The organism is Streptomyces cinerochromogenes, from assembly GCF_014648635.1.
Lineage (GTDB): Bacteria > Actinomycetota > Actinomycetes > Streptomycetales > Streptomycetaceae > Streptomyces > Streptomyces cinerochromogenes.
This window is the reverse complement of the sequence record NZ_BMRM01000001.1, coordinates 399678-457348: the sequence shown is the minus strand read 5'-3', so window position 1 is coordinate 457348 and position 57671 is coordinate 399678. Positions and strand designations below refer to the sequence as shown.

Below are 57671 nucleotides of genomic sequence, written 5' to 3'. Positions count from 1 at the left end.
GATCGCGCCATGTCGCGCATACGCTCTGTCGCCGCCTCCGCCCTGGAGGTCAACCGCCGTACCGTCCTCGCCGCCGCCGGAGCGGTCTCGCTCTCCGCGGGCGTCGGCTACGCCCTCCACCCCACCGACAGCCGGGCCGCCACCCCGCCCGCCGAGGGCGAGGCACCGGTCTCCGACTCCCGCCGGGCCGCCGCGACGGCCCCGCTCGCCCCCTACAGCAAGGGCACCACCCTCGCCTCCGTCGCCGCCCCCCGCAACGGCTCCGGCTACCGCCGTCTCGGCGACGGGCCCGGCTGGAAGCGGGTCGTGCGCGCCGAGCTGGCCGCGCCCAAGTCCGGCCGGGCGGAGCGCCGTACCGCGCTCGCCGCGTTCGTGCAGTTCACCGACCTGCACCTGATGGACGTCCAGCACCCCCTGCGCCTGGAGTACCTGCGCTCGCACGACGTGCACGCCTGGCGCCCGCACGAGGCGCTCACCGTGCCCGGCGCGATCTCCCTCGTGGAGCGGGTCAACGCGCTGCGCGGCGCCCCCGTCACCGGCGCCCCGCTGCACTTCGTGATGACCACCGGCGACAACACCGACAACAACGCCCACTCCGAACTGGAGTGGTTCATGAAGGTGATGAGCGGCGGCCGGATCACCCCCAACTCCGGGGACCCACGGCACTACGAGGGCGTGCAGAACAGCGGACTGAAGCTGTACTGGCAGGCCGCGTCCGGCGCCCGCGACCACGACAAGGCGCTGGGCTTCCCCCACCTCACGGGCTTCCTGGCCGCGGCGATCCGCGAGGTGAGGAGCCCCGGCCTGAACCTGCCCTGGTACTCCACCGTCGGCAACCACGACGCCCTGCCGCTCGGCTGCTACGGCTCCCACGGCGACCGCTACCTCGCCGAGGCGGCCATCGGCGGGAAGAAGCTGATGAACGTCTCGGCCGCCGACGCCAAGAAGCTCCAGGACACCATCAAGAACGCCAAGGACCCCAGGGCCACCGGCTACCGGGACTTCCTCAGGGCCCACGCCCGTTCCATGCGTGCGGTCACCCCGGACGAGAAGCGCGCCCCCTACACCCAGGCCGACTACCTGAAGGCCCACCTGGACCCGGCGTACCAGGGTCTCGGCCCGGTCGGGCACGGCTACTCCTCGGCGAACCTGGACGCGGGCACCCAGTACTACGCCTTCCGCATCTCCGACGACGTCATCGGCATCAGCCTCGACACCACCGACGCCGGCGGGCACTACGAGGGCTCGATCGGCACCGCCCAGCTGAAATGGCTCGACAGGACGCTGAAGGACCACAAGGACTCCTACGCCGTCGTCTTCAGCCACCACACCAGCACGACCATGACCAACACCCGGCCCGACCCGGCCCGCCCGGGGGAGAAGCGGCACGGCGGCGCCGAGGTGGTCTCGGTGCTGTCCGCCCACGCCAACGTGCTGGCCTGGGTGAACGGCCACATCCACAAGAACGTCGTCACCCCGCACCAGGCCTCCGGCGGGCGCTCCTTCTGGGAGGTCTCCACCGCCTCGCACGTCGACTTCCCGCAGCTCGCCCGGGTCATCGAGCTGGTCGACAACAAGGACGGCACCGTCTCCCTGTTCACCACGCTGATCGAGTCCGCCGCCCCGCACCGCACCGACTACGCCGACCTCTCCCAGACCGGCCTCGCCGCCCTCTACCGCGAGCTGTCCTACAACGCCCCCGGCGCCAACAGGACCCTCGCCGGCAGCGCGGCCGACCGGAACACCGAGCTGGTGCTGAAGAAGGGCTGAAAGTCACTCAACCGGGTGACACCAGGCAACCTTCGCACAACGCCTGAAGGTCCCTCCCCCCGACCGCACCACACACCACAGGTTGGGGGAAGACATGCGCGTACGCACGGCTCTGGTGGGCACCACCGCCCTGCTCCTCTCCGCGGCCCTCGCGGCCCCGGCGGTGGCGGCCACCGGCACCCGGTCCGCGGGCGGCCACGCCGGCACCCGCAAGGCGATCGAGGCGGCGGTCGCCGCCGGCGTGCCCGGGGTGACCGCCACCGCGCGGGACGCCCACGGCACCTGGTCGGCGACGGCCGGGGCGGGCGACACCCGCACGGGCGCGCCGCGCTCGGCCGCCGACCGCTACCGCGTCGGCAGCATCACCAAGACCTTCGTCTCCACCGTCCTGCTCCAGCTGGAGGCGGAGGGCCGGCTGTCCCTGGACGACAAGGTCGACAGGTGGCTGCCGGGCGTCGTCCGCGGCCACGGCCACGACGGCCGCCGCATCACCGTCCGCCAGCTCCTCAACCACACCAGCGGCATCTACGACTACACCTCCGACGCCGGCTTCGCCCGTGACTACTTCGCCAAGGACGGCTTCTTCGAGCACCGCTACGACACCCTCGCACCGCGGGACCTCCTGGCGATCGCCCTGCGGCACAGGCCGGACTTCGCCCCGGGAGCCTCCTGGAGCTACTCCAACACCAACTACGTCGTGGCCGGCATGGTGATCGAGAAGGTGACGGGCCACCCGTACGCCACCGAGATCCGCCGGCGCGTCCTCGATCCCCTGCGTCTGAAGGCCACCTCCCTGCCCGGCACCGAGGTCACGGTCCCGCGGCCCAGCAGCCGCGCCTACTCGAAGCTCGCCGAGACGAACGAAGGCCCGACGTACGACGTCACGACCCTCAACCCGTCCATCGCCTCCTCGGCCGGCGAGATGATCTCGAACTCGGCCGACCTGGACCGCTTCTACAGCGCCCTGCTCGGCGGAAAGCTCCTCCCGCCGCGCCAGCTCAAGGAGATGAAGACCACCGTGAAGATCGACGGCGTGCCGAACGTCCGCTACGGCCTCGGACTCATGGACACCAGGCTGTCCTGCGGGGTGCACGTCTGGGGCCACGACGGGGGCATCCACGGCTCGGTGTCCTCGGCGGTGACGACGGCGAACGGCCGTCACTCCCTCGCCCTCAACTTCAACGGGGACTGGGCCGGGGACACGGGGGCAGTGGCCGAGGGGGAATTCTGTTAGCCGACGTTTCATTCGCGTAGTTCTGCGTTAACACGTACGCAATGTCCGTACCGCCTCATATCGGCTAACCCGCTGTTCACGGGGATGGCTCGATTCATATGCAAGGCGGGTGGTCGTGTGCGGACGAGGCACGGACTGCGTGTGCTGTCGGTCTACGAGGGGTTCTTCTCCGGGGGAGCCCGGATCGTGCACTCCGACGTCGTGCGGGGACTGGCCGAGGGCGGCCAGTCCCACCAGGTGCTCAGCATCCACGGCGAGGTCCACCGCGAGGCCACCCGGCAGCGCATGGAGGACGACCCCTGCTACCGGGCGCTGACCGCCGCCGCGGTCGGCGTCACCTCGCTCGGCCGCACCGCCGGGCTGGTCGACGGCGCGCTCGCGGCGAACGTTTTCAGCGGACCCGATCTGGCCGAAACCGCGCGGTCCATGGCGGCGGCCGATGTGATCCTCTCCCTGAAGGAGCAGCCGCTGGCCCTGCTCAACCAGGCCGGGCTGCCCCGCCGGCCGGTCGTGGTCTGCCTGCACCGCTCCGACCCGGAGAACCAGGGCCCCGCCCTGGCCGAGCTGAGGGCCGCCGTCGCCGACGGCACGGTGGCCGCCTGCGTCTGCTGCGCCGAGTCCACGCGGGACGCCTACGAAACGGCCGGCATCCCGCGCGAACTGCTGCACGTCATCCCCAACGGGGTGGACCTGCTCCGCTTCCGCCCGGACCCGGCCGCCCGGGCCGCCCTCCGCGCCTCGCTCGGCATACCGGGCCCGGCGCCGGTGACCGCGTTCGCGGCCCGCTACGCCCCGATGAAGAACGTCCCGCTCCTGCTGCGCGCCGCCCGCGTCTGGCTGGCCCGCGAACCGCAGGGGCACGTCCTGATGTGCGGCGCGGGCATGACCCCCGGCAACCCGGCGCTGCGGGCCGACATCGAGTCCGCGTTCGGCGCCGACCGGCACCTGGCGGACCGGATCCGGCTCCTCGGCGTGCGCGGTGACATGGAGGCCGTGTACGCCGCCGCCGACGTCGTCGCCCTCACCTCCGTCTCCGGGGAGGCGGCCCCGCTGTGCCTGATCGAGGGCATGATGTGCGGCGCCGTCCCGGTGACCACGGACGTGGGCGACAGCGCCGGGATCGTGCGGGGCCACGGCTTCGTGACCCCGCCGGACCCCGAGGCCGTCGCCCGGGCCTGGACGGCGGCGGTGGCCGGCCGCGCCGGTCTCGCCCCGGCCCTCGCGGCGAGCCGCGAACGCTTCAGCCGCACGCGCATGATCGCGGCGTACGCGGCGCTGCTGGACGCCGTGCACACGCGGGCCGCGCGGCTGCCCGAGCCGTTGTAGGGGTCACGACACCCGGCTGAGCACCGGCAGGTAGCCGAGGGACTGTCCCGGTGCCGTGGGGTGGTACGACTCGGTGATCGCCAGCACGTCGACACCGCGCAGCCAAGGCCGTGACGAGCAGATCTCGTGGCCGGCGAAGGCGGCGGTGACGTCGGCGAACGTGAACCCGTGGGCGGTGGCACGCCGGGCGATCACGGCGTTGAGGTGGTCCACGGCGTCGTTCAGGGTGGCGCGTTCGCCGTCCGGCAGGCCCAGCGCGCAGGCGCCCTGGAGGTGGTACAGGTGCGGGTAGCCGAGGACCACGACCCGGGCGGCGGGAGCCCGGTTCCGGATGGCCGTGTAGAGCCGGTCGAGGTTGCCGGAGAGGGACCCGTCCATGGCGTCGCGGGCGTGGGAGAGGGCGGACCGGCAGCCGCCGGTGCCGCCCAGCGCACAGCTGGCGATGACACGGACGAAGCCCGTGTCGCTGCCGCCGACGGTGAGGGTGACCAGGCTGGTGCGCGGGCTGAGGTGGCCGAGCTGCTCGGTCAGCACGTCGGTGGTGCCGGCGCCGTTGCACGCGGCGAAGGCGAAGGACGCCGGCGCGTGGGCCTCGGCCCACAGCACCGGGAAGGCCCGGCTGCTGCGCTTGCACTCCCGGCCGGAGGCCAGGTAGTCACCGGCGCCGACACCGGAGGAGTAGGAGTCGCCGAGGGCCACGTAGCCGCCGGTCACGGTGCGGGGTGCCACTTGTGCCGTCGCGGGATCGGCGAACGCGCAGGCGGCCGCGAGGAGGAAGGAGCACGCGCCTGCCGCTATTCGGGGGTGTCTCATGACTTTCCTCTACCGTGGTCCGCGGGCGCCCCGCCCGCCCTGCTCACCCGTTCCGGTGAGCCCTCACCCGGCCGGCGCACCGGAAGTGGCCGGCCGGCGGCAGACGTGCACGGCCGGCGGCAGGCACGAGGAGGGGCCACCGGTCCCCGGCCCGGTGGCCCCTCCTCTCCCCTCCTGCGGACCCCGGTGCGGGCCCTCCCGTCGCCGCCGCGGTCCGTCACTACCGGGGCAGCACCACGACGTACGCGGCCGGGTCCCGGTCCCCGGACGCCATCAGCGCGGTCCGCACGACCGCCGCCTGCTGCTCCAGGGAGTCCCGGAGCTTCTTCGGCGTGAGGTAGACGACCGTGATGCCGAGGCGTTCCAGGTGCTCGCGCTTGCGGGCGTACTCCGACCACAGGGCGTCGTCGTCCTGCCGGGGCGCGCGCGTGTCGAGTTCGACGGCGACCGCGTGGTCCGGCCAGTAGGCGTCGACGCCGCCGAGGTGCGGGCCGCCGGGCAGGCGCAGGTCGACGTTCCAGACCGGGTCGGGCAGGCCGTACTCGCCGACCATCCGGTACAGGCGGTCCTCGGCGATCGAGCGGCCCTCCGCGAGCAGCGCGTCGACCGCGTCCACCACGTGCGGGCGGCCGAGCAGCTTCGCCCGGGTCAGCTCGCGGACCACGGCCGCCGGTTCGCAGTGGCCGCCGCGCACCGCCTCGGTCAGCAGCCGCCGTACCGCCTCCGCGTCCGTCAGCTCCGCCACCGCGTCCGCCAGCGCCCGCGGCACCGGCGCCACCGGCAGGCCCGCGACGGTGTGCGGGGCGGGCAGGTCGGGGGTGCGCAGGACGCGGACGTAGCCGGTGGAGCGCAGCCGGCGTGATCGCGGGACCAGGACGTCCACCGGGGCCGGCGCGGGCAGCGGCGGGGCGGACGAGAAGCCGTGCACGGCCAGTGCCGCGAGGCCGGTGAGCACCGCGTCCGCGTACAGCGGCCGGTGCGGGCTGCCTGCGGTCGGCTGGGCGGGGACGGCCGGTTCGGCCGCGCGGGCCGCGTACAGCAGGGCCCCGTGCAGCTGCTCCTCGCCGGTGGGCGGGCCCGGGTGCAGCAGGATCACGTTCGGGAGCAGTTCCCGCCAGGGGCCGTCGGGGCGGCACTGCTCGGACAGCTCGGCCGCCGTCACCCCGTGGGAGCGGAGCTGAGCGGTCGTCACCACGCGGCGGTGGACGTCGGCGAGGTGGGTCAGGGGGCGGGGGGAGAGCGGGGTGTTGTGGGTCATGGCGTCGGGATTCCCGCGCCCTGTCCCGCCTGTAACCGCTGTTACACGCCCGTCGAGAAATGCGGACAACACGGGACTAAAGGTCAGGTGTTCGGATGCCGACAAGGAAGGCAAAACCCCTGGTCCGATCGGGTGCGGACCAGGGGTTACGGCTGTGTTTGCCCGAATTTCGTAACGGTCACCGACCGGGCAAGCTCAGGCCAAAGCTCAGCGGTCGGCGGCCGCCGCGTCGCACTCCTGTGCGCGCAGCGCCCGCGCCAGGTCGTCCCGCGCCTCCAGCACCAGCCGGCGCAGCGCCGGCGCCGCGTCCTCGTGCGCCCGCAGCCACGCGTCCGTCGCCTGAAGCGTCTCCGGACGGTCCTGGTACGCCGGGAACAGCCCCCGCACCACGTCCATGCCGATCTGGATCGACCGCTCCCGCCACACCCGCTCGATCGCCGCGAAGTACAGCTGCGCGTACGGCGCGGTCAGCTCCCGCTGCGAGGGCCGCGCGAAGCCCGCGATCGTCGCCTCCACCAGCGCGTTCGACAGCGCGTCGGACTCCACGACCTGCGCCCACGCCTGCGCCTTCACCGCCGCCGACGGCCGCGCGGCCAGGCAGCGCACCTGGTGCCGCTTGCCCGACGCCGTGTCGTCCCGGGCCAGTTCGGCCGCCAGCACCGACTCGTCCACCGCCCCGTACGCGGCCAGCGGCTCCAGGAACGCCCAGCGCAGCTCCTGGTCCACCTCCAGGCCCTCGATCTCGACCGTGCCGTCCAGCAGGTCCTTCAGCAGCTTCAGATCCGGCTCCGCCGACGCCACGGACGCGTAGAACCGCGCCCACGCCAGCTGGTGCTCACTGCCCGGCCCGGCCTCCCGCAGCTCCCGCAGCGCGCCCTCGGCCAGCAGTTCCCCGCCGGTCTCCCGCCACCCGGGCGCCGCGTAGTGCACCAGCGCCGCGCTCGCCCACGCGTGCAGCATCTGCAGCACACCGATGTCGGACTCGCGGCCCGCGAACCGCAGCACCAGGTCCACGAAGTCCCGGGCCGGCAGCAGCGCGTCCCGGGTCATGTTCCACAGCGCCGACCAGCACAGGGCACGCGCCAGCGGGTCGGTGACCGCGCCGAGGTGCTCGCGCAGCGTCGCCAGCGACGTCGCGTCGAACCGGATCTTGCAGTAGGTCAGGTCGTCGTCGTTGACCAGCACCAGCTCCGGCGCCTCGGCACCCGCCAGCTCCGCCACCACCGTGCGCGGCTCGTGCACGTCCGTCTCCACGCGGGCGTACCGCTCCACCGCGCCCTCGGGCGTACGGCGGTACAGGCCCACCGCGATCCGGTGCGGGCGCAGCTCCGGGTGGGACTCGGGGGCCTCCTGCACGATCGCCAGCTCGGCGATCCGGGCGCCCTCGGTGTCCAGCAGCACCTGCGGGGTCAGCGCGTTCACCCCGGCCGTCTGGAGCCAGGACCGCGACCACGCCGTCATGTCCCGGCCGCTGGTCTCCGCGAGCACCGACAGCAGATCGCCCAGGCGCGTGTTGCCGTAGGCGTTCCGCTTGAAGTAGCGCCGGGCGCCCTCCAGGAACGCGTCCTGGCCGACGTACGCCACCAGCTGCTTCAGCACCGAGGCGCCCTTGGCGTAGGTGATGCCGTCGAAGTTCAGCTTGGCGTCCTCCAGGTCACGGATGTCCGCCGTGACCGGGTGCGTCGACGGCAGCTGGTCCGCCCGGTACGCCCAGGCCTTGCGGCGGTTGGCGAAGGTGATCCACGCGTCCTTGAAGCGGGTCGCGCCCACGTTGGCGAACGTGCCCATGAAGTCCGCGAAGGACTCCTTCAGCCACAGGTCGTCCCACCACTCCATGGTGACCAGGTCGCCGAACCACATGTGCGCCATCTCGTGCAGGATGACGTTGGCCCGGCCCTCGTACGAGGCCTGCGTGACCTTCCCGCGGAAGATGTACTCCTCGCGGAAGGTCACCAGACCCGGGTTCTCCATCGCGCCCAGGTTGTACTCCGGCACGAACGCCTGGTCGTACTTCCCGAACGGGTACGGGTAGTCGAAGTGGTCGTGGAAGAAGTCCAGGCCCTGCTTGGTCACCAGGAACACGTCGTCGGCGTCGAAGTGCGGGGCGAGACCCTTGCGGCACATCGCGCCGAGGGGGATCTCCAGCTTGGTCCCGTCCTCGAACACCCGCTCGTAGGAATCCGTCACGTAGTGGTACGGCCCCGCCACCACGCACGTGATGTACGTCGAGATCGGCTTCGTCTCCGCGAACCGCCACACCCCGTCGGCCTGTTCGCCGGCGCCGTTGCTCCACACCGTCCAGCCCTCGGGCGCCCGCACCTCGAAGCGGTACGGCGCCTTCAGGTCCGGCTGCTCGAAGTTCGCGAACACCCGGCGGGCGTCGGCCGGTTCGTACTGCGTGTACAGGTAGACCTCGCCGTCCTCCGGGTCGACGAAGCGGTGCATGCCCTCACCCGTGCGCGAGTAGGCGCACTGGGCGTCCACCACCAGCTCGTTCTCCGCGGCCAGGTCCTCCAGCGCGATCCGGGAGCCGTCGAAGACCTCGCCCGGGTCCAGGTCCCGGCCGTTCAGCGACACGGAGGTCACGCGCGGCGCGACCAGGTCGGCGAAGCTGGAGGCGCCCGGCTCGTTGCAGCGGAACCGGATGGTGGTCACCGAGCGGAAGGTGCGCGGCTCGCCGCCCCCGTCGCCGACCGCGGACCTCAGGTCCAGGGACACCTCGTAACCGTCGACGGACAGCAGGGCGGCCCGCTCCCGGGCCTCGTCGCGGGACAGATTCTCACCGGGCACGGACGGCACTCCCTCGTGATCGCGTGAATGGCGTTGAACAGGAACGATCCTGCCATGAGCCCCTGACACGGAGATCGGGGAATGGCACAGTGAGCAGCGGCGTTTCCCCGGGAAAGCGTTCCTGACGAGGAGAGACATGTCGGACAAGACCCCCGTCGACTTCTGGTTCGACCCGCTGTGCCCCTGGGCCTGGATGACCTCCCGCTGGGTGCGGGAGGTGGAGAAGGTCCGCGACATCGAGGTCCGCTGGCATGTGATGAGCCTCGCCGTCCTCAACGAGGACAAGCTGGACGAGCTGCCCGAGGGGTACCGGGAGATGCTGGAGACCAAGGCGTGGGGTCCGGTCCGCGTCGTCATCGCCGCCCAGCAGGAGCACGGCGAGGCGGTGCTCGGCGACCTGTACACCGCGCTCGGCACCCGCATCCACAACCAGGGCGAGGGCCCGGAGAAGTCGGCCGTGGCCGCCGCGCTGCGGGACGTCGGCCTGCCCGAGTCCCTCATGGACCACTGGGACTCCACCCCGTACGAGCCGGAGCTGCGCGCCTCCCACAAGGAGGGCATCGAGAAGGTCGGCCAGGACGTCGGCACCCCCGTCATCGCGGTCCCGGGCCCCGACGGCGAGCAGATCGCCTTCTTCGGCCCCGTCGTCACGCCGGCCCCGAAGGGCGAGGAGGCCGCCCGCCTCTGGGACGGCACCCTCGCCGTGGCCTCGGTGCCGGGCTTCTACGAGATCAAGCGCAGCCGCACCCGGGGCCCGGACTTCAGCAACCTGTGACCGCTCGCCGCCGGGCCCGTTCCCGTGCCCCGGCCAGCAGTTCCAGGTGCTCCTGGTAGCCCTTCGCGTAGTACGCCGCCCGGTCCGGGTCCGGCTCGACCAGCCGGGCCGGCTCGGTCCAGGCGGCGGTGTCCAGCGGGACGCCGTACCGCTCGGCGGCCGCGAGCACCGCGCCGCGCGCGCCGACCTCGCCCGCCATCACCTTCAGCGGCCGGCCCAGCACATCCGCCAGCAGGCCCGCCCAGGCCGGGCTGCGGGTGCCGCCGCCGCACACCGCGAGCGAGCCGGTCAGTCCCGCCGCCTCCAGGCAGTGCCGGGCCGCGTAGCCGATCCCCTCGCAGGTGGCGCGGACCAGATCGGCGGGCGTCGACTCCAGGGACACGCCGAGGAGTTCGGCCCGCAGCCCCGGCTCCACGAAGGGCGCCCGCTCGCCGGACGGCGCGAAGTACGGCAGCACCCGCACCCCGTGCGCGCCGGGCGGGGCGGCGGTCAGCAGGCCGTCCAGGTCTTCGTGCCGGGCGCCCGTCGTGCGCAGCACCCAGTCCAGCGCCGCCGTGCCGACCATCGCGGGCATCGCCCGCAGCCAGTGCCCGGGCCGGTCGGTGGAGATGTACAGCCCCGCCGGGTCGCCGTCCCGGGCCGGTTCGGTGGTGGCGGCCAGGCTCGCCAGGCAGGTGCCGACGATCAGCAGCCCGTCACCGGGCGCGGTGACCCCGGCGCCGAGCGCGCAGGCGGGCAGGTCGTACGGGCCGTTCGCGAGCGGGGTCCCGGCGGGCAGCCCCTCGCCGCCCGCCTCGCCGGTGGCGATCGGGTCGCCGACCGGGGGCAGCAGCCGGCGCCGGTGGGCCAGGCCAAGCGACTCCACGACCCGGTCGTCGTACACCCGGCCGCGCGGGTCCAGGAACGGCATCGACGCGTCCGACACGTCGGTCACCGCCCGCTCCGCGCCGGTCAGCCGCTGGAACACCATGTCCTTGCAGGAGACGGCCGCCGCGGCGGCGTCCAGCGCCTGCGGCTCGTGCCGGTCCAGCCAGGCCAGCAGCGGCCCCGGGCAGCCCGGGAACATCGCGCTGCCGGTGCGCCGGAAGACGGCCTCGAAGGTGCCGTCCGCCAGCCACCGGTCCACCAGCTCGTGCGCCCGGCCGTCCATCCAGGAGATCGCCGGCCGCACCGGCCGGCCGGCCGCGTCCACCAGCCACACCCCGTCCCCCTGCCCGGTCAGCCCGGCCAGCTCCACCGGCTCCGGCACCCGCGCGGTCAGCGCGCCGAGCACGGCGACGACGGCGCCGTACACCTCCTCCATGTCCTGCTCGACGGCCCCGCCGCGCAGCTCCAGGCCCACCGGCCGGGCCTCGACGGCCAGTTCCCGCCCGTCCCGGTCGAAGGCGGCCGCCTTCACCAGGGACGTCCCCACATCGATCCCCACGAGCATGCCGGCTCCTCAGGTCAGACAGTGCGCGAGCGGCCCCCGCGCACCCGGCGGCCCACCTCGGCGCCGGCGGTCGTGCACGTGCCTGTGCATCCGGGACCTCCGTCGGCGGGGCGGTGGAGTCGGACGGGGCGACAGCGCGAGTCGAGTCGACAACAGAGGGTGTAACGGCGGCGAACGGCCGTCAATCCCCGGTGCACGGGGGAACCGCCCGGGAAATCCCGGACGGGCAGGGGGAGTTGTTGGGCGCTGCCTCGACACGCCCTGGCCTTATTGATCGTAGAGCGTAACTGCAATAGAGTCGCAATAAGGCGGCCTCGCCTCGTGATCGTCTTCTCACCCTTCACGGCGGCGGGCGGCCGCGGCAACGGAAAGGCCCCCGCGTGTCGCACGTGGGGGCCTTTCCGGGACGCGGGGGTCAGCGCCGGGCGCGCACCCGCTGCCGGACGTATCCGACGACCGCCAGGGCCAGCGTCATCACGCCCGTCGAGTACAGCTGCACCCGGGTGTCCGGCTCACGGGCCATCAGGACGAAGATCGCGGCCATACCGGCCAGCGCGACCCAGGTCAGCCACGGGAACGCCCACATGCGCACGACCAGCTTCTCGGGGGCCTCGCGCTCGATGCGGCGGCGCAGCAGCAGCTGGGAGACCGCGATGAAGATCCACACGACCAGGATGACCGCGCCGATCATGTTCAGCAGCCACTTGAAGGCGCCGTTCGGGCTCCAGTAGCTGAGCAGGACGCAGACGAACCCGAGGACGCAGGAGACGAGCACCGCGATCCGCGGGACCCCGCCGGACAGCTTCGCCAGCGCCTTCGGGCCCTGGCCGCGCTCGACCAGCGAGTAGGCGATCCGCGAGGAGCCGTAGATGTTGGCGTTCATCGCCGAGAGCAGGGCGACCAGGACGACGACGTTCATCAGCTGGCCGGCGCCGGGGATGCCGAGGTGGTCGAGGGTGGCGACGTACGGGCCCTTCGTCACGACCTCCTTGGAGTCCCACGGGATCAGCGTGACGACGACCGCCATGGAGCCGATGTAGAACAGGGCGATGCGCCACATCGCGGTACGGACGGCGGAGGCCACGCCCTTGACCGGGTTCTCCGACTCGGCCGCGGCGATGGTGACCGTCTCCATGCCGCCGTAGGAGAAGACGGACGCGAGCAGGCCGATGATCAGGCCGTCGCTGCCGTGCGGGAAGAAGTGGGCGAGGTGCGAGGTGCCGGGGGAGTCCGTGCTGGGCAGCACACCCGCGATGGCCAGGGCGCCCAGGATCAGGAACAGGCTGATCGCGCCGACCTTCAGCGCGGCGAACCAGAACTCGAACTCGCCGAAGTTCTTCACGGCGGCCAGGTTCGTGCCGCAGAAGACGACCATGAACAGGGCCACCCACATCCACTCCGGGGTGCCGGGCAGCCAGCCGGAGACGATGTGCGCCGCGCCGATGCCCTCCAGGCCGACCGCCGTGCACAGCAGCACCCAGAACGACCAGCCCGCGGCGAAGCCCGCCCAGGGGCCGATCGCCCGCTCGGCGTGCGCGGAGAAGGAACCGGAGGACGGGTAGGCGGCCGACATCTCGCCGAGCATCCGCATCACCAGCATCACCAGGAGGCCGGAGAGGGTGTAGGCGATCACGATGGACGGACCGGCGGCGGCGATGCCCGCACCGGAACCGACGAACAGGCCCGCGCCGATCACACCGCCGAGGGCGATCATCGACAGGTGGCGCTGCTTCAGGCCATGGGAGAGGGAGCCGTCCGCCTGCTGCTGCGGCGGAGTCTCCCGGGTCGTGCTGCTGGGCATGGGCGCGGCTCTCCCAGTGCGAGGGGACGGGAAAAAACCCCGCCAGTCTGGGCGGACCGTCCGCTCACGCGACGAGGCTGCCCACTATCCGGACGCCGGCCGAACGCAAGGTGAAGGACCGGCTACCGACCGGCGGTGCGTACTTTGGTGGGACCCTACAGTTCCTGATCCATGCGGGGAAGTGAGCGGAACGTCTCTGCCTCCGTGACTGGTATCACGCCCGGCCATGTGTAAGCGGCACCGTTTGTGTGAAGCACACCAAGCCGCCGTCGCCGCCTTTGTCGAGCACTGACGGTGATCGCGCGAGCGCGCCGGTATAGCGTCACGGTGTCCCGACGTGTCCACACCATCCCGCGGAGTCCCCATGAGCACCGCCACCACCGCTGTCCGCCCCGGCGCAGTCCTCGCCGACCTGCTCCCCGCGTCCCGCGTGCGCGACGCCGCCCTCGTCGTCGGCGGCGCCGTGCTCACCGGCCTCGCGGCCCAGCTGTCGGTGCCCGTGCCCGGCTCCCCGGTGCCGGTGACCGGCCAGACCTTCGCCGCGCTCCTCGTCGGCACCTCCCTCGGCGCCCGCCGCGGCTTCCTCTCCCTCGCCCTGTACGCCGTCGCCGGTCTGGCGGGCGTGCCGTGGTTCGCGGACGGCAAGTCCGGTACGGGCCTGGTCTCCTTCGGCTACGTCCTCGGCATGCTGCTGGCCTCCGCCCTCGTCGGCGCCCTGGCCCGCCGCGGCGCCGACCGCTCCCCGCTGCGCACGGCCGGCGCGATGATCCTCGGCGAGGCCGTCATCTACGCGGTCGGCGTCCCCTACCTGGCACTGGCCGCCCACCTCTCCGCCTCCCAGGCCGTCGCGGCCGGCCTCACCCCCTTCCTCCTCGGCGACGCCCTCAAGGCCGCCCTGGCGATGGGCGCCCTGCCGGCGGCCTGGAAGCTGGTCGGCAAGCGCTGACGGCGGGGTTCCCGCGGACAGAGGCCCGCGGGGGGTCGAAGGTCTCCTCGACCCCCCGCGGGCCTCTTCCGTGTCTCCGGGACCTTGTTCTCTGGACCTGGTTCTCCGGACCTGTTCTCCGGGACCTTGTTCTCCGGACCTGTTCTCCGGGATCTGTTCTCCGGCACGTACAGGGAACGCGAAAGGGCCGCACGGTCTGACGGAAGACGTCAGGCCGTGCGGCCCTGCGGGTCCCGGGCGGGATCAGCCGACGGAGATCCTGTCGGCCGGGGCCTCCGCGGCGGGGGCCGGCCGGTTCGCCGCGATCCGCTCCTTGACCACGGCGATCACCAGCACGACCGCCGCGACCAGCAGCGACAGCAGCACGGTCTCCCGGCCGTCGTGCTCGGTGTCGGTCAGCATGTAGCCGAGGACGAACACGATCAGCGCGGCCGTCGCCCAGGTCAGGTACGGGTACAGCCACATCTTCACGACGAGCTTCTCCGGCGACTCCCGCTGGAGGATCTTCCGCATCCGCAGCTGCGAGAAGCAGATGACCAGCCACACGAACAGGGCCACCGCGCCGGAGGAGTTGACGAGGAAGAGGAAGATCGTGTCCGGGGACAGGTAGTTGAAGAAGACGGCGACGAAGCCGAACACCACCGACGCGAGGATCGCCGCCATCGGCACACCCCGGCTGTTGACCCGCGCGAACGCCTTCGGCGCGTCGCCCCGCTCGCCGAGCGAGAAGGCCATGCGGGAGGCCGTGTACAGGCCCGAGTTCAGACAGGACAGCACCGAGGTCAGCACGATGAAGTTCATGATCTGACCGGCGTGCGCGATGCCCAGCGAGTTCAGCGCGGCGACGTAGGAGCCGTCCTTCGCGATGGACGGGTCGTTCCACGGCAGCAGCGAGACCACGACCAGGATCGAGCCCAGGTAGAAGACGCCGATCCGCCAGATGATGCTGTTGGTCGACTTGGTGACCGCCTGCTGCGGGTTCTCGGACTCACCGGCCGCCAGGGTGGCGATCTCGCTGCCCATGAAGGAGAAGACGACCAGCAGCACACCGGTGAGGATCGAGCCCGGGCCGTGCGGCAGGAACCCGCCGTGCGAGGTCAGGTTGCCGAAGCTCGCCTTGTCGGCGTGCACGCCCGGCAGGACACCGAAGATGGCCAGCAGGCCGACGACGATGAACGCCCCGATCGCCACGACCTTGATACCGGCGAACCAGAACTCGAACTCGCCGTAGGAGCCGACGGAGACCAGGTTGGTCGCGGTCAGCACGGTCATCACGATGAGCGCCCAGGCCCACTGCGATATGCCCGGGACCCAGTCGTGGAGGATCCCGGCGCCGGCGGTCGCCTCGACGGCGAGCACGACGACCCAGAAGAACCAGTAGAGCCAGCCGATGGAGAAACCGGCCCAGCGGCCCAGCGCACGGTCGGCGTGCGCGGAGAACGAGCCGGAGGTCGGGTTGGCCGCGGACATCTCGCCGAGCATGCGCATCACGAGGACGACGAGCGTGCCGACGAGAGCGTAGGAAAGGAGGATGCCGGGACCCGCGGTGGCGATCCCGGACTTCGAACCGACGAAGAGGCCGGCTCCGATGACACCACCGATCGCGATCATCGACAGGTGACGGTTCTTGAGTCCTGCTTGGAGGCCCGAACCAGGGGTCATGGTGGGGTTTCCTTTGCGCCAGGTGTGGGGCTGCCCGTACGAGCGGTGTACGAGTCGGTCCAGTGAATCCGAGGCGAACGGATTCGGGAACCTCTGAATCCGTATCGTTACTTGAGGTTCCCTTGAGGTTCTATGGCCTTGCTCACACTTTTCGGGCGCATTCGCCCCCCTGCACCCTGGGGCTGCTGCCCCGGAACGGCCGTGTCACACTCGTGGCATGCGCGTGTATCTCGGCTCGGACCATGCGGGCTACGAACTCAAGAACCACCTCGTCGAGTGGCTGAAGGCCGCCGGCCACGAGCCCGTCGACTGCGGGCCGCACATCTACGACGCCCAGGACGACTACCCGCCCTTCTGCCTCCGCGCCGCGGAGAGGACGGCCGCGGACGAGGACGCCCTCGGCATCGTGATCGGCGGTTCCGGCAACGGTGAGCAGATCGCCGCGAACAAGGTGAAGGGCGTGCGCGCGGCGCTGGCCTGGAGCGAGGAGACGGCCGCGCTCGGGCGTCAGCACAACAACGCCAACGTGGTGGCCGTGGGTGCGCGGATGCACAGCACCGAGGAGGCGACCAAGTTCGTCGAGGTCTTCCTCGCCACGCCGTTCTCGGGCGACGAGCGGCACATCCGCCGGATCGACATGCTGTCGGCCTACGAGACGACCGGCGACCTCCCCCCGATCCCGGCCCACCACCCCCAGCAGTAGCCCTTCGGCCCGCCCGCCCCTCCACCCGGCCGCCCGGCCCGGCCGGCCGGAGGGGTGCCCCGGCGGGCCGGCGTGAGGCCGGCCCGCTCGTTCACCGCGTGGGCGACGGAGCGAAAGGACACCCCTCCGTGCCAGAAGGGCACACCATTCACCGGCTGGCCCAGGACTACGCCGACCGCTTCCTGGGACGGCCCGCCCGCGTCACCAGCCCCCAGGGCAAGTTCTCCGACGCCGCCGCCCTCCTGGACCGCACCGAGCTGACCGCCACCGAAGCCCACGGCAAGCACCTCTTCCTGCGGTTCCGGCACGCCGACTGGGTCCACATCCACCTCGGCCTCTTCGGCAAGGTCGGCTTCGGCGAGGCCCCGCCGCCCCCGCCGACGGACACCGTCCGGCTCCGCCTCGCGAACGACACCTCGTACGTCGACCTCCGTGGCCCCACCACCTGCGCCCTGATCACGGACCCCGAGAAGCGGGCGATCCACGACCGCCTCGGCCCCGACCCGCTCCGCGCGGACGCCGACCCGGACGCGGCGTACCGGAGGATCTCCCGCAGCCGCACCACGATCGCCGCGCTCCTCATGGACCAGAAGACCGTGGCCGGCGTCGGCAACGTCTACCGCGCCGAGGTCCTCTTCCGGCACGGCATCGACCCCTACCGCGCGGGACGGGACATCACCCCGGCCGAGTGGGACGCGCTCTGGACCGACCTGGTCGAGCTGATGCGGGAGGGTGTACGGAACAACCGGATCGACACCGTCCGTCCGGAGCACACCCCGGAGGCGATGGGCCGCCCGCCCCGCGTGGACGACCACGGCGGTGAGGTGTACGTCTACCGCCGGGCCACCCTGCCCTGCCACGTCTGCGGCGGCGAGATCCGCACCGCCGATCTCGCCGCCCGCAACCTCTTCTGGTGCCCGGCCTGCCAGAAACGCTGAACCGGGAAACGGCCACCGGGGAAGCGGTGGCCTGGGACCGGTGATCCGGGACCGGTGGCCTCGGAAGCGGTGGTCTAGAAGCCGTGCGGCAGCCACGGGGCCACCGTCGAGCCGAAGCCCACCGACGCCTCCGCCAGCGTCCCCGGCCGCAGCTCCCGTACCCGCCCGGCCGCCGCCAGTGACAGCAGGCTCACCCCGCCCAGATAGGCCGCGCCCAACTCCCGTACGGACAGGGCGAGGTCGGCCGCGTCGGCCGTACGCTCGCAGGACGCGCCCTTCGCGTCGCCGGTGAGCCGCCAACGCCCCGCGTTCCAGGGGCAGAAGGCGTCCTCGACCTCCAGCACCACATCCACGGGCGTCAGATACGTACGCGCCGACAGGGCCGCGCCCACGTCCACGAGCCGGACGTACCCCGCGTCCCGCTGCTGCGGCAGACAGCGGCGCAGGTCGGAGACCAGATGCTGCCAGCCGTCGTCGACCGGCCGCCCCCGCACCCGCAGCGTCGTCATCAGGTCGACGCCGAACAGGAAGCGCCACAGCGCGCCCTCACTCGCCGGATCGAGCGCGCCCAGGTCCTCCAGGGTCACCGTGCCGTCGTGGCCGCTCGGACCCCAGCCCATCTTGGTGCGGAAGCGCGCGTACCCGGTCACCCCGCCGTCCCGTTCGGCGACCACGCACTGCAGGGCCGACGCCCCCTCCCGCTCGCTCTCCGGGTCGAGCAGCCCCGCCCGCTCCCAGCCGGGCCGGCGCGCCAGCATGCCGGGGCGCCGGGGCACGAGCGCCGCGTACACCGCCTCGCACTCCGCCAGGACGTCCGCGGGCGACGCGTACCGCACGCGCACCTCGTCGGTGCCCGCGGGCAGGGCCGGCGTCACCCGGCCGGTGTCGATCTCGGCGTTGAGCTGGAAGGTCGCCATGCCGTACCCGAAGCGGCCGTAGATCGCGGGCTCGGAGGCGAACAACGCGGCCAGCGGCTCGCCCTTGGCACGCGCGTCGTCCAGCAGCCGCCGCATCATCGACGTCAACACCCCGCGCCGCCGGTGCGTCGCGGCCACGCTGACCATCGTCACACCGGCCGTGGGCACCACCGCCCCGCCCGGCACGGTCATCCGGAAGCTGAAGGCCCCGGACGTACCGACGAGCGTGTCCCCGTCCCAGACGGCCAGCGAGCGGTCGAACTCGGTGAGCGATTTATCCAGTTCGCGCTCTTCGGTGGAAGCCGGTCCGCCGCCGAAGGCGCGCACCACGTGGTCCCACCACCGGTCGAACTCCTCCGGGCGCAGCGTCTTCAACTCGGTCCCGTGGTCAGTCCCCATGGGCCATGCCTATCAGGGCGAAGGGGGACGAGCCAGCGATTTTCGACCCGGCCGAACCCGGGGCGAGCCGGGCGCGAGGCGGGCGCGACCGCGGTGGGCGGACGGCGAAGTGGAATCTCGCAGGGGGGACAAGTGGGACCTCCCGTGCCAAGCAGCCGGTCCGCTGGATAGGGTCGCGAACTGATGGCAGCAGGACGACAACGGCGCTCGAAGGCCGAGACGCTCACGGCCCGGTGGAAGAAGCAGTGGCACCGGGTCCGCGTCGGCCTGCGCAGAAGCGCCGTGGACTACTTCCGCGGGGACGGCTCCGACTGGGTCGCCTTCGCCGGACTGCTGCTGACCGTCCCGGTCCTCGCCGCCATGACCCTGCTCGACTCGGTGTGGTGCTCCCCGGCCACCCTGGTGCTGCCGATCGTCGCCGGCGGACTGCTGCTGCGCCCGGCGAGCCTGCTCGGGCTGTACGCGGCGGCGGCCACCGCGCTGATCGTGGAGTCGGTGCGGCTCGGCCCGTACACCGAGGGCCCCTCACGCGTCACCCCGGGCATCGTCCTGGTGGTCGCCGCGTGCGGCTTCTTCGGGCTGCTGACCGCGCAGTTCCGCAGCCGGGTCGGCGTGCCCTGGCGGCGCGGCGGCACCATGCTGTTCGACCTGCGCGAGCGGATCCGGGTGCAGAGCAAGCTGCCGAAGCTGCCGCAGAGCTGGCACCACGAGATGGCGCTGCGTCCGGCGGGCGGCCAGTCCTTCTCCGGTGACTTCGTCGTCGCGGCCCGCACCAACGGCGGCCGCACGCTGGAGGTCGTGCTGACGGACGTGTCCGGCAAGGGCATGGACGCGGGTTCGCGCGCCCTGCTGCTGTCCGGCGCCTTCGGCGGCCTCCTCGGCTCGCTGCCCCCGCACGCCTTCCTCCCGGCCGCCAACGGCTACCTGCTCCGCCAGGACTGGGACGAGGGCTTCGCCACCTCCATCCACCTCGTCCTGGACCTCGACTCCGGGGACTACGAGCTGTACACCGCGGGCCATCCGCCGGGGCTCCAGCTCAGCGCGGGCAGCGGGCGCTGGGAGGAGAAGGCCGCCGAGGGCCCGCTTCTCGGTGTGTACGACGGCGCCCAGTTCGACCCCGTCAAGGGCTCGCTGCGGCCCGGGGACGTGCTGATGCTGTTCACGGACGGACTGGTGGAGACCTCCGACCGGGACATCGTGGAGGGCATCGACCGGCTCACCGGCGAGGCCGACCGCTATGTCGCCGGCGGCTTCCACGGCGCCGCCTGGCATCTCATCGAGGCGGTGGCGAAGGACGTCAACGACGACCGCGCCCTGCTGCTGATCTGCCGCGAGGCGACGGCGAACGGCCGCTGAGCACCACGGCCGAAGGCCCGCCCGGTGAGGCACCGGGCCCGTGAACCGGCCCGGCCGGGAGACACTGGCCCCATGAACCACCTCACCCTCGCCGAGGTCGAGGCCGTCGCACGCGCCGCCCACGAGGGGCAGACCGACAAGGCGGGACGGCCGTACGCCGAGCACCTCGCGGCCGTCGCCGAGGGCGTGCGCGCCCGCGGTGGCGACCCCGAGCAGATCGCGGCGGCCTGGCTGCACGACGCCGTCGAGGACGACGCGCTCACCCGGCAGTGGCTGGCCGCCGCCGCCCTGACCCCGCGCACCAAGGCCATCGTGGACGCCCTCACCAAACGGCCCGGCGAGGAACCGGAGGCGTACGCGCGCCGGATCCTCGCCACCCCGGGCGCGCCGCTGGTGAAGGAGGCCGACCTGGCCCACAACGCCGACCCGCGGCGGCTCGCGGTCCTCGACGGGCCGACCCGGACCCGACTGACCGGGAAGTACGCCCGGATGCGCGCCCTTCTCGGTCTCGAACCCTGAGCCGGGGCCCGGTTGGACCCCGGCCTTCTCCCGGGCCCGGCTAGACCGCGGCCTTCTCCCGCTGCCGGTGCCGCTCGCGGGCCAGTTCGGCCGCGTCCTGCCGGAACGCCCACTCCATCCGCGGCTCCATCGCGAACCGGAAGACGCGCCGCACCGGCCCGGTGCACAGCACCGTGACGGCCGCCGCGGCCAGCACGGTCACCAGGATCTCGCCGAGCGGGCGGTGCAGCCAGGGGTGCTCGAACCAGCCGCGGTAGTCGCCGAGCTTCACCAGGAAGCCGTGCAGCAGATAGCCGTAGAGGGTGCCCGCGCCGAGCGCCGTGAACCACATCCGCCGGCGCGGCACCCAGGCGAAGAAGCAGGCCGTCAGCAGCAGCGAGCAGCCCGTCATGGCGAGCGTCATCACCGGGCCGCACCACCAGGGGGCGCCCAGTTCCTGGGCGGAGTCGCGGTGGTAGAACCACGCGGTGTTCATGCGCGGCACCGCCCACCAGCCGACCGCCAGCGCCGCCGCGAACACCGGCACCGAGGCGATCCGCACCGAACGCCGGCGCGCCAGGTGGAAGTGCTCGGGCTTCATGCACAGGCCGAGCACGAAGTACGGCAGGAACTGCAGGACCCGCTGCAGATCGAGGTCGTCACCGATGTTCGGGGTGACGGTCGCCAGCATGGCGATGCCGAGGGCCAGCGGCAGCGGCCAGCGCACCAGCTTCCAGACGGGCGTGGTCAGCCGCCAGATGAACAGGGCGGCCAGGAACCAGGTCAGGTACCAGGGGTCGAGGAGGCTGATCTCCTCGTGCGAGCCGGTGACGGCGTTCTTGAAGAGCGGGTACGCCGTCTCGAACAGGACGTACGGCACGGCGACGCCGGTGATGAGCCGCTTCAGCCGGTCCGGGCGCATGTCGAAGCTGCGCGAGAAGAAGCCGGAGATGATGATGAACGCCGGCATGTGGAAGGAGTACACGACCGTGTACGCGCCCTCCAGGATGCGGCTGTCGCCCTTCAGCGGCTCCCAGGCGTGCCCCATCGCCACGAGCACGATGGCCAGGTACTTGGCGTTGTCGAAGAAGGCGTCACGCTGCCGCCCGGATGCCGGTCTGTCCGCCGCCTGCTGCCGACCCCGCTGCCGCCCGCGCTGGTTCTGCGCGCTCGTCGGGGTACGCGGAGCGGGCACTCCGTCCGCCGGCGGCTGTGCCGGGGGGAGCGGGCTGCGGTTCTGGCCGGGGGACGAGGCGGCGTCAAACATCTCAGGCACCCTAGCGTCGCCTGCGGGATTTCGTAAAACTCCCGCAGTCATTCCTGGTTATCGGGTTCGGGTACCCGCTCATTTACCGAACTTGCGGTCCTTGTCCACGTGATGGTGGGCACACTCGGGTCGCCAGTTCACCCGTGATGTCCCGATTCATGATGACTAATTGGGGCATACGTTGTCTCTGTGCCATCAATTCGAATTACCTGCACACGTGATGTGTGGGTACGGAAACGAAGTCGCGTAATTTCTCCGGGAGTCGGGTGCCGGAAGCCCCTCGAATTGCTGTACGGAAGATCGCCCGCACCGGCGTCCGTGCGGACGTTGTGTCATGCGCCGCATGACGGGGGCGGGTTGGTGGCACGATGGTTCTGGCGGGGGTGCGCGGGCCGTACCTCCGGGCCGGGAGAGCGGACCGACCGAGGGTGTGATCAGTTGTGGCCATTTCACTGTCTGTGGTGCTGCTGTTGGCGATCATCCTGGTGGTGCTGATCCGGGGAGGGAACATCAAGGCAGGCCCCGCCATCGTCGCCATCCTCTTCGGCTTCTTCCTCGCCTCCAGCGGCATGGCACCATCGATCAACCGCTTCCTCAACTCGATAGCGGAGTCGATCAACTCGATCAGGTTCTGACCCGGCGGGGGAGCCGGCCGGCCTGAGCGGGCCGCACAGCTGGAACAACGGGGGGACGTACGGGGATGGCGCTGCGCGACTCGGACCCGGCGCAGATCGGCGGCTACCGCATCGAGGACCGCCTCGGCAGCGGCGGCATGGGCGTGGTCTACCTGGCCCGCTCCGCCTCCGGCCGCCGGCTCGCCGTCAAGGTCGTCCACGGCCAGTACGCCGACGACGACGAGTTCCGCACCCGGTTCCGCCGCGAGGTGGCCGCCGCCCGCCAGGTCAGCGGCGCCTTCACGGCACCCGTCGTGGACGCGGACGCCGACGCGCCCCGCCCCTGGATGGCCACGCTCTACATCCCCGGCGAGGACCTCGGCACCCACGTCCGCCGGCACGGCCCGCTCCCGGCGGCCCGGCTGCGCGAACTCGCCGCCGGCCTCGCCGAGGCCCTGCGCGACATCCACCGCGCCGGAGTCGTCCACCGGGACCTGAAACCGGCCAACGTGATGCTCGCCGACGACGGCCCCCGCGTCATCGACTTCGGCATCTCCCGCGCCGCCGAGGCCGCCGGCATGGACGCCCTCACCCAGACCGGCCGCGTGATGGGCACCCCGCCCTTCATGTCCCCCGAGCAGTTCGCCTCCCCGCACGAGGTCGGCCCGGCCACCGACATCTTCTCCCTCGGCGCCGTCCTCGTGTACGCCGCCACCCGGCACGGCCCCTTCGACAGCGCGAGCCCCTGGGAGACCGCCACCCGCGTCGTCGAGGGCACCCCCGAGCTGACCGGGGTCCCCGAGGAGCTGCTCCCCTTCGTCCGCCTCTGCCTGGAGAAACACCCCAAGTCCCGCCCCGGCCCCGACGAACTGCTGCACCTGCTCCGCGAGGGCCGGCTGCCCGACCCGCGCCCCGAGCCCGAGGCGCCGGACCCCGAGCCCGTACGCCCGCGCAGGCGCCGCCGCTGGCCGGCCGCCGTCGCCGCCGTCGCCGCCGTACTGGCCGCCGTGGCCGCCACCACCGTCCTCGCCCGCGCCGGCGGCGGCGAGGCCCCGCACGACCTGCCGGCCGGCTGGCACGCCTGGCACCGGCAGGCCTCGGACCCCACGGCCGGCAACCCGCAGAGCACGGGCCCGAGCGGACCGTTCAGCCGCTGCGCCATCACCGGCAAGGCGCTGCTGTGCGCCGGTGACGGGATCATGGCCGCGCGCTTCACCCTCGCCGAGGGCCGCAACACCTGGACCCGGCCCATGGACCCCACCCCCGCCGAGACCTCGTCCAGCGGCGGCGGCACGATCATCGGCGCCCGCCCCGGCGCCGTGTACGTCTTCGGCGCCGACAGCACCGACATCAGGAAGGGCGAGGAGCCGCAGAGCCGCACCCGGTACACCGTGCAGGCCCTGGACCCGGACACCGGCAAGCCGGTCTGGAGCACGGTCGTCGCCGACAGCGTCGACGGCCCCGGACCGGAGTACGCCGGCGCCGTCGCCACCCCGGCCGGCGTCATCACCACCTACGGCACCGCCTCCGACTCCTACGCCCTGCTCGACGCCGCGCACGGCACGGTCCGCTGGCACCGCAAACTGCCCGCCGGTGCCGACAGCGACTGCGCGCTGACCGGCGAGGGCGGCCGGCCGTACCTGGTCTGCCGCACCTCCGACGACAACGGCGACAACCCGCACACCACCGTCGCCCGGCTCGACCCCGCCACCGGCAGGCCCAGCTGGAAGATCACGGTCAAGGGCACGCTGTCCCTGCTGGGACACACCCGGGGCCACCTCGTGCTCGGCGCCGACCCGCTCATGGAGAAGCTGACCGGCCTGACCCTGATCGACAACTCCTCGCACGTCCTGACGACCGTACGGCTGGCCGCCCCGCGCAACGCCTCCGGCGCCTACGTCGTCCGCGACACCCTCTACCTCACCCTCACCAGCGGCAGCGTCCGCGCGATCGACCCGCTCACCGGGCGCGAGCGGTGGGAGAGCAACTCCACCGTCGAGCAGCCCGGCCCGCCCGCCGCCTCCGCCACCCGGCTCTACCTGGCCTCGCCCACCGGCCGGCTCGCCGCGCTCGACCTGCGCACCGGCAGGGTCACCGGCACCCTGCCCGGCCGCGACGACGGCGACAGCAACTCCGGCACCACCGCGGCGGCCCCCGTCCCGGCCGGCGACGTCCTCTACGTCCCCTACGGCATGCGCGCGGTCTACAGCGTGGACGTCAGGGACCTGTAGGGACCTGCAGCAGCCGTGCAGGGCCCTCGGCACCCGGTGCGGGACCCTCAGCCGCCCGTGCGGCGCCCGCCAGGCGCCCCACGGGCCCGGGAAACACGCCAGGGCCCGGCACCGCCGAAGCGGAGACCGGGCTCCTGGACCGAAAGAGCGGGCGACGGGAATCGAACCCGCGTAGCTAGTTTGGAAGACTAGGGCTCTACCATTGAGCTACGCCCGCAGCGCTGCGCCGCAGGTCGGATGACCGCGGCACTGAAGGCATCGTAGCGGGTCGCCCGCCGCCGAGGCCAACGAGTCGGACCACGCCGGCACCACGCGTCCCGCCCCGGAGAATGCGGCCGACGGATCGGGCCCGGGCATGTACCCTACGTGTCGCACCAGACGGGGTGTGGCGCAGCTTGGTAGCGCGTCCGCTTTGGGAGCGGAAGGCCGTGGGTTCAAATCCCGCCACCCCGACCACCGGCTCATGACGTGCGGCTCACGGCGTCGTGATGATCGCCTTTTGGGGCGCTGACCGGCTGCGGTTACTATGCAAGCTGCGCGCCCGTGTGTCCCGGCCCTCACGGCCTACGAACTCCTCCGGGCGGCGAAATCCGCCGGGCCGGTCAGGCTCCGGCAGAACCCGAGAAGTCAGCCACAAGGAGACCGAACCGTGAAGAGCGCCGTGGAGACCCTGAACCCGACCCGGGTTCGGCTCACTGTCGAGGTGCCCTTCGAGGAGCTCAAGGACAGCCTCGACGCGGCGTACAAGAAGATCAACCAGCAGGTCACGGTGAAGGGCTTCCGCAAGGGCAAGATCCCCGCCCGCGTGATCGACCAGCGGTTCGGCCGCGGCGCGGTGCTGGAGGAGGCCGTCAACGACGCGCTGCCCAAGTTCTACACCGAGGCGGTCAACGAGGCCGAGCTGAGCCCGCTGGGCCAGCCGGACGTCGACATCACCGAGCTGAAGGACGGCGAGACGCTGAACTTCACCGCCGAGGTCGACGTCCGCCCCGCCCTGGAGATCCCGGACTACTCGGGCATCGAGGTCGAGGTCGACGCCGTCGAGGTCACCGACGAGGACGTCGAGAAGTCCGTGGAGCAGCTCCGTGAGCGCTTCGCGTCGACCTCCCCCGTCGAGCGTGCCGCCGAGGACGGCGACGTCGTCACCATCGACCTCGAGGCCAAGGTCGACGGCGAGGTCCTGGAGGACGGCATCGCCAACGGTGTCTCGTACACCATCGGCTCCGGAGAGCTGCTGGACGGCATCGACGACGCCGTGAAGGGCCTGTCCGCCGGTGAGGAGGCCACCTTCACCTCCGAGCTGAAGGGCGGCTCCGCCGCGGGCAAGGAGGCCGAGGTCACCGTCAAGGTCACCCAGGTCGCCGCCCGTGAACTGCCCGAGCTGGACGACGAGTTCGCGCAGCTCGCCTCGGAGTTCGACACCCTTGAGGAGCTCAAGGCGGACAGCCGCAAGCGCCTCGCGAACATGAAGCAGTTCGACCAGGCCACCCAGGCCCAGGAGCGCGTCCTGGAGAAGCTGCTCGAGCTGGTCGAGGTCCCGGTCCCCGAGAAGCTGCTCGAGGACGAGATCAACACCCGCAAGCACAACCTGGAGCACCACCAGCTCGGCCAGATGGGCCTCACCCTCGACAAGTACCTGGAGATCCAGGGCAAGACCGCCGAGGAGTTCGAGACCGAGACCCGCGAGGCCGCGGTCAAGGGCATCAAGACCCAGTTCGTCCTCGACGAGCTGGTCAAGAAGGAGAACCTCAACGTCAACCAGGAGGAGCTCACCGAGCACCTCATGCGGCGTGCGGCCTCCTCCGGCATGTCCCCCGACCAGTTCGCCCAGGCCGTCGTCGAGGGCGGCCAGGTGCCGCTCCTGGTCGGCGAGGTCGCCCGCGGCAAGGCCCTGGCCGTCGTGGTCGAGGCCGCCACGGTGAAGGACACCAACGGCGAGGTCGTCGACCTGGACGACGAGGAGGAGGAGACCGAGGCCGCCGAGGCGTCGGAGACCTCCGAGACCTCCGAGGAGAACGCCGAGGGCTGAGCGGCCCTACGGCGCCTGTGAGGCACGTACAGCGGGCCCTGGGGACTGTCCCCGGGGCCCGTTCGCGTTGCCGGGGCAGCCGGCCGGCCCCGAGGGGCGCGGGGGACCGCGCGACGAGCCACAACGGTCCTGCGGCCCGACGACCGACCGCACCACCCGCCGCCCTCCGCACCCGGCACCCGGCGGAGCCCCACGCGCTACGCCCCCGGCGAACACCCGCATTCCCGGGATTCCCGGAAGGGACCCTCGCGTTAGGGTCCATGAAAGGCAGAACAATGAGACGGCCCGGCGCCGTCGTAAGACGAGCAGGTGGATACGTGACGAATCTGATGCCCTCCGCCGCCGGCGAGCCTTCCATCGGTGGTGGCCTCGGCGACCAGGTCTACAACCGGCTGCTCGGCGAGCGGATCATCTTCCTCGGCCAGCAGGTTGACGACGACATCGCCAACAAGATCACCGCACAGCTGCTGCTCCTCGCCGCCGATCCGGACAAGGACATCTACCTCTACATCAACAGCCCGGGCGGCTCGGTGACGGCCGGCATGGCGATCTACGACACCATGCAGTACATCCCGAACGACGTGGTCACGATCGCCATGGGCATGGCGGCCTCGATGGGCCAGTTCCTGCTCACCGGCGGCGCCGCCGGCAAGCGCTTCGCCCTGCCGCACGCAGACATCATGATGCACCAGGGCTCCGCCGGCCTCGGCGGTACGGTCTCGGACATCAAGATCCAGGCCGAGTACCTGATGCGCACCAAGAAGCGCATGTCGGAGCTGACCGCGCAGCACTCCGGCCAGTCGGTCGAGACGATCATCCGCGACGGCGACCGCGACCGCTGGTTCACCCCGGAGGAGGCCAAGGAGTACGGTCTCATTGACGAGATCATCACGCACGCCTCGGGTGTTCCGGGAGGCGGCGGCACCGGTGCCTGACCGGCCCGGCCACGCCACGCACCGCTCAGACCGAAGCCCCCAGAACGCCACCAGGACGGTGAACCCCATGAGCAACTTCCCCGGCGCCGCCAGCGGCATGTACGAAGGGCCCCGCCCCGACAGCCGTTACGTCATCCCGCGCTTCGTCGAGCGCACCTCCCAGGGCATCCGCGAGTACGACCCGTACGCGAAGCTCTTCGAGGAGCGCGTGATCTTCCTGGGCGTCCAGATCGACGACGCCTCCGCCAACGACGTCATGGCGCAGCTGCTGTGCCTGGAGTCGATGGACCCGGACCGGGACATCTCGATCTACATCAACAGCCCCGGCGGCGACATGACCGCCCTCACGGCGATCTACGACACGATGCAGTTCGTGAAGCCCGACATCCAGACGGTCTGCATGGGCCAGGCGGCCTCCGCCGCGGCCATCCTGCTCGCCGCCGGCACCCCCGGCAAGCGCATGGCGCTGCCGAACTCCCGGGTGCTGATCCACCAGCCGGCCGGCTCCACCGGCCGCGGCCAGCTCTCCGACCTGGAGATCATCGCCAACGAGTTCACCCGGATGCGTGAGCAGCTGGAGAACATGCTGGCCAAGCACTCGAACCGGCCGATCGAGCAGGTCCGCGAGGACATCGAGCGCGACAAGATCCTCACGGCCGAGGAGGCGCTGGAGTACGGCCTCGTCGACCAGATCATCTCCACCCGCAAGCTGAACAACGCAGCGGTCCGCTGACGCGGAACGCGGCACTCTGAGCCCCTCTTGGCACGGTTCACGGCAAAGTGAACCCTGCCAAGGGGGGCCCGAACACCGGGCCCGGCAAGGTACCGTCGGACATAAGGCAGCACCAGGAGCCGCTGGACTCGCAACGTCCAGGCGTCTCCCAGGCGAAGGGGAAGCACACCGTGGCACGCATCGGTGACGGCGGCGATCTGCTCAAGTGCTCGTTCTGCGGCAAGAGCCAGAAGCAGGTCAAGAAGCTCATCGCAGGGCCCGGTGTGTACATCTGCGACGAGTGCATCGATCTCTGCAACGAGATCATCGAGGAGGAGCTGGCGGAGACCAGCGAGGTGCGCTGGGAGGAGCTGCCCAAGCCCCGCGAGATCTACGAGTTCCTCGAGGGCTACGTGGTCGGCCAGGAGGCCGCCAAGAAGGCGCTCTCCGTCGCGGTGTACAACCACTACAAGCGGGTCCAGGCGGGCGAGAACGGCGGCGCGAACGGCCGTGACGACGCCATCGAGCTGGCGAAGTCCAACATCCTGCTGCTCGGCCCCACGGGCTCCGGCAAGACCCTCCTCGCGCAGACCCTGGCCCGCATGCTGAACGTGCCGTTCGCGATCGCCGACGCGACGGCGCTGACCGAGGCGGGGTACGTCGGCGAGGACGTCGAGAACATCCTCCTGAAGCTCATCCAGGCGGCCGACTACGACGTCAAGAAGGCCGAGACGGGCATCATCTACATCGACGAGATCGACAAGGTCGCCCGCAAGAGCGAGAACCCGTCGATCACCCGTGACGTCTCGGGCGAGGGCGTCCAGCAGGCCCTGCTCAAGATCCTGGAAGGCACCACGGCCTCCGTCCCGCCCCAGGGCGGCCGCAAGCACCCCCACCAGGAGTTCATCCAGATCGACACGACGAACGTCCTGTTCATCGTGGGCGGTGCCTTCGCCGGCCTGGAGAAGATCATCGAGGCGCGTGCCGGGGCGAAGGGCATCGGCTTCGGCGCCACGATCCTCTCCAAGCGCGAGCTGGAGGCCAAGGACGTCTTCGAGGACGTCATGCCGGAGGACCTGGTCAAGTTCGGCATGATCCCGGAGTTCATCGGCCGCCTCCCGGTGATCACCTCGGTCCACAACCTGGACCGCGAAGCGCTCCTCAAGATCCTGGTGGAGCCCCGCAACGCCCTGGTCAAGCAGTACCAGCGCCTCTTCGAACTCGACGGCGTGGAGCTGGACTTCGAACGCGAGGCCCTCGAAGCCATCGCCGACCAGGCCATCCTCCGCCAGACCGGCGCCCGCGGCCTGCGCGCCATCATGGAGGAGGTCCTCCAGGGCGTGATGTACGAGGTCCCGTCCCGCAAGGACGTGGCCCGCGTCGTCATCACCGCCGACGTCGTCCTCTCCAACGTCAACCCGACGCTGATCCCGCGGGACGCCCGGGGGAGGGGCTCCGGGGAGCAGAAGACAGCCTGAGTCCACTCGGCTTCGACGGGCAGGCACCCTGTGTGGGGTGCCTGCCCGTCGGTGTGTCGGACAAGGGCCAACAGGATTGAGTCAAGGTCCTAGGGGCCACTGGAGCCCGCCGAGTGTCCATGATCGGATCGTTCCGACCGAGTCGGGCGCAAGTTCGAATGCCTGGCTGTGCAAAACGGGAGGACTCCGAATGACATACCAGAGGGCGAAGCGCATGGCGGCCGCAGCCGGTGTGGTGGTGGCGGCAGGCGCCCTGCCGATCCTTGTGGCCTCGCCGGCGAGTGCCACACAGAGTGCCTGCACCAGCTATGTGGCCAACCATGGCTACTTCGCCGGTCCGAAGGTGAAGGCGGCGTGCGACTACGCGGCCCTCGACACGGGCCTGTTCAAGATGCCCCACCCCTCCTGCCTTCTTGGGCTGGAAAAGATCGGGGTGAAGAGCGAGGTGTCCAACCCGGCCTGCAAGCGAGCCTGATCGCAGCGACACGTCGCCCCGTCCCTTCGCGGGCGAGGTACTGACACAAAAACGAAGGCGGCTCGATCTTTCGAGCCGCCTTCTGCTTATGAGGTGTGCAGGTATCAAGCCTTGACGCGCACGTCGTTGCGGAGTTTGGTTGCGAGGTCTCCCAAGCTCTCGACCGAGCCGCCGTCGCCTGAGGCGATGGAGGCGACGCTGTACGCCGAGACGAAGGCGACGGTGCTGTGGTCGGCCCAGATACACACCGGCATCTTGATGGTTTCCGGCACGCCAGACTCCGAGGCCGACGAACCGCTGCTGTCGATCTGGGCAACTTGGCACTTCATGATGCCGTTGGAGAAGCCCGACGGATGAACGCTCTCCGGACTGCCGATCAGCTTGCCCTTGGTGCCGGAGTCGCTCTGGTCCTTCTCGGCCTCGGTCTTGGCCTTGGCGAACATGGCGTCCACGACCGCCTCGGGGTCGTCGATGGTGCCGTAGACGCCGCTGAAGGCAAGCCCCTTCTTGCTCAGCCCCGTGCCGGCTTCGTAACTGGCGCTCACCTCGGTGGGATTCTTCACCCCCCACTTCTCGAAGTCCGAGCGGTCGGAGTCGGTGATGTCGCTGTCCGACCCCGAGTCGTTGGACTTCTTGTAGGTTCCGTTGACCACGGAGCTCTGTGCGACCAGCTTGTGCGGACCGTCGTCCGCCACACCGCTGCCACCGGTCCCGCCGAGCACGAAGTACAGGCCCACACCCACCGCGGCCACCACGGCCACCACGCCGATGATCAGACCCGTCTTCTTCTTCCCCCCGGCCGGCTGCGGCGCCTGCGGCATGCCGTACGGCTGCTGCTGGCCGTACCCGGGCTGCCCCGGCTGGCCGTAGGGCTGCGGCTGCTGCGGCACACCCTGCTGGGGGTAGCCGTACCCCGGCTGCGCCGCCGGAGGGGCCTGCTGGGGGTAGCCGTAGCCGGGCTGCGGAGCCTGCGGCTGCTGGCCGTAGGGGCCCGGCTGGCCGTACGGACCCGGCTGCCCCGGCTGCCCCGGCTGGCCGTACGGCCCCGGCTGCTGGGGCGGCTGGCCGTACGGGCCCGGCTGGTTGTTGCTCATTCCTGGGTTCCCCTCCAGAGCTTATGTGTTCCTGACATCCTGGCTCAGGCCCGGGAACAGCACGTCACCGGGGGCCGCACCGTTACAGAACAAACGCGTTTCGGGACCACCCCGTGACACCTCTAAACTGACCCCCGTGACCGAGAACGCTCAGCAGCAGCCACCCGCGCCCGACACCGAACTGCCGACCCAGTACGCGCCGGCCGATGTAGAGGGGCCGCTGTACGAGCGCTGGGTGGAGCGGGGTTACTTCGAGGCGGACGCGAAGAGCGACAAGCCGCCGTACACCGTCGTCATCCCGCCGCCGAACGTCACGGGCAGCCTGCACCTCGGGCACGCCTTCGAGCACACCCTCATCGACGCCCTGACCCGGCGCAAGCGCATGCAGGGCTACGAGACGCTGTGGCAGCCCGGCATGGACCACGCCGGCATCGCCACGCAGAACGTGGTCGAGAGGGAGCTGGGCAAGGAAGGCAAGTCCCGGCACGACCTGGGCCGCGAGGCCTTCGTCGAGCGCGTCTGGCAGTGGAAGGCCGAGTCCGGCGGGCAGATCTCCGGGCAGATGCGGCGCCTCGGCGACGGTGTCGCCTGGTCCCGTGAGCGCTTCACCATGGACGAGGGCCTCTCCCAGGCCGTCCAGACCATCTTCAAGAAGCTCTACGACGACGAGCTGATCTACCGCGCCGAGCGCATCATCAACTGGTGCCCCCGCTGTCTGACGGCGATCTCGGACATCGAGGTCGAGTACCAGGACGACGACGGCGAGCTGGTCTCCATGAAGTACGGCGAGGGGGACGACACCATCGTCGTCGCCACCACCCGTGCCGAGACGATGCTCGGTGACACCGCCGTCGCCGTCCACCCCGACGACGAGCGGTACAAGCACCTCGTCGGCAAGCTGATCCGCCTGCCGCTCACCGACCGCTCCATCCCGGTCGTCGCGGACACGCACGTCGACCCGGAGTTCGGCACCGGCGCCGTCAAGGTCACCCCGGCCCACGACCCGAACGACTTCGAGATCGGCCAGCGCCACGACCTGCCGTCCATCACGATCATGGACGAGCACGCCGTCATCACGGCCCACGGTCCCTTCCAGGGCCTGGACCGGCTGGAGGCCCGTTCCGCGATCGTCGCCGCGCTGCGCGCCGAGGGCCGGATCGTCGCCGAGAAGCGGCCCTACGTCCACTCCGTCGGCCACTGCTCGCGCTGCAAGACCACCATCGAGCCGCGCCTGTCCATGCAGTGGTGGGTCAAGGTCGGCCCGCTGGCCAAGGCCGCCGGTGACGCCGTCCGCGACGGCAAGGTCAAGATCCACCCGCAGGAGATGGAGAAGCGGTACTTCGACTGGGTCGACAACCTCCACGACTGGTGCATCTCGCGCCAGCTGTGGTGGGGTCACCGGATTCCGGTCTGGTACGGCCCGAACGGCGAGGTCGTCTGCGTCGGCCCGGACGAGGAGCCGCCCACCGGCGAGGGCTGGCACCAGGACACCGACGTCCTCGACACCTGGTTCTCCTCCGGCCTGTGGCCGTTCTCCACCCTCGGCTGGCCCGAGCAGACCGAGTCGCTCGCGAAGTTCTACCCGAACTCCGTCCTGGTCACCGGCTACGACATCCTCTTCTTCTGGGTCGCCCGGATGATGATGTTCGGCCTGTACGCGATGGACGGCACCCCGCCGTTCCACACCATCGCCCTGCACGGCATGGTCCGCGACCAGTTCGGCAAGAAGATGTCGAAGTCCTTCGGCAACGCGGTCAACCCGCTGGACTGGATGGACAAGTACGGCTCCGACGCCCTCCGCTTCACCCTGGCCCGCGGCGCCAACCCCGGCGTCGACGTGCCGATCGGCGAGGACTGGGTCCAGGGCTCCCGCAACTTCGCCAACAAGATCTGGAACGCGACCCGCTTCGCGCTGATGAACGGCGCGACGGTGGAGGGCCCGCTGCCGGACCCGTCGAAGATGTCGGCGACCGACCGCTGGATCCTCTCCCGGCTGAACTCGGTGGTCGCCGAGGTCGACGCGTTCTACGAGGACTTCCAGTTCGCCAAGCTCTCCGACGCCCTCTTCCACTTCGCGTGGGACGAGGTCTTCGACTGGTACGTCGAGCTGTCCAAGACGGTCTTCCAGACGGGCGGCGAGCCGGCCGAGGTCTCCCAGCGCGTCCTCGGCGAGGTCCTCGACGTCACCCTGAAGCTGCTCCACCCGGTCGTCCCGTTCGTCACGGAGACCCTGTGGACCACGCTGACCGGCGGCGAGTCGATCGTCATCGCCGACTGGCCGACCGACAGCGGCTTCCGTGACGCGGCGGCCGAGCAGGAGATCTCCACCCTCCAGTCGGTCATCACCGAGGTCCGCCGCTTCCGCGCCGACCAGGGCCTCCAGCCGGGTCAGCGGGTTCCGGCCCGCCTGACGCTGGACGGTACGGCCCTCGCCCCGCACGAGGCGGCCATCCGCCAGCTGCTCCGCCTCCAGCCGGAGGGCGACTCCTTCACCGCCACGGCCACCCTGCCGGTGGCGGGTGCCGAGGTGGCCCTCGACCTCTCCGGCACGATCGACGTCGCCGCGGAGCGCAAGCGCCTCGCGAAGGACCTCGCGGCGGCCGAGAAGGAGAAGGCCCAGGCCACGGCCAAGCTCGGCAACGAGGCCTTCCTCGCCAAGGCGCCGGACCACGTCGTGGACAAGATCCGCACGCGCCTGGCCAAGGCCGAGGAGGACATCGCCCGCATCCAGGCCCAGCTGGAGAAGCTGCCGCAAGCGTGAGTCACTCACGCAGGGAAGCGTCAGACGTGTGACGTTGTGGAAGGTCCCGGTGCCGTTGCGGCGCCGGGGCCTTCGGCGTTGGTCGGGGGTGCGGGGAACTGCGCGATCAACCACGACGTCCCCGCAGCCGGACGGCGAGACAAGCCACCCCATACCGGCGCCGCGCCGCAGGCTCCCGCTCCGTAGACTGGCCCCGTGAGCGACAACCCCGGCACCGACCAGCCCGACCCCCTCGACAGCTTCGACGAGATCATCGAAGCCGAGACCACCCGTGACCCCGACCTCGCGGTGATCGAGGCCGGCAGCCGCACCCTGCGCACCCAGGGGGGCCCGCCCCAGGCCGACGTCCCCGCGCGCCCGGAGGACCCCGAGGTCGACAAGGCGCTGCGTGAGGTCGAGGCGGAGCTGGCCACCCGCTGGGGCGAGACCAAGCTGGAGCCCTCGGTCAGCAGGATCTCCGCGCTGATGGACGTCCTCGGCGAACCCCAGCGCTCGTACCCCTCGATCCACATCACGGGCACGAACGGCAAGACCTCCACCGCCCGCATGATCGAGGCCCTGCTCGGCGCCTTCGAGCTGCGCACCGGTCGCTACACCAGCCCGCACGTGCAGTCGATCACCGAGCGGATCAGCCTGGACGGCGCCCCGATCTCCGCCGAGCGGTTCGTCGAGACGTACCAGGACATCAAGCCGTACGTCGAGATGGTCGACGGACAGCAGGAGTACCGGCTGTCCTTCTTCGAGGTGCTCACCGGCATGGCGTACGCCGCCTTCGCGGACGCCCCCGTGGACGTCGCCGTCGTGGAGGTCGGCATGGGCGGCTCCTGGGACGCGACGAACGTGATCGACGGCGATGTCGCCGTGGTCACCCCCATCGACCTCGACCACACCGACCGGCTCGGCGAGACGCCCGCCGAGATCGCCGGTGAGAAGAGCGGCATCATCAAGCAGGACGCGACCGTCATCCTGGCCCAGCAGCCGGTGGACGCCGCGCAGGTGCTGCTGAAGAAGGCCGTCGAGGTGGACGCCACGGTCGCCCGTGAGGGCCTGGAGTTCGGCGTCGTGGCACGGCAGGTCGCCGTGGGCGGGCAGCTGCTCACGCTGCGCGGCCTCGGCGGCGAGTACCCGGAGGTGTACCTCCCGCTGCACGGCGCCCACCAGGCGCACAACGCGGCCGTCGCGCTCGCCGCCGTCGAGGCGTTCTTCGGTGTCGGCGCGCAGCGCGCGGAGCCGCTGGACATCGACACCGTGCGCAAGGCCTTCGCGGCCGTGTCGTCCCCCGGCCGGCTGGAGGTCGTACGGCGGTCTCCCACCGTCGTGCTGGACGCCGCGCACAACCCGGCCGGTGCCGAGGCCACCGCCGAGGCCGTGCGGGAGGCGTTCGACTTCACCCGGCTGATCGGGGTCGTCGGCGCGAGCGGCGACAAGAACGTGCGGGGCGTGCTGGAGGCCTTCGAGCCGATCTTCGCCGAGGTCGTCGTCACGCAGAACTCCAGCCACCGTGCCATGGACGCGGACGAGCTGGCCGCGATCGCCGTCGAGGTGTTCGGCGACGAGCGGGTGCAGGTGGAGCCGCGGCTGCCGGACGCCCTGGAGGCCGCGATCACGCTGGCCGAGGAGGAGGGCGAGTTCGCCGGCGGCGGTGTGCTGGTGACCGGTTCCGTCATCACGGTCGGCGAGGCCCGGCTGCTGCTGGGGAAGGGCTGAGAGGCGAAGAGATGCGTACGCTCTGTTCCTCGACCCTGATCGGCGAGTTCTTCGTCATCGGCTTCGCCGGGCTCGTCGCCATGAAGGACCCGGACCTGTCCACCTCGACGGTGTGGCTGGTCAGCGGTGCCGCCATGCTGCTGTGCGTGCTGCTGTGCGGCATGGTGACCCGGCCCGGCGGGGTGGCCCTCGGCTGGGCCCTGCAGATCGCCCTGATCGCCTCCGGTGTGTTCGTCCCGACCATGTACTTCATGGGCGCGGTGTTCGCCGCGCTGTGGTGGGCATCGGTGCACTTCGGGAGAAAGGTGGACGAGGCGAAGGCGAGATTCGCCGCCCAGGCGGACTCCGGTTCCTCCACGGCTGACGCTGCGTAACGACGCCAGGCCACGCTCTTGTAACCTCGTCCCACCGCACACCCGTAAGCCGTGTTAGGAGCCCCCCGTGAGCCAGCGCACCCTCGTCCTGCTCAAGCCCGACGCCGTCCGTCGAGGCCTGACCGGCGAGATCATCAGCCGTATCGAGCGCAAGGCCGGCTGGCAGATCACCGCGCTGGAGCTGCGCACCCTGGACCAGGACACGCTGGAGCAGCACTACGGCGAGCACAAGGGCAAGCCGTTCTACGAGCCGCTGGTCGAGTTCATGGCCTCGGGGCCGGTCGTCGCGATGATCGTGGAGGGCGAGCGGGTGATCGAGGGGCTGCGCCAGCTGGCCGGCCCGACCGACCCGATCGCCGCCGCGCCCGGTTCGATCCGCGGTGACTACGGCGTGATCGTCCGCGAGAACCTGATCCACGCCTCCGACTCCGAGGAGTCCGCCGAGCGCGAGGTGAAGATCTTCTTCCCCGGGCGCGCGTGACCCCTGCGGCAGCCGCGGAAAGGTCCGGGCCGGCCCCGGACCTTTCGGGCATGGTCCGGGCATTTGAGGGAACGAGCGCCCCCGAACGCCCGTCTCCACAAGCGGGGCGGCACGCCATCTGGTGACAATGGCGGAGACCCTCGCGCAGTGTTCGTGCAGGCGCGTTTACGATGGAAGCCTTCACGTCACAGCACCCGCCTCGCCGACCTGACATGCCCTCAAAAGCGCAGGAAGGCCAGATGAATCCGGATGGGGAACTCAATGTCGTTCATCGGCCGTGACATGGCTGTCGACCTCGGGACCGCCAACACGCTGGTGTACGTCAGGGGTCGCGGAATCGTACTGAACGAACCGTCCGTCGTGGCGATCAACACCAACACGGGTGGGATCCTCGCGGTCGGTGCCGAAGCGAAGAAGATGATCGGCCGGACGCCGGGCAACATCGTGGCGGTCCGCCCGCTGAAGGACGGCGTCATCGCCGACTTCGAGATCACCGAGCGGATGCTCCGCTACTTCATCCTGAAGATCCACAAGCGGCGGTATCTGGCCCGGCCGCGGGTCGTCGTCTGCGTGCCCTCCGGCATCACGGGCGTCGAGCGCCGCGCGGTCATCGAGGCGTCCTCCCAGGCGGGCGCCCGGCAGGTGCACATCATCGAGGAGCCCATGGCGGCCGCCATCGGCTCCGGCCTGCCGGTCCACGAGGCGACGGGCAACATGGTGGTGGACATCGGCGGCGGCACCACGGAGGTCGCGGTCATCTCGCTCGGCGGCATCGTCACCGCCCAGTCCATCCGCGTCGCCGGCGACGAGCTGGACAACGCGATCATCCAGTACATCAAGAAGGAGTACAGCCTCCTGCTGGGTGAGCGGACGGCGGAGCAGATCAAGATCACGATTGGTTCGGCGTACGACCTCGACACCGACGAGCACACCGAAGTCCGCGGCCGCGACCTGGTGTCCGGGCTGCCGAAGACCGTCGTCATCTCGGCGGCCGAGGTCCGCAAGGCCATCGAGGAGCCGGTCAACGCGATCGTCGACGCCGTGAAGACCACCCTCGACAAGTGCCCGCCGGAGCTGTCCGGCGACATCATGGACCGAGGAATCGTTCTGACCGGCGGCGGAGCCCTGCTGCGCGGGCTCGACGAGCGGCTGCGGCGGGAGACCGGCATGCCGATCCACATCGCCGAGGACCCGCTGGACAGCGTCGCGCTCGGTTCCGGCAAGTGCGTCGAGGAGTTCGAGGCGCTGCAGCAGGTTCTGGACGCCCAGCCGCGCAGATGACGCCACGCAGCGATTCCGCCGTACGAGACGTTCTCCTCTCGTGCGGCGGATCGTTGATATAGAGGCATAAGCTCCCCCAACGGGCCTCTTGGTTCTGCGCCGCACCATTCGCGTTGTCCAGGGCCCCCGAATTCCTACTTGAGGAAGGGCACGGCCGCCGCACGTGAGGGACACGAAAGAGAGCCGGCTGCTCCTGGTCCTGCTGGTCGCCATTGCGTTCGCGCTGATCACGGTGGACATCCGGGGAGGCCGGAACTCCCCGGTCGACGGTGCCCGGCACGCCGCCGCGGCGGCGTTCGGCCCGGTCGAGAACGGGCTGTCCTCCGCGGTCGACCCGGTCGGCAACGCCGTCTCCGCGATCCGTGACTCCGGAAGCCGGCACGACCGGCTCGCCACGCTGGAGAAGGAGAACGCGGCCCTCAAGGCCAAACTCGGGAGCGACGACCGCAACCGCAGCCGCCTGAGGCAGCTCGACAAGGTGCTGAGGATCGCCGGCGAGGGGCAGTACGGCATCAAGGGCGCCCAGGTCATCGCCATCGGCTCGGCCCAGGGCTTCTCCTGGACCATCACCATCGACGTCGGCGCCGACGACGGCATCAAGCGGGACATGACCGTGCTGAACGGGGACGGCCTGGTCGGCCGGGTCACCACCGTCGGCCCCAGCACCTCCACCGTGCTGCTCGCCAACGACCCGGACTTCACGGTCGGCACCCGTATGGAAGGCAACGACGAACTCGGCTTCGCCTCCGGGCAGGGAGACCGCCCGCTGCGCGTGGAACTGCTCAACGGCAAGGCGGAGGTGAAGAAGGGCGACCGGCTCGTCACGTTCGGCTCGCAGGCCGACAAGCCGTTCGTGCCCGGTGTCCCGGTCGGTGTCGTCTCCCGGGTCGACCCCTCCGGCGGCGGCCTGACCCGCACCCTCTACGTCACCCCGTACGTCAGCTTCACCAAGCTCGACATCGTCGGCGTGGTCGTCCAGGCACCGGAGAAGGACCCGCGGGACACCGTGCTCCCGGCCCAGCCGAAGCCGGTCCCGACGCCGACGGTGACCGTGACGGTCACCCCGTCGGCCGACGCCCCCGACACCGCAGAGCAGCAGTAGGAGCTGAATCCCCCATGCGTGTCAACCGGATCCTGCTCTCCACCGCGCTGGTCGTCGTGGCCCTGGTCATCCAGGTGAGCGTCCTCGCCCGGCTGCACCTGCCGGGCGCTGTCCCCGACCTGCTGCTGCTCACCGTCCTCGGCCTGGCGATGGTGTACGGCCATGTGGGCGGCTCCCTGGTCGGTTTCGGCGCCGGTCTGCTCGCCGACCTGGCCCCGCCCGCCGACCACGCCGCCGGCCGGTACGCGCTCGTGCTGTGCGTCATCGGCTACCTCGCCGGACTCGTCAAGCCGGAGAACGGCCGGCTGAAGTCGGCGACCGGCCCCATGGCCGTCGTGGTCGCCGCCGCCCTCGGCTCCACCCTGCTCTACGCGGGGGTCGGCGCCCTCGTCGGCGACACCGCCGCCCGCCATGTGGGCCTGCCCGGACTGCTGTTCTCGGCCGCCCTGTACGACCTGCTGCTCGCCCCGTTCGTGGTGCCCGGGGTGATGTGGCTGGCCCGCCGCGCCGACAACGACCCGCTCACCGAGTCCGGGCCCGCGGCCAAGGCCGGGGACATCTCCTCCGGCTGGCTCTCCTCCGGCACCGGCCTGCGCATCGGCAGCCAGCGCGGGGGCCTCGGCGCGCTGAAGGCCAAGGCCCGCACGCGCTCCGCCCGGGTGGGCCGCATCAAGGGGGTCAAGCGGCTGTGAACGGCGGTCACTTCGGCACCGGTGGCTCCACGGCGGACGAGTCCACGGCGGCCGAGTCCACGGGGGACGGGTCCCCGGCGGGCGGGTCCACTCCCGGTGAGTTCACCCGAACGGGTCGGCTTTCCCGGAACGCGGGTTCACAGGCCGCTCGTTCATCATTCGCACACGTTCTCGTACACGCGCACTGAGAGGGGGAGGAAGCCACAGTGACCAACATCCCCGAGACCGGTCGGACCCCACGCGTCCAGACCCGGCTCGTCGTGATCCAGATCCTGGTCCTCTCCCTCCTCGGCACGCTCGGCGGCCGGTTGTGGTACCTGCAGATCCGCGAGGGCGCCGAGTACCAGAAGGAGGCCTCCGGCAACCACGTCCAGCAGGTCGTCGACCCCGCCGTGCGCGGCGACATCCTGGACGCCCGCGGTGTGCCCCTCGCGGACAACGAGACCCGCCTGGTGGTCTCCGCCTCCCGCACCGACCTGCTGAAGCAGAAGGACGACGGCAAGGCCGTCCTGACCAAGCTGGCCGGCGTCCTCGGCATGAGCCCCACGGAGGTCATGCAGAAGGTCCGGCTGTGCGACGCGAAGACCCCCCAGCCCTGCTGGAACGGCTCGCCGTACCAGCCGATCCCCATCACCGACGAGGCCACCGCCAAGCAGGCCCTGCAGATCCGCGAGCGCTCCGAGGACTTCCCCGGCATCACCGCCGAGCCCGAGGCCGTCCGCCGCTACCCGGGCCCCGGCAAGTCCAACACCGCGCAGGTGCTCGGCTACCTCTCACCCGTCACCGACGCCGAGATCCAGAAGGCCAAGGACAGCGACTCGCCCTACCTGCGCTCCGACATGGTCGGCCGCTCCGGCCTGGAGCGGACCTACGACAAGGTGCTGCGCGGCAAGGCCGGCGTCACCCGCTACGAGGTCGACAACCTCGGCCGGGTCATCGGCAAGGCCAAGTCGGACGCGGCCGAGTCCGGTTCGAACCTCGTCACCAGCATCGACTCCCGCGTCCAGCGGGTCGCCGAGTACGAACTGGACAAGGCGATGAAGGCCGCCCGCCAGCAGTTCGACAAGATCACCGGCACCAACTACAAGGCCGACTCCGGCGCCGTCGTCGTGATGGAGGCCAAGACCGGCCGGATCGTCGCCATGGCCTCCGCGCCGACGTACGACCCGAACGTCTGGGTCGGCGGCATCTCCGCCAAGGACTACAAGGCCCTCACCGGCAAGGACTCCGACTACCCCCTGCTCAACCGGGCCATACAGGGCCAGGCCGCACCCGGCTCGACCTTCAAGGTGGTCTCCACGGCCGCCGCGGTCGAGGCCGGCTACGCCTTCGACGGCCGCTACCCCTGCACCAGCTCCTACTCGGTGGGCGGCCAGGTCTTCAAGAACTTCGAGGGCGAGAGCTTCGGCCCGATCCCGCTGGGCCGCGCCCTGGAGGTCTCCTGCGACACCGTCTTCTACTACCTGGCCGACAAGGAGTGGAAGAAGGACGGCGGCATCAACCCCAAGAAGGGCCAGCCGAAGGACTACTTCTACAAGGCCGCCCACCAGTTCGGCCTCGGCAGCGAGACCGGCATCGACCTGCCCAACGAGGTCACCGGCCGCGTCCCCGACCGCCAGTGGAAGCTGAACTACTGGAAGGCCAACAAGGACGCCTGGTGCAGGACCGGCAAGAAGGACGGCTCCTACGTCGAGAAGATCGCCTACGAGAACTGCCTCGAAGGCAACAAGATGCGCGAGGGCGACTCGATCAACTACTCCATCGGCCAGGGCGACACCCTCGTCACCCCGATCCAGGAGGCCGTGATCTACGGCGCCGTCGCCAACGGCGGCACCATGTACCAGCCGACCATCGGCAAGGCGGTCATCAGCGCCGACGGCAGGACGGTGCGGGAGATCAAGCCGAAGAAGAAGGGCAGGCTGCCGGTCAGCCAGGCCACCCTCAAGGGCATGAACGACGCCTTCGCGGGCGTCATCACCCGCGGTACGGCGGCCTGGAAGTTCGGCGGCTGGCCGCAGGACCGCATCCCGCTGCACGCCAAGACCGGTACGGCGGAGGTCTACGGCAAGCAGACCACGTCCTGGCTGGCCACCTACTCCAAGGACTACACGGTGATCATGACGATCGCCCAGGCCGGTACGGGTTCCGGCGCCTCCGGTGAGGCCGTGCGCAACATCTACAGCGCGCTCTACGGCGTCCAGGGCGACGGCTCCGTCGACAACAAGAAGGCGCTGCTGCCCGAGCCGCAGAAGGGCCTGCCCAAGGTCCGCACCGACGGCACCATCGCCGCCCCCAAGGTCACCGGCGACCCGGCCAAGGACGCCGAGGCCGCCCAGAAGAACAACCCCACCAACGGCGACGACCAGCAGCCCGCGGGCACCACGCCCTCGCCCGGCACGGGCAACCGCGACACCCGCCGCCGGTCCCGCGGGAGGGGAAGCCGGAGGATGCCCTCATGACCGGCACGAACAGCTTCTCCGTCTCCGGGTACGGTCCCGAGCGGGCCGGCTGGACCAGGATCTTCGCCCGCGACTCGCTCACCCGCCGGCTGGACTGGCCGATCCTGTTCGCGGCCACCGGCCTGTCCCTGCTGGGCTCCCTGCTGGTGTACTCGGCGACCCGCAACCGCACCGAGCTGAACCAGGGCGACCCGTACTTCTTCCTGGTCCGGCACCTGATGAACCTCGGCATCGGGATCGCCCTGATGATCGGCACGCTCTGGCTCGGCCACCGCGCCCTGCGCAACGCCGTGCCGATCCTCTACGGCCTGTCGGTGCTCCTCGCCCTCGTGGTCCTCACCCCGCTCGGCGCGACCATCAACGGCCAGCGCAACTGGCTGGTCATCGGCGGCTTCTCGCTCCAGCCCGCCGAGTTCCTCAAGGTCTCGATCATCCTGGGCATGGCCATGCTGCTGGCGGCCCGGGTGGACGCGGGCGACAAGCCGTACCCCGACCACCGGACCGTGTTCCAGTCCCTGTGCCTGGCCGCCGTACCGATCCTGATCCTGCTGCTCATGCCCGACCTCGGCTCGGTCCTGGCGATGGTCGCGATCATCCTGGGCGTGCTGCTCGCCTCCGGCGCCTCCAACCGCTGGGTCTTCGGCCTGCTCACCGCCGGCGTCATCGGCTGCATCGCGATCTGGCAGCTGCACATCCTGGACGAGTACCAGATCAACCGGTTCGCGGCCTTCGCCAACCCGGACCTGGACCCGGCCGGCGTCGGCTACAACACCAACCAGGCCCGCATCGCCATCGGCTCCGGCGGACTCACCGGGGCCGGGCTCTTCCACGGCTCGCAGACCACCGGCCAGTTCGTCCCCGAGCAGCAGACCGACTTCGTGTTCACGGTGGCGGGGGAGGAGCTGGGCTTCGTCGGCGCGGGCTTCATCATCTTCCTGCTCGGCGTCGTCCTGTGGCGGGCCTGCCGGATAGCGCGTGACTCGACCGAGCTGTACGGGACGACGGTCGCCGCCGGGATCGTCGCCTGGTTCGCCTTCCAGTCCTTCGAGAACATCGGCATGACCCTCGGCATCATGCCGGTCACGGGCCTGCCCCTGCCGTTCGTGTCGTACGGCGGCTCCTCGATGTTCGCGGTGTGGGTGGCGATCGGACTGCTGCAGTCGATCAGAGTGCAGCGCCCCATGTCGGCGTAGCCCACCGGCGGCCCGGTCCAAGGCGGCCGCCGGCGCCCGGGGCCCCGCCCCCGGACGCCGGACCGGTGTGGCCCTCTGCCGTACCGCTCACCGGAGAACTAGATTCGGTGCATGGCGGATACGAAACGCGAGATCGAGCGCAAGTACGAATCCGACGACAGCGGGCTGCCCGACCTGACCGGGGCCGGCGGGGTGGCGGCCGTCCTCGACAAGGGCCTGGTCGACCTGGACGCCACCTACTACGACACCGCCGACGAACGCCTCGCCGCGGACTCGCTCACCCTGCGCCGCCGCACCGGCGGCTCGGACGCCGGCTGGCACCTGAAGTTCCCGGTCGCCCCCGGGGTCCGCGACGAGATCCGGGCCCCGCTCTCCGACACCGTCCCCGAGGAGATCGCCGCCCTCGTCCGCTCCCGTGTCCGGGACGCCGAGCTGGTCCCGCTGGTCCGGCTGCGCTCGGCCCGCGACGTGCGGCACCTCGTCGACGCCGAGGGCATCCTGCTGGCCGAGGCGAGCCTCGACACCGTGACCGCCGAGCGGCTCACCGGCAAGCGCCGGTCCGCCCAGTGGACCGAGATCGAGGTGGAACTCGCCGACGGCGGTGACCCGGCCCTCCTCGACCGGCTGGAGAAACGGCTGCGCAGGTCCGGCGTCCGCCCCGCCGACACGCCGTCGAAACTGGCCCGCGCCCTGGAGCTGACCGGCGGCCGGCGCGGGCGCCGGCGCGGCAAGGCCACCCCCCGGCCACCGGTGACCGCCGGTGATCACGTGCTCGCCTACCTCCGCGCCCAGCGCGACACCCTGGTCGAGCTGGACCCCGCCGTCCGCCGCGGCCTGCCCGACTCCGTGCACCGCATGCGGGTCGCCACCCGCCGGGCCCGCAGCACCCTGCGCACCTTCGGCACCCTCCTGGACCGCACCGTCACCGACCCCGTCGGCGCCGAACTGAAATGGCTCGCCGCCGAGCTGGGCGTCGACCGCGACCAGGAGGTCCTGGCCGACCGCCTGACCACCGCCCTCGAAGCGCTCCCGCCCGCCCTGGTCACCGGCCCCGTCCTCGAGCGCCTCACCGCCTGGGCCGAGGCCCGGCACAGCGGCGCCCACGCCCACCTGACCGGTGTCCTGGACTCCCGCCGCTACCTGACCCTGCTCGACACCCTGGACGCCCTGCTCGCCGACCCGCCGCTGCGCGAGGCGGCCGGCAAGAAGCCGCAGAAGGCGCTGACCAAGGCCGTACGCAAGGACGAGAAGAAGCTCACAGCGGTCCTGGAGCACGCGCTGGAGCTGCCGCCGGGCGAGGAACGCGACCTCGCCCTGCACGAGGCCCGCAAGAAGGCCAAGCGCACCCGCTACGCCGCCGAGGCCGTCACCGAGGCCCTGGGCACCCCCGCCCGCTCCCTCACCCGGTCCATGAAAACCCTGACCACTCTCCTCGGCGACCACCAGGACAGCGTCATGGCCCGCCGGACCCTGCGCGAGCTGTCCGCGGTGGCCGACGCGGCCGGTGAGAGCACCTTCACATACGGCCTGCTGTACGGCAGGGAGGAGGCCCGCGCAGCGGCGACGGAAGCGGAACTGTCCCGGCGCCGGACGGAGAGCGGGCCCCGGGCGACCGGCTGAGCGTTCGGGGGAGCCCGCCGGTCGGGTTACGCTAGATGGTCACCCGCCCCCAGCCTCCGGCCGGGGGATCCCCCAGTCAGCCCATGAAGGTTCGCGAGATGCCTGTCGAGTCGGTTTTCCCGCAGCTCGAAGCTCTGCTCCCGCACGTGCAGAAGCCGATCCAGTACGTCGGTGGTGAGCTCAACTCCACGGTCAAGCCGTGGGACGAGTGCGACGTCCGCTGGGCGCTCATGTACCCGGACGCGTACGAGGTCGGCCTGCCCAACCAGGGCGTCATGATCCTCTACGAGGTCCTCAACGAGCAGCAGGGCGTCCTCGCCGAGCGCACCTACAGCGTGTGGCCGGACCTGGAGGCGCTGATGCGGGAGCACGGCGTCCCGCAGTTCACGGTCGACAGCCACCGCCCGGTGAAGGCCTTCGACGTGTTCGGCCTCAGCTTCTCCACGGAGCTGGGCTACACGAACATGCTCACCGCCCTCGACCTGGCCGGCATCCCGCTGGAGTCCAAGGACCGCACCGAGGACGACCCGATCGTCCTGGCCGGCGGCCACGCGGCCTTCAACCCGGAGCCGATCGCCGACTTCATCGACGCGGCCGTGATCGGCGACGGCGAGCAGGCCGTCCTGGACATGACCCGGATCATCCGCGAGTGGAAGGCCGAGGGCCGCCCCGGCGGCCGCGAGGAGGTCCTCTTCCGCCTCGCGAAGACCGGCGGCGTCTACATCCCGGCGTTCTACGACGTCGAGTACCTCCCCGACGGCCGTATCGCCCGTGTCGTGCCCAACAAGTCGGGCGTCCCGTGGCGTGTGTCCAAGCACACGGTCATGGACCTGGACGAGTGGCCGTACCCGAAGCAGCCCCTCGTCCCCCTGGCCGAGACGGTCCACGAGCGCATGTCGGTGGAGATCTTCCGCGGCTGCACCCGCGGCTGCCGCTTCTGCCAGGCCGGCATGATCACCCGCCCGGTCCGCGAGCGCTCCATCACCGGCATCGGCGAGATGGTGGAGAAGGGCCTGAAGGCGACGGGCTTCGAGGAGGTGGGCCTCCTCTCCCTCTCCTCGGCGGACCACTCGGAGATCGGCGACGTCGCCAAGGGCCTGGCGGACCGCTACGAGGACGACAAGATCGGCCTCTCCCTCCCCTCCACCCGCGTCGACGCCTTCAACATCGACCTGGCGAACGAGCTGACGCGCAACGGCCGCCGCTCCGGCCTCACCTTCGCCCCCGAGGGCGGCTCGGAGCGCATCCGCAAGGTCATCAACAAGATGGTCTCGGAGGAGGACCTGATCCGCACGGTCGCCACGGCCTACGGCAACGGCTGGCGCCAGGTGAAGCTGTACTTCATGTGCGGCCTGCCCACGGAGACCGACGACGACGTCCTCCAGATCGCCGACATGGCGACCAAGGTCATCGCCAAGGGCCGTGAGGTCTCCCGCTCGAACGACATCCGCTGCACGGTCTCGATCGGCGGCTTCGTCCCCAAGCCCCACACCCCCTTCCAGTGGGCCCCGCAGCTCTCGGCGGAGGAGACGGACGCCCGCCTGGAGAAGCTCCGCGACAAGATCCGCGGCGACAAGAAGTACGGCCGCTCCATCGGCTTCCGCTACCACGACGGCAAGCCCGGCATCGTCGAGGGCCTCCTCTCCCGCGGCGACCGCCGCATCGGCGCGGTCATCCGCGCGGTCTACGACGACGGCGGCCGCTTCGACGGCTGGCGCGAGCACTTCTCCTACGACCGCTGGATGGCCTGCGCGGAGAAGGCGCTGGCCCCCTACGGCGTGGACGTCGACTGGTACACCACCCGCGAGCGGACCTACGAGGAGGTCCTCCCCTGGGACCACCTCGACTCCGGCCTGGACAAGGACTGGCTCTGGGAGGACTGGCAGGACGCCCTCGACGAGACAGAGGTCGAGGACTGCCGCTGGACCCCGTGCTTCGACTGCGGCGTCTGCCCGCAGATGGACACCCACATCCAGATCGGCCCGACCGGCAAGAAGCTGCTGCCCCTGACGGTCAAGAACGCAGGTCCGACGCCGGCCGCGAGTGGTCACACGCACTGACGACGTGAGCGGGGCACTCGACCGGGTGGTCGAGGCGTCGGCGCGTGCGTGCGGGGACGAGGTGACGGCCGCATGTCCGCGGCCGTCGCCCCCTAGGGCTCCAGGGCCGGTGCTCGGGGGTCATCCGTGTCCCCGGGGGTACCCGAACCCCATCGATGTCGGTGATTTCCCCGCGGCGGGAGGCAGCGATGAGGGGCCCGGAAGGCCCGCGGCAAGCCGTTGTCAGGATTCTTGACGCTCTCCGGACGGGTGCTTACCTGGCGGACGAGCAGGGCTTGATCGTCGCCGTCAACACGTGCGGCGAGCAACTCCTGGCCCGCCCCGCCGCCGATCTCGTCGGCCGGGACGCTCACGAGCTGCTGCACCGCACCAGCTGCGGGGAACCGATGCCGAAGGCTCTGTGCCGCATACGGGACAGCATCCTCGGCGAGGGCACGCGGCAGGGGGAGGACGAGTGGCTCGAGCGGGGCGACGGCACGCTGTTGCCGGTGGGATGGCTCGCCACTCCCTGTGACATCGGTGTCCGCTCGTCGGCCACGCTGATCCTCTTCCACCCCGCCGGGCGCCGGAAGCAGCCCGCTCAGCGGGCACCGTCCGGCAGGAGGCTGTCCGAGCTGGAGCGGCTCGCCCTGCTCGCCGACACGACGACCCTCCTCACGTCGACCCTGGACATCCACGAGGGGCTGCGCCACCTGATCAGCCTCGTGGTGCCGCGTATCGCCGACTGGGCGATCATCGACCTGATCGACGAGCGGGACGAGGTACGGCGCTTCGCGGTCGCCCGGGCCGAGGACGACACCGTGGTGTTCCGGGAGGACCTCCAGGGGCCCATGCCGCCGGTGCTGCAGGAGTCCCTGATGCCCCTGTCCCGCGCCCTGCGCGGCGTCACGTCCTCTTTCGCCGGCCCCGAGACCTATCAGGGGCCGCCCGACTCCGGGATCGCTGTTGAGCAGCGGCGCCTGTTCGAGGCGACCGGCATGCACTCGGCCATCGTGGTGCCCCTGCGCAGCCTGCACGGCGTGCTGGGTGCCCTCACCCTGGGCCGTTCCGACCAGCCCGAACGGTTCACCGCGATGGACATCGCCCTGCTGGAGGACATCGCCCGGCGCGCCGGCCTGGCGCTGGAGAACGCCCGCCTCTACCAGCGTCAGCGCAAGGTCGCCGAGACCATGCAGCGCCATCTGCTGCCGAAGCTCCCGCGCGCACCCGGCCGCAGCATGGCCGTCCGCTACCTGCCCGCGCCGGACGCCTCCCACGTAGGCGGCGACTGGTACGACGCGTTCACCCTGGCGGACGGCGCCACCGCCCTCGCCGTGGGGGACGTCGTCGGTCACGACCTGGAGGCCGCGGCCGGCATGGCGCAGCTGCGCAACATGCTCAGGGCGTACGCCGTGTCCCAGGAGAAGCCGCCGAGCAAGATCGTGGAGTGGCTCGACCAGGCGACGCTGGGCATCGCCGAGGTCTCCATGGCCACGCTGGTCTTCGCCCGCATGACCGAGAACGCCGGCCGGTGCGAGCTGTCCTGGACGAACGCCGGGCATCCTCCTCCCCTGCTGGTCACCCGCGAGGGCGTGGCCCGCTACCTCACCGACGGTCAGGGAATCCTCCTGGGCGTCACGCCCGAGCGGGTCCGCCCCGACGCGACGGCGGAACTGCCGCCCGGGGCCACCCTGATCCTCTACACCGACGGCCTGATCGAGTCCCGGGCCCGCACCCTGGACGAGGGCATGGACCGACTGAGTCGGCACGCCGCGGTCCTGGCCCACCACCCCTTGGAGGCCTTCACCGACGAGTTGCTGGCACGTGCGCGCCCCTCGGACAACGACGACGACGTGGCCCTGCTGGCCGTGCGCTACGTACCGGGCCGGTCGGGCTGACGCGGTCGCTCCCGCGGGAGCGAAGAAGCGGTGCGCGCCCCCTTCTCGTGCGGAAGGGGGCGCGTGGTCGGCTCGTGGGTGTCAGCGCTTGAAGGGGCTCTTGGCCTCTTCCTTCGCGCCCCGTGCCCTGCCGCGTGCTTCGAGAGCGGCGCCCTTCGCCGCGAGGGTCTCCTTGTGTACCGCGTGGGCCGCCTTCCGCACGGTTTTCCCGACTACCTGTTCGGCCTTTGCCTTGGCCCGTTCTCCGGCGCTCATGTCCTACCTCCGCGAGTCCACCCTGGCGTGTGCCCGTGCGGCGGGGGAGGAAACCACGCTGCCGGGTCCGTGGGCCCGCACGGAGCCACCGCCCTTTTCCGGCGGCCCCAAGAGCAATCGCCGCCGTCCGTGGGGCACTTCTCACCCACCGCCACGCGTCCGCACCCACGCTCGCCGCCCTCGTCGCCTCCCTCGTGCTGTCGGGGCAGGACATGCTGCACGGCAGGCTCCGCGTCCTCGACATCACCGGCATCGTGTTCTTCGCCGTGCTCTCCGTCCTCGCGCTGGCCCTGGGCCGCGGGGAGCTGGCCTGGCTGGAAACGTACGCCCAGGTCGTCTCAGGCGGACTGGTGGCCGTCGTGGCCCTCGGCTCGCTGCTCACCGACCCGTTCACCGCGCAGTACGCCCGCGAGCAGACACCCCGCGAGGTGTGGGACTCGCCCGTCTTCCGGCACATCAATTCGACTGGGTGGTGCCCGTCGCCCTGCTGGTCGGGGCCGTGAAGTTCACCGAGCGGTACCCGGAGGCGTACAAGGCGCGTGCCGCCCAGCGGGATCCGAACGGCCGGTCCCGGCGTCTGTACCTGTATGGACCTGCAGAAACCGCCACCTCCACCGCAACAGCCCGAAGGGTGCCTCGTCGTCGCCGTCCGCCTCCCGGTGCGGATCGTCGTCCTCGTGCTCGTCGTGCCGGTGCGGATGGTGTGGGACGCGCTCGTCGTCACCGCGCGGCTGCTGCGGGACATCGTCCTCCGGCCGCTGGGGCGGGCGTTGCTCTGGGCCGGCAGGGCCGTGTTCGTCTGGCCGTTCGTGGGCCTGTGGCGCTACGTCCTGGTCCCCGCCGGCACGGTGCTCGCCTGGCTCGGCAACGTGCTCGTCGTCGTACCGGCCGTGTGGTTCCACCGGTACGTCCTCACGCCCGTCGGACACGGCTTCGCGTGGGTGTACGCGCGCGTGCTCACCCCGGCCGGGCACGCGCTGACCTGGCTGCTGAAGGGCGTCGGCGCGGTGCTGGCCGCCATCGGGACCGGGGTGTACACGGCCGTCGCCCGCCTGGCGCGGTACCTCCTCTTCGTACCCGCGCGGTGGCTGTACACCTGGGTCCTCGCGCCGGTCGGCCGGGCCGTCGCCTGGTGCGCACGGGGAGCCGGGTGGCTGCTCGGGATGCTCGTCACCGGTGTCGGACTGGCCCTGTACTGGACCGCCCGCGTCCTGTTCGTGCTGCCCGCGCTGGCGCTGTGGCGCTGGGTGCTCGCGCCCGTCGGCCATCTCCTCGCGGTCCTCGCGCGCGAGGCGGGGGAGGCCCTCGGACACGCCTGGAGGATCGCCGGGCGGATCTCCCGGGCGGTCGGCCGGGCCCTGGGGACCCTCTTCCGGTGGATCTTCGTGGAGCCCGTGCGCTGGGTGTACCGGACCGTCCTCACCCCGGTCGGACACGTCGTACGGAACGCCGTCCTGCGGCCCGTCGCCGCGGGCGCACGCGCGGTGGGCCGGGCCGCGCGCGAGGCGCTGGCCGCGGCCCGCGACACCGTGCGGCAGGCCCGCGCGGACGTGCGCCGCATGCTCTTCGGAGAGCCCCGGCAGCCGGCCGCGGGGGACCGGCGGGAACTCGCGGGCCGCGACACACGTACTCTTGGTAGGAGTACGACCGCTCTCACGAAGGACTGAACGACACTGGGCAAGCGACAGCCCGAGGGCCCGCCGCCCGCACCCGCGGTGCAGCGCATTCGACTGCGTTACACCAAGCGCGGCCGCCTGAGGTTCACCAGCCACCGAGACTTCCAGCGCGCCTTCGAGCGGGCGCTGCGCCGTGCCGAGGTGCCCATGGCGTACTCGGCGGGGTTCACGCCGCACCCGAAGGTGTCGTATGCCAATGCCGCACCCACCGGCACGGGCAGTGAGGCGGAGTACCTGGAGATCGCGCTCACCGAAGCGCGCGACCCCGAGACCCTGCGTGTCCTCCTCGACGAGTCGCTGCCCGCCGGGCTCGACGTCATCGAGGCGGTCGAGGCGCGGACCTCGGGTCTCGCCGACCGGCTGACGGCCTCCGTCTGGGAGCTGCGGCTGGACGGCGTCGACCCGGCTGACGCCGAGCGCGCGGTCGAGGCCTTCACCAAGGCCGACACCGTCGAGGTGCAGCGGATGACCAAGAACGGTGTCCGCACCTTCGACGCCCGTCCGGCCGTGGTGAGCCTGGAGACAACAGAAACACACAGTTCGCAGGCTGATAGGCCGAGCGACCAGCCCTGTGCGATACTGCGGCTGGTTGTTCGGCACGTGACGCCTGCCGTACGACCCGACGACGTCCTGTCCGGTCTCCGCGCCGTGGCCGACCTGGCGCCGCCGGTCCCCGCAGCGGTGACCAGGCTGGCGCAGGGGCTGTTCGATGAAGAGACCGGCACGGTGACCGACCCGCTCGCGCCCGACCGCGAGGTTGCCGGGGCCCTGACGGCCCAGCTGGCCGCCGCCGCGACGGCGCCGACGCCGGAAGGTCCCGCGTAGGGACGGACGTCGTAAGCGCCGCCCTCGTACTCGGGAGCCACCTGGGTCGGGCAGCGCACCGACCAGAAGACTTTCGCCAGGCCGTACCGACAAGGCGTACGGAACCGGCGAGACAGGACACAGAGTGCTCCCGTGCGGCGCCCGCGCCCCGGACGGCGGTCATCGCGCATCGCGCGGGCCGCGGACGTCAACGGCGGACGGTCCCCTGAGACCGCCGCCGGACCAGGCGCGGCGCCCGGGAGCCTGACGGGAGAAACGCCCGCATGCTCGAACCGACCGAACCCACTCAGGGTTCCGAACCGAACACTCCGAGCGACACCCTGCCCCCGCGCAGGCGTCGCCGTGCCGCCTCCCGCCCGGCGGGCCCGCCCACCGCGGCCGCGGAGGCGCCCGTGGAGGTCACCGTGCCGGCCATACCGGCCGCTGAGGCCGACGAGGTCGCCGAGGTGACCGAGGACATCGCGTCCGCCGAGGCCCTTGAGGCCGCCGAGAGCGCCGAGGCCGAGGGCACCGAAGAGGTCGCCGCCACCGGGGCGCCCGCCGTCGAGGAGCCCGCTCCCGCGGCGCGTCCGCGTCGCCGGGTGGCCCGCCGTGCGTCGGCGCCCGCCGGCTCGCCGACGTCCGCCGAGGCCGCCGAGGCCGCCGAGACGGTCGTACCGGCCGCCGCGTCCGCCGAGCCGGAGAAGGCCGCCGTTCCCGAGGCCGGCGCCGTCGTCGTCGGTGAGGAGGCCGCACCGCGCCGCACCCGCCGCCGGGCCACGCGCAGTGTTTCCGCGCCGACCGCCGCCCCTGCCGAGACCGGCGCGGCCGTTGAGACGCCCGCGACGGAAGCGCCCGCCGCGGAGATTCCCGCCACCGAGGCGCCCGCTGTCGAGGAGCCCGCTCCCGCCGCGCGTCCGCGTCGCCGGGTGGCCCGCCGCGCGTCGGCGCCCACCGGTTCACCGACGTCCGCCGAGGCCGCCGAGACGGTCGTACCGGCCGCCGCTGCCGCCGAGCCCGCTGCCGCCGAGGCACCCGCCGCCGAGGAGCCCGCCGCCGGAGCGCCTGCCGTCGAGGAGGCCGCCCCCGCGCGCCCGCGCCGTCGTGCCACGCGCCGGGCGTCCGCGCCCGCCGGTGCGCCGAAGGGCGCCGAGGAGGCTCCGGCCGCCACTCAGGTCACTCAGGCTCCGGCGGCCGCTGCCGTCGCCGAGCCCGAGGCCGCTCCGGCTGCCGCCGAGGTCGCGGAGGCCGTGGAGGCTGCCGCGGAGGAGGCCGCTCCCCGTCGTACGCGCCGTCGTGCCACCCGCCGGGCCACCGCGCCCGCGAGCGAGGAAGCCGCCGAGGTGAAGGCCGAGGAGGCCCCGGCGGCCACTCAGGCCCCGGCGGCCGCTGCCGTCGCCGAGCCCGAGGCCGCTCCGGCTGCCGCGGAGGCCGCGGAGACCGAGGAGGCCGCTCCCCGTCGTACGCGCCGCCGTGCCACCCGCCGGGCCACCGCGCCCGCCACCACCCCCGCCGCCGAGGAAGCCGTAGCCGGTGAGACCGGCGAGACCGGCAAGACCGAGGAGGCCGCGGTGACCGCCCACACCCCGGAGGTCCCCGCGACCACGCACACCACCGAGCCCGCCCCCGCCACGCAGGCCCCCGCGCAGGCCCCGGCCGCCGCCGAGGCCGGTGCGCCGCGTCGGGCCCGTCGCCGGGTCGTCCGTGCCGCGTCCGGGTTCGCCGCGCCGCAGGCCGCCGAATCCGCCGAGGGCGAGACCCCGCGCCGCCCCGGCCGTCCCGCCGTGGCCGTCTTCCAGCCGCCGGTCTTCACCGAGCCCAAGTTCCAGACCCCGGAGCGGGCCGCCGCCGAGGCCGCCGCCGAGGTCGCCGAGGCGGAGGAGCCGGAGGAGTACGCCGAGGAGCGCGCCGAGACCGGTGCCCGCCGGCGTCGTCGCCGCCGTGGCGCAGCCGCCGAGGAGACCCGGCCGGTCGAGGCCGTCACCGAGGACGAGGAGGAGGCCGAGGAGGCCGAGGAGGCCCCCGAGTCCGCCGAGGACCTCGCCGAGGGCGACGAGGGCGACGAGACCGAGGGCGCCGAGGGTTACGAGGAGTCCGGCTCGCGCCGCCGTCGCCGCCGTGGCGGACGCCGTCGCCGGCGCGGTGACGCGGCCGAGGGCGAGTCCGGCGAGGGCCTGGACGCCGACGCGGACGAACTGGCCGCCGAGCAGGCCGTGCAGGACGCCGAGGACACCGCCGAGCAGGAGGAAGAGGACGCCGAGGATGCCCACGGCGAGGAGGGCGGCGCCTCCACGGCCGGCAGCCGCCGCCGTCGTCGCCGTCGTCGCCGGGCCGGTGACAGCGCCGTCGACGCCGAGCCGTCCTCCGACGACCCGGAGCGCACGGTCGTCAAGGTCCGCGAGCCGCGCAAGCCCAGCGAGCCGTCCGACGAGGTCCAGTCCATCAAGGGCTCGACCCGTCTGGAGGCCAAGAAGCAGCGCCGCCGGGAAGGCCGTGAGCAGGGGCGCAGGCGCGTCCCGATCATCACCGAGGCCGAGTTCCTGGCCCGCCGCGAGGCCGTCGAGCGCGTGATGGTCGTCCGTCAGCACGGCGACCGTACGCAGATCGGCGTCCTGGAGGACGGCGTGCTCGTCGAGCACTACGTCAACAAGGAGCAGTCGACCTCGTACGTCGGCAACGTCTACCTGGGCAAGGTCCAGAACGTGCTGCCCTCGATGGAGGCCGCCTTCATCGACATCGGCAAGGGCCGCAACGCGGTGCTGTACGCCGGCGAGGTGAACTTCGAGGCGCTCGGCATGGCCAACGGGCCGCGCCGCATCGAGTCCGCCCTGAAGTCCGGCCAGTCCGTCCTCGTGCAGGTCACGAAGGACCCGATCGGGCACAAGGGCGCGCGTCTGACCAGCCAGGTCTCCCTGCCGGGCCGCTACCTCGTGTACGTCCCCGAGGGTTCGATGACCGGCATCAGCCGCAAGCTGCCCGACACCGAGCGGGCCCGGCTGAAGACCATCCTCAAGAAGATCGTCCCCGAGGACGCGGGCGTCATCGTGCGCACCGCCGCCGAGGGCGCGAGCGAGGACGAGCTGCGCCGGGACGTCGAGCGGCTGCAGGCGCAGTGGGAGGAGATCCAGAAGAAGGCCAAGAACGGCGGCAACGCCCCGACGCTGCTGTACGGCGAGCCGGACATGACCGTCCGGGTCGTGCGCGACATCTTCAACGAGGACTTCTCCAAGGTCATCGTCAGTGGTGACGAGGCCTGGCAGACGATCCACGGGTACGTCGCGCACGTCGCCCCCGACCTGGCCGGCCGGCTGTCGAGGTGGACCAGCGAGGTCGACGTCTTCGCCACCTACCGGATCGACGAGCAGCTCGCCAAGGCGCTGGACCGCAAGGTCTGGCTGCCCAGCGGCGGTTCGCTGGTGATCGACCGGACCGAGGCGATGGTCGTCATCGACGTCAACACCGGCAAGTTCACCGGCCAGGGCGGCAACCTGGAGGAGACGGTCACCAGGAACAACCTGGAGGCGGCCGAGGAGATCGTGCGCCAGCTGCGGCTGCGCGACCTCGGCGGCATCATCGTGATCGACTTCATCGACATGGTCCTGGAGTCCAACCGCGACCTGGTGCTGCGCCGCCTGCTGGAGTGCCTGGGCCGCGACCGTACGAAGCACCAGGTGGCCGAGGTGACCTCGCTGGGCCTGGTGCAGATGACCCGCAAGCGGGTCGGCCAGGGCCTGCTGGAGTCCTTCTCCGAGACCTGCGTCCACTGCAACGGCCGCGGTGTCATCGTCCACCTCGACCAGGCCACCGCCAACGGTGGCGGCGGCAAGCGCAAGAAGCGCGGCCGGGGTGCCGAGGCGCCGGAGCCCGCGCACGAGCACGTGCACGAGACCGCCGCGGTGGCCGTGGAGACCGGTGAGGCCGTCGAGCCCGAGGTGGAGACCGCCGCGGAGGTGGCCGCCGAGGCCGGCACGCCGGTGGCCCTGCCCGCGCCGGAGTTCGCGCCGGACGAGGAGCTGTACAGCAGCGTCGCCGAGGCGGAGGCGGCGGCCACCCGTGGCCGTACGCGGCGCCGGGCGAGCCGCCGGGCGTCGGCTCCGGCGGGCGCGCCGAAGGCGGAGAAGGCCGAGCGGGCTCCCCGGGCCGAGCGGGCTTCCAGGGCCCAGCGGGCCGCGGAGGCCGAGCAGGCCGCCGAGGCCGAGGTTCCGGCCGAGGTCCCGACCGCCCAGGACGTCACCGCCGAGCAGGCCGCCGCGCGTCCGGTGCAGCCGGAGCCGGCCGCCGAGGCGCTGGCCGAGCCCGTCGCCGCCGAGGACCAGGTGGTCCCGGCGCCGCAGGCCGAGGCTGCTGCCGAGGAGGCCGCCCCCAAGGGCCGTACGCGCCGTCGGGCGACCCGGAGGGCGTCGGCCCCGGCCGGTGCTCCCGCGGGCGCCGAGGCGGCCGTGGTGACGGTGCCGGAGACCGCGCCGGCCGCCGAGGCTCCCGCGGCCGAGGCTCCCGCCGCTGAGGCTCCCGCGGCCGAGGCGCCGGCGGAGCAGGCCGCGCCGGTCGCCGAGGCCCCGGCCGGGAAGCCGGCGGAGGCCGAGGCCGCCGCCGCTCCGGCCCGCCCGCGCCGTCGTGCGGTGCGCAAGGCCACCGCGCCGACCGCGTCCGAGGAGGCGGCCGTCGTGGTCGTCCCGTCGGCCCCGGCGACGGAGGAGACTCCCGCCGCCGAGGCTCCCGTGGCGGAGGCACCGGTCGCCGAGGCCCCGGCGGGCGAGGTGACGGCCGAGGAGGTGGCCGAGGCGACGGCTCCCGCCAAGAAGGCGGCCCGCAAGACCGCCGCCAAGAAGACGGCGGCGAAGAAGACCGCCGCCAAGAAGACGACGGCCAAGAAGACGGCCGCCAAGAAGACGACGGCCAAGAAGGCGGCCAAGACCGCCAAGACGGCCGCCGCGAAGTCGACGGCGAAGAAGACCACCACGGTCTCCACCGCCGGCGACGAGGGCTGACGCCCGCGGTGTGCGGCCGGTCCACGCGACCGGCCGCACACCGGTGGGGCCGCGTCGAGTGACCGGCCGCACGCCTGTGGGGCTGGGCCGAGTGACCGGCCGCACACCCATGGGGGCCCGGTTTGACCCTCTCGGCCGTGGCCCCGTAACCTTGACCGTCGGCGTGTCCACTGACACGCCACATCCCCGTAAACCTCTTCCTCCCGGACGCAAGGCGGGCCGGGAGAGGTCGCCCGTGGTGTTCCCGGGCGACTGGCCTGCGGGGGTGCCGTTTCTTCGAGCGAAAGTGAGATCCGCGTGTACGCCATCGTGCGCAGCGGTGGTCGCCAGCACAAGGTTGCTGTCGGCGACATCGTTGAGGTTGACAAGATTTCCACCGCCAAGGTTGGCGACACGGTCGAGCTCTCGACCCTGCTCGTTGTCGACGGCGACTCCGTGACCAGCGACCCGTGGGTGCTGGCCGGCATCAAGGTCCAGGCCGAGGTCGTGGACCACCACAAGGGCCAGAAGATCGACATTCTGCGCTACAAGAACAAGACCGGCTACCGCCGTCGGCAGGGCCACCGCCAGCAGTACACGGCGATCAAGGTCACGTCGATCCCCGCGGCTGCGAAGTAAGGGACTGAGGAGAAATGGCACACAAGAAGGGCGCATCGTCCACCCGGAACGGTCGCGACTCCAATGCCCAGCGGCTCGGCGTGAAGCGCTTCGGCGGTCAGGTCGTGAACGCTGGTGAGATCCTGGTCCGCCAGCGCGGCACCCACTTCCACCCCGGCGCCGGTGTCGGTCGTGGCGGCGACGACACGCTGTTCGCCCTGCAGGCCGGTGCGGTGGAGTTCGGTACCCACCGTGGCCGCAAGGTCGTGAACATCGTTCCGGTCGCCTGAA

At 71.6% G+C, this 57671-nt stretch carries 44 protein-coding genes and 2 tRNA genes; 35 read left to right on the top strand and 11 right to left on the bottom strand.

Translation table 11 applies throughout. The features are described 5' to 3' along the window. Positions 1–9 precede the first annotated feature (9 nt). The 3 genes from IEZ20_RS01970 to IEZ20_RS01960 all read left to right on the top strand — a co-directional run bounded on the left by IEZ20_RS01970 (position 10) and on the right by IEZ20_RS01960 (position 4330). Positions 10–1770 carry a TIGR03767 family metallophosphoesterase gene (locus tag IEZ20_RS01970; RefSeq protein ID WP_189294293.1) on the top strand — a complete coding sequence of 587 codons (1761 nt, stop codon included), beginning with the start codon at positions 10–12 and terminating at the stop codon, positions 1768–1770. A gap of 94 nt (positions 1771–1864) precedes the next feature. Beyond that, entirely contained in the window at positions 1865–3004 is a 1140-nt protein-coding gene (locus tag IEZ20_RS01965) for a serine hydrolase domain-containing protein (protein WP_189294292.1), read from the top strand. Positions 3005–3145: 141 nt separating this feature from the next. Next, entirely contained in the window at positions 3146–4330 is a 1185-nt protein-coding gene (locus tag IEZ20_RS01960; RefSeq protein WP_189294632.1) for a glycosyltransferase, read from the top strand. A 3-nt stretch (positions 4331–4333) separates the two neighbouring features. Here the strand turns inward: IEZ20_RS01960 and IEZ20_RS01955 are convergent, their stop codons facing one another. From IEZ20_RS01955 to pepN, 3 genes are all read right to left on the bottom strand, one after another. Further along, on the bottom strand, positions 4334–5143 hold the full coding sequence (locus tag IEZ20_RS01955) for an SGNH/GDSL hydrolase family protein (protein ID WP_189294291.1): 810 nt from the start codon (positions 5141–5143) through the stop codon (positions 4334–4336). 220 nt (positions 5144–5363) lie between these two features. Continuing rightward, positions 5364–6401, bottom strand: coding sequence for a hypothetical protein (locus IEZ20_RS01950; protein WP_189294290.1), 1038 nt, complete (start codon positions 6399–6401; stop codon positions 5364–5366). A 207-nt stretch (positions 6402–6608) separates the two neighbouring features. Beyond that, positions 6609–9191 carry an aminopeptidase N gene (gene pepN / locus IEZ20_RS01945; protein ID WP_189294289.1) on the bottom strand — a complete coding sequence of 861 codons (2583 nt, stop codon included), beginning with the start codon at positions 9189–9191 and terminating at the stop codon, positions 6609–6611. Between the two features lie 136 nt (positions 9192–9327). Here pepN and IEZ20_RS01940 point away from each other — a divergent pair, with 136 nt between their 5' ends. Next, on the top strand, positions 9328–9966 hold the full coding sequence (locus IEZ20_RS01940; protein WP_189294288.1) for a mycothiol-dependent nitroreductase Rv2466c family protein: 639 nt from the start codon (positions 9328–9330) through the stop codon (positions 9964–9966). Here the strand turns inward: IEZ20_RS01940 and IEZ20_RS01935 are convergent. Both IEZ20_RS01935 and IEZ20_RS01930 read right to left on the bottom strand, forming a co-directional pair. Next, on the bottom strand, positions 9953–11398 hold the full coding sequence (locus IEZ20_RS01935; protein ID WP_189294287.1) for an FGGY-family carbohydrate kinase: 1446 nt from the start codon (positions 11396–11398) through the stop codon (positions 9953–9955). The genes IEZ20_RS01940 and IEZ20_RS01935 overlap by 14 nt on opposite strands. A gap of 415 nt (positions 11399–11813) precedes the next feature. Next, on the bottom strand, positions 11814–13199 hold the full coding sequence (locus IEZ20_RS01930; protein WP_189294286.1) for an amino acid permease: 1386 nt from the start codon (positions 13197–13199) through the stop codon (positions 11814–11816). Positions 13200–13563: 364 nt separating this feature from the next. On the opposite strand from IEZ20_RS01930, the gene IEZ20_RS01925 reads away from it, so the two are divergent. Then, positions 13564–14145, top strand: a complete 582-nt coding sequence (locus IEZ20_RS01925) for a biotin transporter BioY (RefSeq protein ID WP_189294285.1) — start codon at positions 13564–13566, stop codon at positions 14143–14145. A gap of 243 nt (positions 14146–14388) precedes the next feature. On the opposite strand, the gene IEZ20_RS01920 is transcribed toward IEZ20_RS01925, so the two are convergent. Next, positions 14389–15807: an amino acid permease gene (locus IEZ20_RS01920; protein ID WP_189294284.1), complete on the bottom strand. Its 1419-nt coding sequence runs from the start codon at positions 15805–15807 to the stop codon at positions 14389–14391. Positions 15808–16024: 217 nt separating this feature from the next. On the opposite strand from IEZ20_RS01920, the gene IEZ20_RS01915 reads away from it, so the two are divergent. Together IEZ20_RS01915 and IEZ20_RS01910 are read left to right on the top strand one after the other, a co-directional pair. After that, positions 16025–16510, top strand: coding sequence for a ribose-5-phosphate isomerase (locus IEZ20_RS01915; protein ID WP_189294283.1), 486 nt, complete (start codon positions 16025–16027; stop codon positions 16508–16510). A gap of 128 nt (positions 16511–16638) precedes the next feature. Beyond that, the gene (locus IEZ20_RS01910; protein WP_189294282.1) at positions 16639–17448 is read left to right on the top strand and encodes an Fpg/Nei family DNA glycosylase; all 810 of its coding nucleotides are present in this window, start codon (positions 16639–16641) and stop codon (positions 17446–17448) included. Positions 17449–17522: 74 nt separating this feature from the next. On the opposite strand, the gene IEZ20_RS01905 is transcribed toward IEZ20_RS01910, so the two are convergent. After that, positions 17523–18764, bottom strand: a complete 1242-nt coding sequence (locus tag IEZ20_RS01905) for a GNAT family N-acetyltransferase (RefSeq protein WP_189294281.1) — start codon at positions 18762–18764, stop codon at positions 17523–17525. 183 nt (positions 18765–18947) lie between these two features. Between IEZ20_RS01905 and IEZ20_RS01900 the strand changes: the two genes are divergently transcribed. Beyond that, complete coding sequence (locus IEZ20_RS01900) at positions 18948–20120, top strand: PP2C family protein-serine/threonine phosphatase (protein WP_189294280.1); 1173 nt, start codon at positions 18948–18950, stop codon at positions 20118–20120. A 72-nt stretch (positions 20121–20192) separates the two neighbouring features. Continuing rightward, entirely contained in the window at positions 20193–20639 is a 447-nt protein-coding gene (locus IEZ20_RS01895; RefSeq protein WP_189294279.1) for an HD domain-containing protein, read from the top strand. A 40-nt stretch (positions 20640–20679) separates the two neighbouring features. On the opposite strand, the gene IEZ20_RS01890 is transcribed toward IEZ20_RS01895, so the two are convergent. Further along, on the bottom strand, positions 20680–21885 hold the full coding sequence (locus IEZ20_RS01890; protein WP_189294278.1) for an acyltransferase family protein: 1206 nt from the start codon (positions 21883–21885) through the stop codon (positions 20680–20682). A gap of 440 nt (positions 21886–22325) precedes the next feature. Here IEZ20_RS01890 and IEZ20_RS01885 point away from each other — a divergent pair, with 440 nt between their 5' ends. Then, entirely contained in the window at positions 22326–22520 is a 195-nt protein-coding gene (locus IEZ20_RS01885; RefSeq protein ID WP_189294277.1) for a hypothetical protein, read from the top strand. A 65-nt stretch (positions 22521–22585) separates the two neighbouring features. Continuing rightward, positions 22586–24730 (top strand): serine/threonine-protein kinase, encoded by a 2145-nt coding sequence (locus IEZ20_RS01880; protein ID WP_189294276.1) that lies wholly within the window; start codon positions 22586–22588, stop codon positions 24728–24730. A 146-nt stretch (positions 24731–24876) separates the two neighbouring features. Here IEZ20_RS01880 and IEZ20_RS01875 read toward each other — a convergent pair. Further along, a tRNA-Gly gene (locus tag IEZ20_RS01875) sits at positions 24877–24947 on the bottom strand. 162 nt (positions 24948–25109) lie between these two features. Between IEZ20_RS01875 and IEZ20_RS01870 the strand changes: the two genes are divergently transcribed. The 6 genes from IEZ20_RS01870 (at position 25110) to IEZ20_RS01845 (ending at position 30359) form a co-directional block, all read left to right on the top strand. Then, positions 25110–25186 (top strand) — tRNA-Pro (locus IEZ20_RS01870). A gap of 193 nt (positions 25187–25379) precedes the next feature. Further along, the gene (gene tig, locus IEZ20_RS01865) at positions 25380–26759 is read left to right on the top strand and encodes a trigger factor (RefSeq protein ID WP_189294275.1); all 1380 of its coding nucleotides are present in this window, start codon (positions 25380–25382) and stop codon (positions 26757–26759) included. 329 nt (positions 26760–27088) lie between these two features. After that, positions 27089–27694, top strand: coding sequence for an ATP-dependent Clp protease proteolytic subunit (locus tag IEZ20_RS01860; RefSeq protein ID WP_189294631.1), 606 nt, complete (start codon positions 27089–27091; stop codon positions 27692–27694). Positions 27695–27761: 67 nt separating this feature from the next. Continuing rightward, entirely contained in the window at positions 27762–28427 is a 666-nt protein-coding gene (locus tag IEZ20_RS01855; RefSeq protein WP_059249543.1) for an ATP-dependent Clp protease proteolytic subunit, read from the top strand. Between the two features lie 170 nt (positions 28428–28597). Continuing rightward, positions 28598–29884, top strand: a complete 1287-nt coding sequence (clpX, locus tag IEZ20_RS01850) for an ATP-dependent Clp protease ATP-binding subunit ClpX (protein WP_059249542.1) — start codon at positions 28598–28600, stop codon at positions 29882–29884. A 190-nt stretch (positions 29885–30074) separates the two neighbouring features. Further along, positions 30075–30359 (top strand): hypothetical protein, encoded by a 285-nt coding sequence (locus IEZ20_RS01845; RefSeq protein WP_189294274.1) that lies wholly within the window; start codon positions 30075–30077, stop codon positions 30357–30359. Between the two features lie 104 nt (positions 30360–30463). On the opposite strand, the gene IEZ20_RS01840 is transcribed toward IEZ20_RS01845, so the two are convergent. Further along, positions 30464–31453, bottom strand: coding sequence for a hypothetical protein (locus IEZ20_RS01840; protein WP_189294273.1), 990 nt, complete (start codon positions 31451–31453; stop codon positions 30464–30466). Between the two features lie 136 nt (positions 31454–31589). Here IEZ20_RS01840 and IEZ20_RS01835 point away from each other — a divergent pair, with 136 nt between their 5' ends. The 12 genes from IEZ20_RS01835 to IEZ20_RS01780 all read left to right on the top strand — a co-directional run bounded on the left by IEZ20_RS01835 (position 31590) and on the right by IEZ20_RS01780 (position 49060). Continuing rightward, a complete protein-coding gene (locus IEZ20_RS01835; protein WP_189294272.1) occupies positions 31590–34214 on the top strand; it encodes a valine--tRNA ligase in 2625 nt (874 codons plus the stop codon). 195 nt (positions 34215–34409) lie between these two features. Further along, positions 34410–35921, top strand: coding sequence for a bifunctional tetrahydrofolate synthase/dihydrofolate synthase (gene folC / locus IEZ20_RS01830; RefSeq protein WP_189294271.1), 1512 nt, complete (start codon positions 34410–34412; stop codon positions 35919–35921). An 11-nt stretch (positions 35922–35932) separates the two neighbouring features. Further along, positions 35933–36295: a DUF4233 domain-containing protein gene (locus IEZ20_RS01825; protein ID WP_189294270.1), complete on the top strand. Its 363-nt coding sequence runs from the start codon at positions 35933–35935 to the stop codon at positions 36293–36295. Between the two features lie 67 nt (positions 36296–36362). Then, positions 36363–36776 (top strand): nucleoside-diphosphate kinase, encoded by a 414-nt coding sequence (ndk, locus tag IEZ20_RS01820; RefSeq protein WP_189294269.1) that lies wholly within the window; start codon positions 36363–36365, stop codon positions 36774–36776. A gap of 261 nt (positions 36777–37037) precedes the next feature. Next, positions 37038–38057: a rod shape-determining protein gene (locus tag IEZ20_RS01815; protein WP_014672705.1), complete on the top strand. Its 1020-nt coding sequence runs from the start codon at positions 37038–37040 to the stop codon at positions 38055–38057. A 163-nt stretch (positions 38058–38220) separates the two neighbouring features. Then, a complete protein-coding gene (gene mreC, locus IEZ20_RS01810; RefSeq protein WP_189294268.1) occupies positions 38221–39159 on the top strand; it encodes a rod shape-determining protein MreC in 939 nt (312 codons plus the stop codon). Positions 39160–39173: 14 nt separating this feature from the next. Continuing rightward, complete coding sequence (gene mreD, locus IEZ20_RS01805; RefSeq protein ID WP_189294267.1) at positions 39174–39851, top strand: rod shape-determining protein MreD; 678 nt, start codon at positions 39174–39176, stop codon at positions 39849–39851. A 206-nt stretch (positions 39852–40057) separates the two neighbouring features. Further along, on the top strand, positions 40058–42310 hold the full coding sequence (mrdA, locus tag IEZ20_RS01800; RefSeq protein ID WP_189294266.1) for a penicillin-binding protein 2: 2253 nt from the start codon (positions 40058–40060) through the stop codon (positions 42308–42310). Further along, the gene (gene rodA / locus IEZ20_RS01795) at positions 42307–43503 is read left to right on the top strand and encodes a rod shape-determining protein RodA (RefSeq protein WP_189294265.1); all 1197 of its coding nucleotides are present in this window, start codon (positions 42307–42309) and stop codon (positions 43501–43503) included. Before mrdA ends, rodA begins: the two co-directional genes overlap by 4 nt. Before the next feature lie 111 nt (positions 43504–43614). Beyond that, positions 43615–45123, top strand: a complete 1509-nt coding sequence (locus tag IEZ20_RS01790) for a CYTH and CHAD domain-containing protein (RefSeq protein WP_189294264.1) — start codon at positions 43615–43617, stop codon at positions 45121–45123. Positions 45124–45221: 98 nt separating this feature from the next. After that, on the top strand, positions 45222–47183 hold the full coding sequence (locus IEZ20_RS01785) for a TIGR03960 family B12-binding radical SAM protein (RefSeq protein ID WP_189294263.1): 1962 nt from the start codon (positions 45222–45224) through the stop codon (positions 47181–47183). 188 nt (positions 47184–47371) lie between these two features. Further along, on the top strand, positions 47372–49060 hold the full coding sequence (locus IEZ20_RS01780; protein ID WP_229895834.1) for a SpoIIE family protein phosphatase: 1689 nt from the start codon (positions 47372–47374) through the stop codon (positions 49058–49060). A gap of 81 nt (positions 49061–49141) precedes the next feature. Here IEZ20_RS01780 and IEZ20_RS01775 read toward each other — a convergent pair whose 3' ends face one another. Next, positions 49142–49315, bottom strand: a complete 174-nt coding sequence (locus IEZ20_RS01775) for a hypothetical protein (RefSeq protein WP_189294261.1) — start codon at positions 49313–49315, stop codon at positions 49142–49144. A gap of 212 nt (positions 49316–49527) precedes the next feature. Between IEZ20_RS01775 and IEZ20_RS01770 the strand changes: the two genes are divergently transcribed. The 6 genes from IEZ20_RS01770 (at position 49528) to rpmA (ending at position 57670) form a co-directional block, all read left to right on the top strand. Then, entirely contained in the window at positions 49528–49818 is a 291-nt protein-coding gene (locus IEZ20_RS01770) for an SPASM domain-containing protein (protein WP_229895833.1), read from the top strand. Between the two features lie 84 nt (positions 49819–49902). Beyond that, complete coding sequence (locus IEZ20_RS01765) at positions 49903–50982, top strand: hypothetical protein (protein ID WP_189294259.1); 1080 nt, start codon at positions 49903–49905, stop codon at positions 50980–50982. Between the two features lie 48 nt (positions 50983–51030). Next, complete coding sequence (locus IEZ20_RS01760) at positions 51031–51816, top strand: TIGR03936 family radical SAM-associated protein (protein ID WP_189294258.1); 786 nt, start codon at positions 51031–51033, stop codon at positions 51814–51816. 263 nt (positions 51817–52079) lie between these two features. Next, entirely contained in the window at positions 52080–56783 is a 4704-nt protein-coding gene (locus IEZ20_RS01755) for an Rne/Rng family ribonuclease (RefSeq protein ID WP_189294257.1), read from the top strand. Positions 56784–57080: 297 nt separating this feature from the next. After that, positions 57081–57401 (top strand): 50S ribosomal protein L21, encoded by a 321-nt coding sequence (gene rplU / locus IEZ20_RS01750; RefSeq protein WP_030653874.1) that lies wholly within the window; start codon positions 57081–57083, stop codon positions 57399–57401. 14 nt (positions 57402–57415) lie between these two features. Next, on the top strand, positions 57416–57670 hold the full coding sequence (gene rpmA, locus IEZ20_RS01745; protein ID WP_023550764.1) for a 50S ribosomal protein L27: 255 nt from the start codon (positions 57416–57418) through the stop codon (positions 57668–57670). The last annotated feature ends 1 nt before the right edge of the window (position 57671 follow it).

What these genes read in the sequence shown, in the direction of transcription:
- IEZ20_RS01970 (WP_189294293.1), top strand. Translation starts at nt 10, where the DNA reads ATGTCGCGCATACGCTCTGTCGCCGCCTCCGCCCTGGAGGTCAACCGC.
- IEZ20_RS01965 (WP_189294292.1), top strand. Translation starts at nt 1,865, where the DNA reads ATGCGCGTACGCACGGCTCTGGTGGGCACCACCGCCCTGCTCCTCTCC.
- IEZ20_RS01955 (WP_189294291.1), bottom strand. Translation starts at nt 5,143, where the DNA reads ATGAGACACCCCCGAATAGCGGCAGGCGCGTGCTCCTTCCTCCTCGCG.
- IEZ20_RS01950 (WP_189294290.1), bottom strand. Translation starts at nt 6,401, where the DNA reads ATGACCCACAACACCCCGCTCTCCCCCCGCCCCCTGACCCACCTCGCC.
- IEZ20_RS01940 (WP_189294288.1), top strand. Translation starts at nt 9,328, where the DNA reads ATGTCGGACAAGACCCCCGTCGACTTCTGGTTCGACCCGCTGTGCCCC.
- IEZ20_RS01935 (WP_189294287.1), bottom strand. Translation starts at nt 11,398, where the DNA reads ATGCTCGTGGGGATCGATGTGGGGACGTCCCTGGTGAAGGCGGCCGCC.
- IEZ20_RS01930 (WP_189294286.1), bottom strand. Translation starts at nt 13,199, where the DNA reads ATGCCCAGCAGCACGACCCGGGAGACTCCGCCGCAGCAGCAGGCGGAC.
- IEZ20_RS01925 (WP_189294285.1), top strand. Translation starts at nt 13,564, where the DNA reads ATGAGCACCGCCACCACCGCTGTCCGCCCCGGCGCAGTCCTCGCCGAC.
- IEZ20_RS01920 (WP_189294284.1), bottom strand. Translation starts at nt 15,807, where the DNA reads ATGACCCCTGGTTCGGGCCTCCAAGCAGGACTCAAGAACCGTCACCTG.
- IEZ20_RS01915 (WP_189294283.1), top strand. Translation starts at nt 16,025, where the DNA reads ATGCGCGTGTATCTCGGCTCGGACCATGCGGGCTACGAACTCAAGAAC.
- IEZ20_RS01905 (WP_189294281.1), bottom strand. Translation starts at nt 18,764, where the DNA reads ATGGGGACTGACCACGGGACCGAGTTGAAGACGCTGCGCCCGGAGGAG.
- IEZ20_RS01900 (WP_189294280.1), top strand. Translation starts at nt 18,948, where the DNA reads ATGGCAGCAGGACGACAACGGCGCTCGAAGGCCGAGACGCTCACGGCC.
- IEZ20_RS01895 (WP_189294279.1), top strand. Translation starts at nt 20,193, where the DNA reads ATGAACCACCTCACCCTCGCCGAGGTCGAGGCCGTCGCACGCGCCGCC.
- IEZ20_RS01890 (WP_189294278.1), bottom strand. Translation starts at nt 21,885, where the DNA reads ATGTTTGACGCCGCCTCGTCCCCCGGCCAGAACCGCAGCCCGCTCCCC.
- IEZ20_RS01880 (WP_189294276.1), top strand. Translation starts at nt 22,586, where the DNA reads ATGGCGCTGCGCGACTCGGACCCGGCGCAGATCGGCGGCTACCGCATC.
- IEZ20_RS01860 (WP_189294631.1), top strand. Translation starts at nt 27,089, where the DNA reads ATGCCCTCCGCCGCCGGCGAGCCTTCCATCGGTGGTGGCCTCGGCGAC.
- IEZ20_RS01855 (WP_059249543.1), top strand. Translation starts at nt 27,762, where the DNA reads ATGAGCAACTTCCCCGGCGCCGCCAGCGGCATGTACGAAGGGCCCCGC.
- IEZ20_RS01845 (WP_189294274.1), top strand. Translation starts at nt 30,075, where the DNA reads ATGACATACCAGAGGGCGAAGCGCATGGCGGCCGCAGCCGGTGTGGTG.
- IEZ20_RS01840 (WP_189294273.1), bottom strand. Translation starts at nt 31,453, where the DNA reads ATGAGCAACAACCAGCCGGGCCCGTACGGCCAGCCGCCCCAGCAGCCG.
- IEZ20_RS01825 (WP_189294270.1), top strand. Translation starts at nt 35,933, where the DNA reads ATGCGTACGCTCTGTTCCTCGACCCTGATCGGCGAGTTCTTCGTCATC.
- IEZ20_RS01815 (WP_014672705.1), top strand. Translation starts at nt 37,038, where the DNA reads ATGTCGTTCATCGGCCGTGACATGGCTGTCGACCTCGGGACCGCCAAC.
- mreD (WP_189294267.1), top strand. Translation starts at nt 39,174, where the DNA reads ATGCGTGTCAACCGGATCCTGCTCTCCACCGCGCTGGTCGTCGTGGCC.
- rodA (WP_189294265.1), top strand. Translation starts at nt 42,307, where the DNA reads ATGACCGGCACGAACAGCTTCTCCGTCTCCGGGTACGGTCCCGAGCGG.
- IEZ20_RS01790 (WP_189294264.1), top strand. Translation starts at nt 43,615, where the DNA reads ATGGCGGATACGAAACGCGAGATCGAGCGCAAGTACGAATCCGACGAC.
- IEZ20_RS01785 (WP_189294263.1), top strand. Translation starts at nt 45,222, where the DNA reads ATGCCTGTCGAGTCGGTTTTCCCGCAGCTCGAAGCTCTGCTCCCGCAC.
- IEZ20_RS01780 (WP_229895834.1), top strand. Translation starts at nt 47,372, where the DNA reads ATGAGGGGCCCGGAAGGCCCGCGGCAAGCCGTTGTCAGGATTCTTGAC.
- IEZ20_RS01775 (WP_189294261.1), bottom strand. Translation starts at nt 49,315, where the DNA reads ATGAGCGCCGGAGAACGGGCCAAGGCAAAGGCCGAACAGGTAGTCGGG.
- IEZ20_RS01770 (WP_229895833.1), top strand. Translation starts at nt 49,528, where the DNA reads ATGCTGCACGGCAGGCTCCGCGTCCTCGACATCACCGGCATCGTGTTC.
- IEZ20_RS01765 (WP_189294259.1), top strand. Translation starts at nt 49,903, where the DNA reads ATGGACCTGCAGAAACCGCCACCTCCACCGCAACAGCCCGAAGGGTGC.
- IEZ20_RS01755 (WP_189294257.1), top strand. Translation starts at nt 52,080, where the DNA reads ATGCTCGAACCGACCGAACCCACTCAGGGTTCCGAACCGAACACTCCG.
- rpmA (WP_023550764.1), top strand. Translation starts at nt 57,416, where the DNA reads ATGGCACACAAGAAGGGCGCATCGTCCACCCGGAACGGTCGCGACTCC.